General features: G+C 46.6%; 54 protein-coding genes (1 of these 54 running past the window's edge). 26 read left to right on the top strand and 28 right to left on the bottom strand.

The features are described from left to right. Positions 1-1,481 carry the 3' portion of a relaxase/mobilization nuclease domain-containing protein gene (locus ACR0QN_RS06330; protein ID WP_432650354.1) on the top strand. The gene continues 112 nt to the left of window position 1, outside the view, so the window shows 1,481 of its 1,593 coding nt (coding positions 113-1,593); its start codon lies beyond the left edge, outside the window; its stop codon occupies positions 1,479-1,481. On the opposite strand, the gene ACR0QN_RS06325 is transcribed toward ACR0QN_RS06330, so the two are convergent. Beyond that, positions 1,469-3,763 carry a hypothetical protein gene (locus ACR0QN_RS06325; RefSeq protein ID WP_432650353.1) on the bottom strand — a complete coding sequence of 765 codons (2,295 nt, stop codon included), beginning with the start codon at positions 3,761-3,763 and terminating at the stop codon, positions 1,469-1,471. The genes ACR0QN_RS06330 and ACR0QN_RS06325 overlap by 13 nt on opposite strands. Before the next feature lie 212 nt (positions 3,764-3,975). Between ACR0QN_RS06325 and ACR0QN_RS06320 the strand changes: the two genes are divergently transcribed. From ACR0QN_RS06320 to ACR0QN_RS06300, 5 genes are read left to right on the top strand one after another with little or no spacing between them, the layout of a single operon-like run. Continuing rightward, positions 3,976-4,149 (top strand): hypothetical protein, encoded by a 174-nt coding sequence (locus ACR0QN_RS06320; protein ID WP_432650352.1) that lies wholly within the window; start codon positions 3,976-3,978, stop codon positions 4,147-4,149. Between the two features lie 42 nt (positions 4,150-4,191). Next, the gene (locus tag ACR0QN_RS06315) at positions 4,192-5,883 is read left to right on the top strand and encodes a recombinase family protein (RefSeq protein ID WP_432650351.1); all 1,692 of its coding nucleotides are present in this window, start codon (positions 4,192-4,194) and stop codon (positions 5,881-5,883) included. A gap of 14 nt (positions 5,884-5,897) precedes the next feature. Continuing rightward, positions 5,898-6,428 (top strand): GNAT family N-acetyltransferase, encoded by a 531-nt coding sequence (locus ACR0QN_RS06310; protein ID WP_432650350.1) that lies wholly within the window; start codon positions 5,898-5,900, stop codon positions 6,426-6,428. 13 nt (positions 6,429-6,441) lie between these two features. Beyond that, entirely contained in the window at positions 6,442-6,579 is a 138-nt protein-coding gene (locus ACR0QN_RS06305) for a hypothetical protein (RefSeq protein WP_432650349.1), read from the top strand. Between the two features lie 4 nt (positions 6,580-6,583). After that, complete coding sequence (locus ACR0QN_RS06300; protein ID WP_432650348.1) at positions 6,584-7,405, top strand: DUF5131 family protein; 822 nt, start codon at positions 6,584-6,586, stop codon at positions 7,403-7,405. Positions 7,406-7,491: 86 nt separating this feature from the next. Here ACR0QN_RS06300 and ACR0QN_RS06295 read toward each other — a convergent pair whose 3' ends face one another. Continuing rightward, complete coding sequence (locus ACR0QN_RS06295) at positions 7,492-8,982, bottom strand: hypothetical protein (RefSeq protein ID WP_432650347.1); 1,491 nt, start codon at positions 8,980-8,982, stop codon at positions 7,492-7,494. A 283-nt stretch (positions 8,983-9,265) separates the two neighbouring features. Here ACR0QN_RS06295 and ACR0QN_RS06290 point away from each other — a divergent pair, with 283 nt between their 5' ends. The 9 genes from ACR0QN_RS06290 to ACR0QN_RS06250 are packed head-to-tail and all read left to right on the top strand — an operon-like array spanning position 9,266 to position 15,699. After that, on the top strand, positions 9,266-9,454 hold the full coding sequence (locus ACR0QN_RS06290) for a DUF6472 family protein (protein ID WP_432650346.1): 189 nt from the start codon (positions 9,266-9,268) through the stop codon (positions 9,452-9,454). A 12-nt stretch (positions 9,455-9,466) separates the two neighbouring features. After that, entirely contained in the window at positions 9,467-10,144 is a 678-nt protein-coding gene (gene sfsA, locus ACR0QN_RS06285; protein ID WP_432650363.1) for a DNA/RNA nuclease SfsA, read from the top strand. A 52-nt stretch (positions 10,145-10,196) separates the two neighbouring features. Further along, a complete protein-coding gene (gene rsmA / locus ACR0QN_RS06280) occupies positions 10,197-11,057 on the top strand; it encodes a 16S rRNA (adenine(1518)-N(6)/adenine(1519)-N(6))-dimethyltransferase RsmA (RefSeq protein WP_432650345.1) in 861 nt (286 codons plus the stop codon). A gap of 19 nt (positions 11,058-11,076) precedes the next feature. Then, complete coding sequence (locus ACR0QN_RS06275) at positions 11,077-12,474, top strand: DUF4832 domain-containing protein (RefSeq protein WP_432650344.1); 1,398 nt, start codon at positions 11,077-11,079, stop codon at positions 12,472-12,474. Positions 12,475-12,487: 13 nt separating this feature from the next. Beyond that, entirely contained in the window at positions 12,488-13,339 is an 852-nt protein-coding gene (locus ACR0QN_RS06270) for a sugar phosphate isomerase/epimerase family protein (protein WP_432650343.1), read from the top strand. Beyond that, complete coding sequence (locus ACR0QN_RS06265; protein WP_432650342.1) at positions 13,339-13,581, top strand: hypothetical protein; 243 nt, start codon at positions 13,339-13,341, stop codon at positions 13,579-13,581. The genes ACR0QN_RS06270 and ACR0QN_RS06265 overlap by 1 nt, the downstream gene beginning before the upstream one ends. Continuing rightward, positions 13,578-14,300 (top strand): ThuA domain-containing protein, encoded by a 723-nt coding sequence (locus ACR0QN_RS06260; protein ID WP_432650341.1) that lies wholly within the window; start codon positions 13,578-13,580, stop codon positions 14,298-14,300. The genes ACR0QN_RS06265 and ACR0QN_RS06260 overlap by 4 nt, the downstream gene beginning before the upstream one ends. Before the next feature lie 5 nt (positions 14,301-14,305). Beyond that, entirely contained in the window at positions 14,306-15,136 is an 831-nt protein-coding gene (locus tag ACR0QN_RS06255) for a hypothetical protein (RefSeq protein WP_432650340.1), read from the top strand. Further along, complete coding sequence (locus ACR0QN_RS06250; RefSeq protein WP_432650339.1) at positions 15,133-15,699, top strand: class I SAM-dependent methyltransferase; 567 nt, start codon at positions 15,133-15,135, stop codon at positions 15,697-15,699. The genes ACR0QN_RS06255 and ACR0QN_RS06250 overlap by 4 nt, the downstream gene beginning before the upstream one ends. Here the strand turns inward: ACR0QN_RS06250 and ACR0QN_RS06245 are convergent. Next, the gene (locus ACR0QN_RS06245) at positions 15,689-16,216 is read right to left on the bottom strand and encodes a phosphatase PAP2 family protein (RefSeq protein WP_432650338.1); all 528 of its coding nucleotides are present in this window, start codon (positions 16,214-16,216) and stop codon (positions 15,689-15,691) included. The genes ACR0QN_RS06250 and ACR0QN_RS06245 overlap by 11 nt on opposite strands. 44 nt (positions 16,217-16,260) lie before the next feature. Here ACR0QN_RS06245 and ACR0QN_RS06240 point away from each other — a divergent pair, with 44 nt between their 5' ends. Further along, entirely contained in the window at positions 16,261-17,391 is a 1,131-nt protein-coding gene (locus ACR0QN_RS06240) for a DUF3810 domain-containing protein (RefSeq protein ID WP_432650337.1), read from the top strand. Here ACR0QN_RS06240 and ACR0QN_RS06235 read toward each other — a convergent pair. The 9 genes from ACR0QN_RS06235 to ACR0QN_RS06195 all read right to left on the bottom strand — a co-directional run bounded on the left by ACR0QN_RS06235 (position 17,378) and on the right by ACR0QN_RS06195 (position 26,871). Next, entirely contained in the window at positions 17,378-17,980 is a 603-nt protein-coding gene (locus tag ACR0QN_RS06235) for an HD domain-containing protein (protein WP_432650336.1), read from the bottom strand. The two genes, ACR0QN_RS06240 and ACR0QN_RS06235, sit on opposite strands and share 14 nt — an antisense overlap. Positions 17,981-18,360: 380 nt before the next feature. Then, positions 18,361-20,853: a beta-mannosidase gene (locus tag ACR0QN_RS06230; RefSeq protein ID WP_432650335.1), complete on the bottom strand. Its 2,493-nt coding sequence runs from the start codon at positions 20,851-20,853 to the stop codon at positions 18,361-18,363. A gap of 167 nt (positions 20,854-21,020) precedes the next feature. Continuing rightward, the gene (locus ACR0QN_RS06225; RefSeq protein ID WP_432650334.1) at positions 21,021-21,560 is read right to left on the bottom strand and encodes a histidine phosphatase family protein; all 540 of its coding nucleotides are present in this window, start codon (positions 21,558-21,560) and stop codon (positions 21,021-21,023) included. A 28-nt stretch (positions 21,561-21,588) separates the two neighbouring features. Continuing rightward, a complete protein-coding gene (locus ACR0QN_RS06220; RefSeq protein WP_432650333.1) occupies positions 21,589-22,098 on the bottom strand; it encodes a GNAT family N-acetyltransferase in 510 nt (169 codons plus the stop codon). A gap of 21 nt (positions 22,099-22,119) precedes the next feature. After that, complete coding sequence (locus ACR0QN_RS06215; RefSeq protein ID WP_432650332.1) at positions 22,120-23,229, bottom strand: hypothetical protein; 1,110 nt, start codon at positions 23,227-23,229, stop codon at positions 22,120-22,122. A gap of 137 nt (positions 23,230-23,366) precedes the next feature. Beyond that, positions 23,367-24,569: a saccharopine dehydrogenase C-terminal domain-containing protein gene (locus tag ACR0QN_RS06210; RefSeq protein ID WP_432650331.1), complete on the bottom strand. Its 1,203-nt coding sequence runs from the start codon at positions 24,567-24,569 to the stop codon at positions 23,367-23,369. 122 nt (positions 24,570-24,691) lie between these two features. Beyond that, positions 24,692-25,063: a hypothetical protein gene (locus ACR0QN_RS06205; RefSeq protein WP_432650330.1), complete on the bottom strand. Its 372-nt coding sequence runs from the start codon at positions 25,061-25,063 to the stop codon at positions 24,692-24,694. Then, positions 25,063-25,266, bottom strand: coding sequence for a zinc-ribbon domain-containing protein (locus ACR0QN_RS06200; RefSeq protein ID WP_432650329.1), 204 nt, complete (start codon positions 25,264-25,266; stop codon positions 25,063-25,065). Before ACR0QN_RS06200 ends, ACR0QN_RS06205 begins: the two co-directional genes overlap by 1 nt. Positions 25,267-25,422: 156 nt before the next feature. Next, positions 25,423-26,871, bottom strand: a complete 1,449-nt coding sequence (locus ACR0QN_RS06195; protein WP_432650328.1) for an ABC transporter substrate-binding protein — start codon at positions 26,869-26,871, stop codon at positions 25,423-25,425. 308 nt (positions 26,872-27,179) lie between these two features. Between ACR0QN_RS06195 and ACR0QN_RS06190 the strand changes: the two genes are divergently transcribed. Further along, the gene (locus tag ACR0QN_RS06190) at positions 27,180-27,425 is read left to right on the top strand and encodes a helix-turn-helix domain-containing protein (protein ID WP_432650327.1); all 246 of its coding nucleotides are present in this window, start codon (positions 27,180-27,182) and stop codon (positions 27,423-27,425) included. Here ACR0QN_RS06190 and ACR0QN_RS06185 read toward each other — a convergent pair. Then, entirely contained in the window at positions 27,422-28,498 is a 1,077-nt protein-coding gene (locus tag ACR0QN_RS06185; RefSeq protein WP_432650326.1) for an AI-2E family transporter, read from the bottom strand. The genes ACR0QN_RS06190 and ACR0QN_RS06185 overlap by 4 nt on opposite strands. Positions 28,499-28,803: 305 nt before the next feature. Continuing rightward, entirely contained in the window at positions 28,804-29,838 is a 1,035-nt protein-coding gene (locus ACR0QN_RS06180; RefSeq protein WP_432650325.1) for a YeiH family protein, read from the bottom strand. Positions 29,839-29,929: 91 nt separating this feature from the next. Between ACR0QN_RS06180 and ACR0QN_RS06175 the strand changes: the two genes are divergently transcribed. The 3 genes from ACR0QN_RS06175 (at position 29,930) to ACR0QN_RS06165 (ending at position 36,084) form a co-directional block, all read left to right on the top strand. Then, positions 29,930-30,829, top strand: coding sequence for a LysR substrate-binding domain-containing protein (locus ACR0QN_RS06175; RefSeq protein ID WP_432650324.1), 900 nt, complete (start codon positions 29,930-29,932; stop codon positions 30,827-30,829). 339 nt (positions 30,830-31,168) lie between these two features. Further along, entirely contained in the window at positions 31,169-32,659 is a 1,491-nt protein-coding gene (locus ACR0QN_RS06170; protein WP_432650323.1) for an InlB B-repeat-containing protein, read from the top strand. 254 nt (positions 32,660-32,913) lie between these two features. Beyond that, positions 32,914-36,084, top strand: a complete 3,171-nt coding sequence (locus ACR0QN_RS06165; protein WP_432650322.1) for an N-acetylmuramoyl-L-alanine amidase — start codon at positions 32,914-32,916, stop codon at positions 36,082-36,084. Positions 36,085-36,153: 69 nt separating this feature from the next. Here ACR0QN_RS06165 and ACR0QN_RS06160 read toward each other — a convergent pair whose 3' ends face one another. Then, a complete protein-coding gene (locus ACR0QN_RS06160) occupies positions 36,154-36,366 on the bottom strand; it encodes a DUF378 domain-containing protein (RefSeq protein ID WP_432650321.1) in 213 nt (70 codons plus the stop codon). Positions 36,367-36,599: 233 nt separating this feature from the next. Between ACR0QN_RS06160 and ACR0QN_RS06155 the strand changes: the two genes are divergently transcribed. Further along, on the top strand, positions 36,600-37,688 hold the full coding sequence (locus ACR0QN_RS06155; RefSeq protein ID WP_432650320.1) for a GGDEF domain-containing protein: 1,089 nt from the start codon (positions 36,600-36,602) through the stop codon (positions 37,686-37,688). A 69-nt stretch (positions 37,689-37,757) separates the two neighbouring features. Here ACR0QN_RS06155 and ACR0QN_RS06150 read toward each other — a convergent pair whose 3' ends face one another. After that, complete coding sequence (locus ACR0QN_RS06150; RefSeq protein ID WP_432650319.1) at positions 37,758-38,684, bottom strand: fructosamine kinase family protein; 927 nt, start codon at positions 38,682-38,684, stop codon at positions 37,758-37,760. Between the two features lie 323 nt (positions 38,685-39,007). Between ACR0QN_RS06150 and ACR0QN_RS06145 the strand changes: the two genes are divergently transcribed. Both ACR0QN_RS06145 and ACR0QN_RS06140 read left to right on the top strand, forming a co-directional pair. Next, positions 39,008-39,697 carry a hypothetical protein gene (locus ACR0QN_RS06145; RefSeq protein ID WP_432650318.1) on the top strand — a complete coding sequence of 230 codons (690 nt, stop codon included), beginning with the start codon at positions 39,008-39,010 and terminating at the stop codon, positions 39,695-39,697. Positions 39,698-39,826: 129 nt separating this feature from the next. Beyond that, positions 39,827-40,642, top strand: a complete 816-nt coding sequence (locus ACR0QN_RS06140) for an AraC family transcriptional regulator (protein WP_432650317.1) — start codon at positions 39,827-39,829, stop codon at positions 40,640-40,642. Between the two features lie 269 nt (positions 40,643-40,911). Here the strand turns inward: ACR0QN_RS06140 and ACR0QN_RS06135 are convergent, their stop codons facing one another. The 6 genes from ACR0QN_RS06135 to ACR0QN_RS06110 form a co-directional block, all read right to left on the bottom strand. Further along, positions 40,912-42,420, bottom strand: a complete 1,509-nt coding sequence (locus ACR0QN_RS06135; protein ID WP_432650362.1) for a hypothetical protein — start codon at positions 42,418-42,420, stop codon at positions 40,912-40,914. Between the two features lie 5 nt (positions 42,421-42,425). Continuing rightward, positions 42,426-42,764, bottom strand: coding sequence for a hypothetical protein (locus ACR0QN_RS06130; protein ID WP_432650316.1), 339 nt, complete (start codon positions 42,762-42,764; stop codon positions 42,426-42,428). A gap of 75 nt (positions 42,765-42,839) precedes the next feature. Next, on the bottom strand, positions 42,840-43,805 hold the full coding sequence (locus ACR0QN_RS06125) for a carbohydrate ABC transporter permease (RefSeq protein ID WP_432650315.1): 966 nt from the start codon (positions 43,803-43,805) through the stop codon (positions 42,840-42,842). A gap of 12 nt (positions 43,806-43,817) precedes the next feature. Further along, a complete protein-coding gene (locus ACR0QN_RS06120) occupies positions 43,818-45,353 on the bottom strand; it encodes an ABC transporter permease (RefSeq protein ID WP_432650314.1) in 1,536 nt (511 codons plus the stop codon). A 302-nt stretch (positions 45,354-45,655) separates the two neighbouring features. After that, positions 45,656-45,811 (bottom strand): hypothetical protein, encoded by a 156-nt coding sequence (locus ACR0QN_RS06115; protein WP_432650313.1) that lies wholly within the window; start codon positions 45,809-45,811, stop codon positions 45,656-45,658. After that, the gene (locus ACR0QN_RS06110) at positions 45,808-47,538 is read right to left on the bottom strand and encodes a diguanylate cyclase (protein ID WP_432650312.1); all 1,731 of its coding nucleotides are present in this window, start codon (positions 47,536-47,538) and stop codon (positions 45,808-45,810) included. Before ACR0QN_RS06110 ends, ACR0QN_RS06115 begins: the two co-directional genes overlap by 4 nt. Positions 47,539-47,753: 215 nt before the next feature. On the opposite strand from ACR0QN_RS06110, the gene ACR0QN_RS06105 reads away from it, so the two are divergent. Next, entirely contained in the window at positions 47,754-48,212 is a 459-nt protein-coding gene (locus ACR0QN_RS06105) for a hypothetical protein (RefSeq protein ID WP_432650311.1), read from the top strand. Positions 48,213-48,231: 19 nt separating this feature from the next. Further along, positions 48,232-49,173, top strand: a complete 942-nt coding sequence (locus tag ACR0QN_RS06100; RefSeq protein WP_432650310.1) for a uridine kinase family protein — start codon at positions 48,232-48,234, stop codon at positions 49,171-49,173. Between the two features lie 47 nt (positions 49,174-49,220). On the opposite strand, the gene dnaJ is transcribed toward ACR0QN_RS06100, so the two are convergent. The 6 genes from dnaJ to ACR0QN_RS06070 all read right to left on the bottom strand — a co-directional run bounded on the left by dnaJ (position 49,221) and on the right by ACR0QN_RS06070 (position 56,043). Then, positions 49,221-50,381 (bottom strand): molecular chaperone DnaJ, encoded by a 1,161-nt coding sequence (gene dnaJ, locus ACR0QN_RS06095; protein ID WP_432650309.1) that lies wholly within the window; start codon positions 50,379-50,381, stop codon positions 49,221-49,223. 109 nt (positions 50,382-50,490) lie between these two features. Next, positions 50,491-52,329 carry a molecular chaperone DnaK gene (gene dnaK / locus ACR0QN_RS06090; protein WP_432650308.1) on the bottom strand — a complete coding sequence of 613 codons (1,839 nt, stop codon included), beginning with the start codon at positions 52,327-52,329 and terminating at the stop codon, positions 50,491-50,493. Positions 52,330-52,390: 61 nt separating this feature from the next. Further along, complete coding sequence (gene grpE / locus ACR0QN_RS06085) at positions 52,391-53,014, bottom strand: nucleotide exchange factor GrpE (RefSeq protein WP_432650307.1); 624 nt, start codon at positions 53,012-53,014, stop codon at positions 52,391-52,393. An 8-nt stretch (positions 53,015-53,022) separates the two neighbouring features. Continuing rightward, complete coding sequence (gene hrcA / locus ACR0QN_RS06080) at positions 53,023-54,084, bottom strand: heat-inducible transcriptional repressor HrcA (RefSeq protein ID WP_432650306.1); 1,062 nt, start codon at positions 54,082-54,084, stop codon at positions 53,023-53,025. A gap of 280 nt (positions 54,085-54,364) precedes the next feature. Beyond that, positions 54,365-54,775, bottom strand: coding sequence for a hypothetical protein (locus ACR0QN_RS06075; protein WP_432650305.1), 411 nt, complete (start codon positions 54,773-54,775; stop codon positions 54,365-54,367). 53 nt (positions 54,776-54,828) lie between these two features. Continuing rightward, complete coding sequence (locus tag ACR0QN_RS06070) at positions 54,829-56,043, bottom strand: cation:proton antiporter (RefSeq protein WP_432650304.1); 1,215 nt, start codon at positions 56,041-56,043, stop codon at positions 54,829-54,831. A 422-nt stretch (positions 56,044-56,465) separates the two neighbouring features. Between ACR0QN_RS06070 and ACR0QN_RS06065 the strand changes: the two genes are divergently transcribed. Next, positions 56,466-57,593 carry a LacI family DNA-binding transcriptional regulator gene (locus ACR0QN_RS06065; protein ID WP_432650303.1) on the top strand — a complete coding sequence of 376 codons (1,128 nt, stop codon included), beginning with the start codon at positions 56,466-56,468 and terminating at the stop codon, positions 57,591-57,593. The last annotated feature ends 78 nt before the right edge of the window (positions 57,594-57,671 follow it).

The following is a 57,671-nucleotide window of genomic DNA, read 5'->3' as shown; positions in this document are numbered from 1 at the left end:
CTAATGATTATGCCGCTGTCTGCGAGGACTTCAAGGAAATTTATGAAGCGTTTGCAGGCAACAAGTTCGATAATTACCGCAAGCGAAAAAACGAAAGTGTCCGTATTCACTCATATGTTCAGTCCTTTGATGAGTCTGTTTCTCCCGAAATGGCTCATCAGATCGGGGTGGAATGGGCTAAGGCAATGTTTGGTGAAGATCGTCCGGTTATCGTTTCAACGCATACCAACACCGGGCATTGCCATAATCACATAGCCGTCTGCGCTTATGATGTTAAGGGCAATCGTTGGTTCGGAGATCAATACACATATAATCTTGCGAAGGAGGTTTCCGATAGAATTTGCCTTGAACATGGATTGAGCATTATCAAAAATCCGAAGAAGCACAGCTCAATGAAATATAAGGAATGGGATTCCCGTAAAAAGGGCTGCTCATGGAAAGTAAAAATGGCTGATGTTATCGACAAGCTGATTATTGCTCCCGAAGTTACAGATATAAATTCGCTTATTGAAAAAATGCGTGAGTACGGTTATGTTTTCACTAATGAAAAGCGTATGATCGCAAAGCCTGCGAATGTGAAATATGGCTGTTCTGTTGCAAAGCTCGGTTATGGCTATTCTCTCGAAATGCTTCAAACCAGAATTGCAAATAAGCAGAATGAATTTGCAGGATTGAAGATCAGTGCTTTTCTTGGCGTTCAGGTTGATTATGCAGTTACCATTCGTGAAAAGCAGATTGAGCTTTATAGGTCACATCCTAATACATCAAAAGTTACTTATGCAGAGGTAAGAAGAACAGCGGAACTGCTGTGTTACATACACAATAATCATATTCATTCCGTTGATGATTTGAAAACTATTGTCGGAAATGCGGAAGCGAAAGTAGATACACTTTCTCGGAAATATTCTTACCTTGAAAGGCAGGAAAAGCTGCTTGAACTTCTGAATGAATACGGTAATGAGTATGACCGCCTGCTGAACAATACCGACAGAAATGAGTTTCAGCAGAAGCGGCTTGAAGAATTGTACAGAACGCTTCTTCATGGTGGATTGTGCGGATATGATACTCATTCTCCCGGTTGGCTGCCGAAATTGATAAATTATATTAAACAGCAGATCATGGGCAAAAAGGATGCCCGTGCTCAGCTGAACAGGGCATCGAATGAGTTTAGTCGTGTTAAAGGGTATCTGCATGATCTGAAAAGAACACTTAATACGGATTTTGACCGAATTCGTAATCAGGAGCATTTGCGTGAACAGATTGAAATGTATCATCAAGGCTATGAGCTTCAAGAAGATGGTACATATATCCGTGAGCCTGAGCCGACCGCCGTAAGAAATGCCGAACTTGATTATCTTGCAAGGCTGGAAGAAGAAAAGCAGCGCCGTGCCGAAATGGAGTACCTTCTCGAATTGGAAAAGCAGGAAGAACGTGAAAGGCAGGAACGTGCAAGACGAAGGAGTTATGGTCATTCAAGATAGTCTGTTTCCCATTCCTTTGGGTACTCAAATCCATATCTTTGCATTTGCTGTGCAGCTGTAATTTTTCTTGCAGTAAGTTCATCATTACAGCCGAGGGCAGAATATTCCGCAAAAGCGAGATTGTATTTTTTTACCGACAGCGGATAATTTCCAGACAGAATGTATGCGGCTCCAAGGTCAAAAAGCAATGCTGCATGATTATTGGAGCTGCACCCTTCTGTTGCAAATTCGCATTCGAGCAAAACGTCCAGAGCCTTGTCAACTCTCATATTTTCGCAAAGTGTTGCGGCGTAATTTCTTGCAATGGAGATAAAATCGTCATTGTATGCCCTGCACAGCTTTATGAAAAGATATGCTTTATCCATAAATTCCAGACCACGCTCGGTTTCCTTATTTTCATTATACAGAATACCGAGGTTCATATTTATGTTGGCAAACAGCACGGGATTTGATTTTTCATCGCACATTGAAAGTGCCTTGTTCATCAAGCTGATTGAATGAGCGAGCTTTTCATTTCGGTTCACAGGCAGCATTGCCTTATTGTTCAGAAGCAACGCTCTGCTGTTTTCGTTTCCGATTGCTTCATCATCGAACAACTTTTCGGTTTCGGAAATGATGATTCCCATAAAATCATATTCATGGTAATTATCAAGAAATATGTATGCTGCTTCAAGGAAATTCAGATATGAACTGTTGTCAGTACTGCCGATATATTTCATTACGTTTCTTATGCATGAAATGATAATTGCTGAGTCGGGCAGCTCATAGCCTATGATTTGAAGCTTGTTTTTCAGATTAGTAATCAAAGTGTCGCAATTTTCAAATGACGGTTTCAGATCAAGCAGAACAACATCTCTTATCATAGGGTGAAGCGAAATTAGGTCTGCATGGTCGTTTCTGATAAACCCAAGCTCACACAGCTCGTTAATTCCGTTTGTATCATTCAGTTTTAGCAGTTTTGCAAAATATCTGATACGAACTTCATCGACTAAAACCATATTCCGCATTATGCTCTGATAATTTTCATCAAGCAGATAAAGTGAGAACAGGGAATGGATATGGTTATAGTATGTTTCCCTTGTGTTTACGCCGTCTTTGCTGATTTTTATCTTATCGACAGATTCGGGATCGGCGCTGTTCTGCCGCAGATGTTCAAGGATTTCTTCGGGACTGTGCAAGCCTTTTTCAAGAAGCTTTGCTATCATCTCAACAGATAGTGTGTGGTGATGAACGGTTTCGATAAGCTCGTTAATAACAGCCTTGCTTTCATCGGCATAGGAATAATACTTGCTAACAAGCTGATACAGTTCATCGGAGTTTCCGATAACATCAAGATTGAAAATATATCCGCACTCAATGTTGCTTCTTGTGGTGAACAGAATTTTACAGCCGTAATTTATAAGCGTACTGAGAAAGCTGTCATTTGCCACATTGAAATTGTCGATGATGATAAGCGAGTCGCTTCGCAGACTTTTCAGAAATCGGATATGCTTGGTAAAGCGAGTGTGTTCATCATCAGAAATGTTATCACCGACAAAATCCATATCGGTTATCATTTCTTTCAGACTTCCGGGATAGTTGAAATAGAGGACATTTTTGTATTCTTTCTTGTATTTCTTCACATACGCTTTGGCAAATTCGCTCTTGCCGATACCTGCAAAGCCCGATATGAAAATTTTACTATGCTCCTGCAAAGCTGTATGCAATTCGTCAAGCTCGGTATCTCTGCCGCAGAAATATCTGCAAGGAGCCGGGACTTCTGCACCGAACACATACTCGGAAACGGTTATTGCAGAGGTGGACAGCATAGGCTTATCGACAGGCACGAAATGTCTGTCAATGGCTGCAAAGATAATATTACCGATAAAACAGCAAACTTCGGATTCATCGCCGGTATCAATATCAATCATAATTTCGTTTTTCTTTTCTTCGGAAAGGGAATAGTCGTTTGATACAAGCGTAACAAGCTCATTGTAGAGGTTAGAAAAATCATACACTACGTCAGCACAGTTATCCTTAAAGTTATTACCTATGCTTTCATAGCCGTTGTCACGATAAAAGTTTATCAAATCGGCAGGAATTGGTCTGTTACCCTTTATCCAGCGTGATATTGATGAGCTATCAAATACCTTATCATCACAGCTGTCGTAGTATTCGGAGAAAAAACCGGTTATAAGGTCAGTTTGAGTGAATGCACGTTCTCTGTCCTTTGCGGTGTGCATATTCTCACGGCAATTTTCAATTATAATGTTTATTACTGTACTGAAATCTACTCTGCGCATTTATAGTTCCTCTCAGTTGGCTTTTTATTACAGTATATCACAAATATCAACAAAACTCAATACAAAGATGTTGCAGACGTCAATTTACTGTCAAAATGACGTCAATCAGAAAAATCTGCGTTATGGTACTATTATTATCAAGGAAAAGTGTTAGACTGATCCTCAAATAGAGATATAAGAACAAAAGAAATACCAAAGAAGGGAGAATGTCCATGACGGATGAATGGGACGGTTTTGCAAACCTTTTAGCAGAATTGATTGAAAAGCATGCTGCAGACCTCTCCTTTGATGATATTCCGACACCTCAAAATACCGAATCCTATGAAAATAGCAGCAATGAACATATAGATACAAAATTGACTGTTGACAAAAACAACTGTGCATGATATAATAATCGTGAGATATATGTCCAAACCTGTTATGCTTAAATGGGAGATGAGTTTTGCAATATGGCAACAAAGGTCTATACATATACAAGAGTATCAACCGCAATGCAGATCGACGGTTACTCTTTAGATGCTCAAAAAGCACGAATGAAAGCCTTTGCCGATTATAACGGCTATGAAATTGTCGAAGAATACGAAGATGCAGGTAAATCGGGAAAATCTATTGAGGGAAGATTGCAGTTCAATCAGATGATGGAAGATATAAAGTCGGGCAAGGACGGAGTATCCTATGTGCTTGTATTCAAGCTCTCACGTTTTGGAAGAAATGCGGCTGATGTGCTGTCCACCCTACAAGTTATGCAGGATTTCGGAGTAAACCTTATTTGCGTTGAGGACGGTATTGATTCTTCAAAGGACGCTGGCAAGCTGATGATATCCGTATTGTCTGCCGTTGCAGAAATTGAAAGAGAAAATATCCGTGTCCAGACAATGGAAGGACGTATTCAGAAAGCCCGTGAAGGTAAATGGAACGGCGGTTTTGCCCCATATGGCTATAAACTCATAAATGGCGAATTGGTAATCAACGAAGAAGAAGCCGAGGCTATTCGTGTGATTTACAATCAGTATGTGAACACAAATACGGGAGCAAATGGAATTGCCAAATATCTTGAAGATCACGGCATTCACAAGATAATACGTCAAAACGGAAAAACACCGCTTTTTGATGCTTCGCTTATCCGCAAGATACTTAAAAATCCCGTTTACTGCGGCAAGATCGCTTATGGCCGCAGAAAAATGGAAAAGATACACGGAACAAGAAACGACTATCACCTTGTTGAACAAGAAAAATTCCTGCTTACAGACGGAGTGCATGAGCCAATTGTTTCGGAAGAACTCTGGCAGTCCGCACAGGTAAAGCTTCTTGCACAGGCTAAAAAGTATGAGCATGTTAATATCGGCAAGAATACAAAGGTACACCTGCTTTCGGGTATTGTAAAATGCCCTGTCTGCGGTGCGGGAATGTACGGAAACAAGAGCGTTAAGCACAAGAAAGACGGCACAAAATACAAGGATTTCTTCTACTATGGCTGCAAGCACCGAAATATGAATCGTGGCTATAAGTGCGATTACAAAAAGCAGATAAATGAAGAACTGCTTGACAATTCTGTTTCTGAGATTATAATTAAATTAGTGAGCAATCCTAAATTCGCCTCTATGATGCAGGACAAGATCAATATGCAGGTCGATACGACCGCTATTGAACAGGAGCTTGCAAATTACGAAAAACAGCTCCGTCAGGCCTATGGGGTAAAATCAAAGCTTATCGAAGAAATAGACTCACTTGATCCTGATGACAGGCACTATATTAATCGAAAGGCAGACCTTGACAACCGCCTTTATAATATGTATGATAAGATAGAGGGTATTGAAAATCAGCTTATCGCCGCACGAGCAAAGAAACAATCCATTGAAGCCGAAAAGCTGACAAGTGACAATATCTACAAGGTGCTGATTTATTTTGAAAAGCTGTATGCTGTGATGAATGAATCGGAAAGGCGGCAGCTCATCGAAGCACTTGTTTCCGAGATACAGATATACGAAGAACGTCAGCCAAACGGTCAATGGATAAAGTCCATCAAATTCAGGCTTCCTATTATTGAGGAGGATATGGATATCTGTTTGGACAACGATGAACACGTTGAATGTATCGCCGTGCTTAAAAAGGTCAACTAAAATGGGGATAGCTTATGGATAAACTCATCTTGCTCCGACCTTCCGAAAAATATGCAGAGCAGGTCATGGATTATAAGCGTGAAATGCAGGAAAATGGCGACAGCTTCGACGGCTGTGCAGGGCTTGAGGAAGTCGTTTCCTTTTCGGAATGGGCAGATTTTGACAACAGATTAAAGAGAAAATACGGTGACGGCTATGTTCCGTCAGAGGTCTTTCTTGCTGTGAGAGAGGGCGATGATAAGCTTGTGGGAATGATCGACTACAGGCACCCTCTTTCAGATTTTCTGCTTAAATACGGTGGAAATATCGGGTACAGCGTTTTGCCCTCGGAGCGCCGAAAGGGCTATGCAAAAGAAATGCTGAAGCTACTCCTGCCTATATGCAGGGAAATCGGAGACAGCAGGGTGATGTTAGCCTGTGACAAGGAAAACCTTGCTTCAAAACGAACCATAGAAGCCAACGGCGGCATTTTGGAAAATGAAGTGCCCGATGATGTGCATTTAACGAAAAGCGGAATTATCCTGCGGTATTGGATAAATTGTTAAAGGGAATTTGAGTATGTCCGAAAAACATCATTCTCACGTCCGCAAGCGTACCCTGCTTGCCCTTGCACTTGCGGCAGTGATGTTCCGGATAATGTTCGCAAGATATCCGAATATGGAAAAAACATCGAAAAGTATCGTCTCAGAGGTTTGAGAAAATGGAAAAGCCACCATCAATTTATGCCGACTGGAACCCCTGGCACGGCTGTACAAAAATAAGTCCCGGGTGCAGATACTGCTATGTTTACAGGCAGGACGAGATGTACGGCAGCAGTGACGCAAGCAGTCTATGCCGAAAGACAAAGGCATTTGACCTGCCCGTGCAAAAAAAGCGTGACGGCAGTTATAAAATACCCACGGGCAAAATAATATTCACCTGTTTTACCTCGGATTTTCTCCTGCAGGACGCCGATGAGTGGAGAGAAGAATGCTGGAAAATGATAAAAGAACGGAGCGACTGTTACTTTTATTTTTTCACCAAGCGCATTGACCGCCTTGAAAAATGTCTCCCTCCCGACTGGGGCGAGGGCTATGACAATGTGATAATCGGCTGCACCGCAGAAAATCAGGACAGAGCGGACTTCCGCCTGCCCATATTTCTCTCCCTGCCCATTAAGCACCGCTCGATAATAGTCTCTCCCCTGCTTGAAGAGATACACATTTCGGACTATCTTGACGAGCGAATTGAAGAGGTCTCGGTGGGCGGCGAGTCGGGTCAGTATGCCCGTCCCTGTCACTATGAATGGATACTCGAGCTTCGGCGTGAATGCGTGGAGAAAAACATTCCCTTTTATTTTCATCAGACGGGCGCAAGATTTGTAAAGGACGGGAAAATGTATTTTATAAAGCGAAAATTCCAGGGAAGTCAGGCAAGAAAAGCAGGGATAGATTTTCGCATAGGAAACCGTTTTATTCCCGATACGGCGGAGTATAACGTGGATAAGGACGAGGATATCCAGCTTAAAATTGAGGGAATATAAAGGGGGCGTACACCCTGCCGTTTTGGCAGAATGTACGCCCCTGTGTGACATCTGAGGGACAGATTTTCAATATACTCGTATGGTCATTACTTGCTTTCGTCAGGCTTTATACCCTCTATCTCGACGGAAGCCTTTTTCTTGTTGGAGTTCAGAAGCTCTGCGCTTGTTATCTCAAAGCCGGGGCTGAAGGTGTCGCCGATCTTTACGAAGCTCTTGGCAACGGGACCTACATAGATGTTATTGATAGACTTGTCCTGATAGTTGGAAAGGTCAATAATTATAGTGCCTTTCTTTTCAGAGGCATAGTATTTTTCCTCCCAGCCCACGCCGTCTGATGCCCAGCCGTGGAGAACTACCGCAACGCCTGCTGTGTTCTTAGGAGCTTTCATAGTGTAGTTGATCTTTATTGCCTTATAGCCCTTCAGGCTCATTCCGTAGGGATATTCAAGGATATTGATAAGCTGGAGCCTATCGGGTTTTCCTGTGGGAACATCACCGCTTGGAGACCAGTCCATAGCTTCTTTGATCTTGCCGCTGCTGTAGCTGCCCGTGTCCAGGGTCATATTCGGCTTTGTTTTAGAGCCCTTGATGCTAACTATTTGGCAGTCCCAGTTCTGGAAATAGATACTTTTCAGCTTTTTGGTACCCAGAGCCTTGTATATGTCGTTAACGCTGACTACTACTGTTATAGAGGACTTGTTGGATTGCATAGTTCTCGCTTCATACATTTTGTTCTTGCTTCCCGTATCGGCGCCTTTTGAGGTGATGCCGCCGATAGCAACTGCCGCCCACGGACAATATTTTTCGTCGCTGTGGCTTCCGGGGTGAGTGCACTTTTTAGCGAGGTCCGGCTTGAAGGTTATGCCGAGATACTTATACCCGCTGAGCTCGCTGTATGACATAGAGGGTGTACCCTTTTCGTAGGTCACGCTGAGCTTGATGCTGTTGACCTTGAAGGTAAGGGAATCATTTTTATTGTCGCTCCATAAGCCCGCATTTATGGTCAGGTTCCGGTAGCCGGATATCTTTGCGCCCGAAAGTTCTGCGACCTTCTTGCTTGAAATGCTGCCGTTGTAGGTATAGGTGCCCTTTTTCTTGTCATACTTATCGGTCTTGTCGGAAAGAGTTTTGTTTTCGGGAACGTTAGCGTCCACCCATTTTCCCTTAGAATTCACGCCGCCTGCATAGGGAAACAGGTTTATTTCATAATCGGTCCTGTCCGTTTTGTATTCCCAGGTGTAATCAGCCTCAATATTTTTCACCTTGATGGAATACACATCGGCATAGTCGCCCGTTGCTTCTAAGATAGCCTCTGCCACCTCATTTGTGCGGTCATTGACGTCATCGGGATTTCCGACAATAAACTTAAAATCTGTGGAGAGGGTCTTGTACTCCCCGCCGGAGCCCACCTTGGAGAAGCTTATCTTTTTTGCATAGTTTCCGGGAAGGGTGACAACAGCGGTCTGAGTATTATCCGCTGCAGAAACTGTGGCAGCGGGAAGCGCCCCGATACAGCTTGCTGCCATTGCCGAAGCAGTCAGAATAGCAAATGCCTTTGATTTTTTTTGTCCGGTCATAATAAATACCTCCTAATATAATGCTTTGAGGATATATCCCTTTTTTATTATAACATAGTGATTTGTATTTTTGGTATGCAAAAAAGCACATCTATTATTTGCATTATTTGCAATTGTGTGTTATAATGTGATATGATAATATATACAGAGAGTCCGGGCAAAAAAATGAAGCTGCTTCGGAATAACCTATCTTGTCTATAACTGCCTTTCAAACGGAAAATATAAAAATATCCCTTTGTCAGAGAGGACAGAAGAAACTGAAATACCGAAAGGACACCGAAAAATGGAATCCAAATCCCAAACCAACTGTGATACCTGCGTCAATTACGTATATGACGAGGATTACGACTGCTACACCTGCCTTGTAAATCTTGACGAGGACGAGATGTACCGCTTTATGAACGGCACAAACTACTCCTGCCCCTATTACCGCCTTGACGATGAATACGGCGTTGTCAAGCACCAGATGTAAGGAGTGATACCCATAAAATACGGAGAAACGGCGGAGGGAAAATTCATCTCCCGTCCCAACAGATTTATCGCAAAAGTCGAGATAAACGGCAAGGCAGAAACAGTCCACGTAAAAAATACGGGACGCTGTAAAGAACTTCTCGTCCCCGAAGCAAGGGTAATACTTGAGAAAGCCCTCGAGGGCTCGTCCCGAAAAACCGCCTATGACCTCATAGCCGTCTACAAAAACGGTATGCTCATAAATATGGACAGCCAAAGCCCCAATAAGGCAGCAATGGAATTTATCCCCAAGCTTTTTGAGGGTGTCACATATATACGCCCCGAAACGACCTACGGCAGCTCCCGTTTTGACTTTTATATAGAAGCGGGCGAGCGGAAAATGTTTATGGAGGTCAAGGGCTGCACACTTGAGGATAACGGCGTCTGCCGCTTTCCCGATGCACCCACCGAGCGGGGAGTAAAGCACGTAAACGAGCTGATAAAAGCCGCAGAAGAGGGCTATGAAGCCTATATCCTCTTTGTGATACAGATGGAAACGGCAAAATATTTTACCCCGAACCGTGAAACTCACCCCCAGTTTGCCGAAGCTCTGAAAAAGGCTGCCGAAAACGGGGTAAAAATTCTTGCATACACCTGCAACGTCACCCCCGACAGTATGGTGATAGACAAGCCCTGCAAGGTGGTTTTATAAAAACAGCAAGGTGTTTTTATAAAACAGCAAGGTGGTTATATAAGGAGAAATTATGGAAAATCTCACAAACATAAACGTAATAAAAGAAATATTCGAGCGCCACGGCTTCACCTTTTCAAAAGCCTTGGGACAGAATTTCATAATAAATCCTGCCATATGCCCGAAGATAGCCGAAATGGGAAACGCCAAAAAAGGCTTCGGCATAATCGAGATAGGCACAGGCGTAGGGGTGCTTACAAACGAGCTTGCAAAGCGTGCGGACAAGGTGGTTGCGGTTGAAATAGACACCCGACTTATCCCCATTCTGGAGGAAACTCTTTCGGAATACGATAACGTCACCGTCATAAACGCCGATGTTATGAAAACCGACCTGAAAGCGGTCATAGAGGAGCATTTTAATGGACTTGACGTGGCAGTCTGCGCCAATCTCCCCTATTACATCACCTCGCCCATCATAATGTACCTCCTTGAAAGCCGCCTGCCCATAAAGTCCGTAACGGTAATGGTGCAGAAGGAAGCAGGGGTGCGCCTGTGTGCAAAGCCCGGCAGCAGGGAGTGCGGTGCGGTGACAGCGGCAGTGCATTACTATGCCGAGCCTAAGCTGCTTTTTAACGTCTCAAGGGGCAGCTTTATGCCTGCGCCAAATGTGGATTCCTGCGTGATACGCCTTGATATAAGGGAAACTCCGCCCGTTTCGGTGGCAGATGAAAAATACTTTTTCCGTCTGGTAAGAGGGGCATTTTCCCAGCGAAGAAAGAACCTTGCAAACTCTCTTTCTTCCTCGATGGATATCCCCAAATCCGATGTGATAAACGCCATAAGAGCCTCAGGACTTTCGGAAAATATCCGCCCCGAGCAGCTTACATTACAGCAGTTTGCCGATGTTTCCGAGCGCCTTTCCTCGCTAATATAATATAATGGAGATGTTATAAATGAAAAGAATACTTTCCCTTATCCTTGCCGCAGTGATATCCCTCCCCTTGCTCTGCACAAGCGTGTCCGCCGAAAGCGGAACAATGGCTTTCCCCATAGCTCCCGAGACCGCCGCAGTGCCCAATCCCCACAAAGGCTGGGTAGAGTATGTCTATGACGCAAGCTGGTTTGACGACCCCGTTTACGGCATCGAAAATGACCCCGCCTGGGATATGATATCCGTAGTCTATTCCCGCTTCAACTGGAAGGATATCGAGACCTCAGAGGGCGTTTATGACTGGTCTCGGATAGATAAATTGGCAGAGCAATGCGATAAATGCGGCAAGACCTTTGCATTCAGCATTGTCCCCGCCGATTCAGGCTCAGATGCCCCCGACGGGCTTGTGCCTCAGTATGTCTACGACAATGGCTGTAAATACACAACCGCCGCCGCCACATCATTCTACAGCGATGACAGCACTCAGCGCACACCCGTCTGGAGCGACAAGCATTACTATACCGCCGCAATGAGCCTTGCAAAAGCCATTGCTGAGCGCTATGACGGCGACAGCCGCATTGAATTTATTGATATCCGCACCTACGGCAACTGGGGCGAATGGCACACCTACGGTCTTGAAGGCAGCAAAATGCCCTCGGAGGATATGCAGAAAAAGTGCCTCAAAGATTGGTCGGAACTTTTTCACAGCACACAGCTGGTTCTCCCTGTCAACAATGATAAGCCAACCCCCGTTTCCGAATATGCCGTTTCTCTTGGCATAACCCTCCGCCGTGACGGACTTGTGGGGCTCATCGGCCACGAAAAAGCCCTCCTCCCCGCAGCGGAAAACAAACTCCCCACCGTGGGCGAGATGTGCTATGGCTATTCCTATCAGCGTGATGACGGAAGCTGGACGGACAAGGCACTCATCGACTCGGTTGAGGTTGGAAAGCTCACATATATGGCGCTTGGGGGCTCAATGTATGACGGCTCCGCTCTTTACAGCGACAAAAAGGAGCTTGTGGAGCGGCTCAGTAATGAAATGGGTTACAACTTTACCGTGACCTCGGCATCTCTCACCCGAAACGAGAGCAAAACCACGATAAAAGTTAAGATAAAAAACACAGGAAACGCCCCTGCATATTTCCCTATGGAGCTGAAATTTGCCGTCACCGACCAAAGCGGCAGAGTCACAAAAGTCCTGCCCAAAAGCTTTAAAATTGACAGCGGAGCATTCGGCTCAGGCAAAACAAAAACTATCTCATTCACCCTTGACAGCAGCCTTCTCCCCAAAGGAAAGCACCTTGCCGTGGGCGCATTTGAGGACAGCTATGAAAAGGGCAGCACCCCCAATATCCGCTTTGCAAACAAGCACACCGCAGACAATAATTATCTTCTGCTAGGAAAAATAAGCAAGTGAAAGGAACACTATTATGTATGCACCAAAATTCCCACAGCTGAACATCTTTCTTGAACACATTTTCGAGGGCGCAGAGCAGCAGGGCATATCTCCCGAAAAAATGCTCGCATATGCCCGAGAAGCAGGCTATAAGGGGCTTGAATGTGACCTGTGGCGGCTATCCGACAAATCGGAAACGAAAAAGCTTTTTGACTCCTGCGGACTCTCCGTTTCCTCGGTTTACAATATGTACGATATGGGTCACAAGGAATTTGGAGTTTCAAAGGAAATGATCTTAAACCATCTTGAAACCGCCGCATATTTCGGCGCAAAAACCGTCCTTGCGGTGCCGGGCTTTATACACCCCGAGGATAATTTTGATGCCGTTCGGGACAGAATGGCAGAGGCACTAAACTTTATGTGCAAATCCGCCGAAAAATACGGTATAACCGTAACTCTCGAGGACTTTGACGACAATGCCGCCCCCTATTCCACCTCGGACGGACTTCTGTGGTTTATGGAAAATGTAAAGGGACTGGGATTTACATTTGATACGGGAAATTTCGCCTACAGCCTTGAAAACGCCGAGGACGCATACATAAAGCTCAGAAAATACATATCCCACGTCCACCTCAAGGATCGCTCCCATGACCGCTCACGTGCAAACTCCGATAACACCAATGGCAAGCCCGACCTTTCGGGACGGATAATGTACCCCTGCGAAGTGGGAAGCGGCTATATCGGCATAGAGGGACTTGTAAAAAAGCTGCTTTCGAACGGCTATAAGGGCAGCCTTTCCATTGAGCATTTCGGAGCAAATGATCAGCTTCTGTATATGAAAAAGTCCGCCGAGAACGTAATAAGAATTATTAAGGAGATGTCATAATGAACGAAAAAATTACAGCTGTCTGCACCGATATGCTAAACGGCAAACTGAACTTTGAAGCCTTTTACGACAAGCTCACCAACCTATCCGAGGACACACGCACCGATGAGGACACCGCCTGCCTTTTAGAAGATGTGCTTATGGAGCTTGAAATGATAAGTTCGGAAACCAAATCAAAAAAGACTCTGAACGACACCGCAAAGGAATGTGCCGAGCGCATTATTGAGGAGCTTTCGAAATGATAAACGTGCTTATCTGGAACGAATATATCCACGAAAAAGAACAGTCCGAGGTGGCGGCAATTTACCCCGAGGGAATACATAAGGCAATAGGAAACTATCTTGCGGGGGACGAAAGCATTTCCGTCAGATATGCCACTCTCGATATGCCCCGAAACGGCATTACAAAGGAAATACTTGAAGATACCGATGTTCTCATATGGTGGGGACATCAGGCGCACGACAGAGTAAGCGATGAAACGGTAAAGCTTGTCACCGAGCGCATAAACGGCGGAATGGGATTTATCCCCCTCCATTCCTCCCATCACAGCAAAATATTCAAAGCCCTCTGCGGCACCTCCTGCAATCTTAAATGGCGTCACGGCGACAGAGAGCGGATATGGTGCGTATCCCCCTCCCACCCAATAGCAGCGGGAATACCCGAGCATTTCGAGCTGCCCCGTGAGGAGATGTACGGCGAGCCATTTGATATCCCGAACCCTGACGAAGTGGTGTTTATGGGCTGGTTTTCGGGCGGCGAGGTATTAAGAAGCGGCGTGACATTTAAACGTGGCGCAGGACGGATATTCTATTTTCAGCCGGGTCACGAGGAGTATCCCGTCTATCACGATGAAAACGTGCTGAGAATAATCGCAAACGCCGTAAAATGGGCAGCTCCCGTTCACAGAGAGAGCAGGAATATCCCCTGCACCAATCCCGAACCTCTTGAAAAAGGACTTTGATAAAAATGTATTATCTGGGAACAGACATAGGCAGCTCTGCAGTAAAGCTTGCCGCCGCAGACGAAAAAGGAAATATCCTCACACTCCGCAGATTTTCCGCAGGCGTAAGCGGCGAACAGCTTGAAGCCGAAGCAAGGAAAATCCTTGCCGAATCGGGTATCACCGCCCCTCCCAAGCATATCTGCATAACGGGAGCAGGCTCGGACATTGCCGAAAACTGCTTTAAGGGAATCCCCCACACCTGCTTTGAGGAATTCGGCTGCTTCGGCAGAGGAGCCGTAGATTTAAGCGGCATAGACAAAGCGGTCATCGTCAGCATAGGAACGGGAACAGCCTTTGTAATTGCCGATAATAAAAAATACACCCATATCGGCGGCAGCGGAGTGGGCGGCGGCACACTTTCGGGACTTGCAGAGCTTACGGTAAATATAACCGACAGAGATACCCTGAACCGCCTTATCACAGAAGGAAACCCTGCAAAGGTAGACCTGACAATGGGCGATATCTGCAAAGGCACCCTTGGCGGGCTTGCCGCCGACGTCACCGCCGCAAATTTCGGCAGCCGCCATATATCCCATTCCCCTGCCGATATAGCCGCAGGGCTTTCAAATATGATATTCCAGACCGCAGGCGTAATGGCGGCATTTGCCTGCAAGGGAACGGATATCACAAACGCCGTATTCGTAGGCTCAACCGCCGAACTGCCCGGGGGAAAAGAGATGCTTGAAGCCGTAGGACAGCTTCACAGCCTCACATTCACCGTCCCCGAAAACGGAGCATACGCAGGAGCCATCGGCGCAATATTATGGGGAATTGAGAGGAATACAACAAAATGAGAAAAACATTCAACGCCCTTGACATCTCAAAAAGGGTGATATCAGAGCGGGTATGCGAAGGCGATATCTGCATAGACGCCACCGCAGGACGGGGAAACGACACCGCCTTTCTCTGCGAACTTGCGGGAAAAAGCGGCAGAGTCATAGCCTTTGATATCCAGGAAGACGCAATAAACAGCACAAGACAGCTTCTTTCGGAAAAGGGCTTATCGGACAGAGCAGAGCTTGTCCTCGGCAGCCATACGGATATGGACAAATACGCAAAAGAAGAAACCGTCTCCTGCATAACCTTTAATTTCGGCTGGCTCCCCGGGGGCGACCATACCGTCCATACCCAAAAGGAAACAAGTCTTGAAGCGGTAAAGAAAGCCCTGCGCCTTATAAAAAAGGGCGGGCTTATATCAATGATACTTTACTACGGCAGGGACACAGGCTTTGAGGAAAAGGACGCTCTTCTTGAATTTGTTAAGACCATCGACAGCGAGGAATACACCGTAATAACCGCCGAATTTTCCAACCGCCCCAACTGTCCGCCAATACCAATATTTATTCTCAGGGAATGACATAAAATCCTAAAACACCGGGAATGACCGCAAGCACAACCCCGAAAACAACATCAAGGGGAAAATGCACTCCCATAAGCGGACGTGAAACTGCTATCAGAGCCGCAAGCACAATCAGAATTATCCCAACAGGAACATTCACATAAAAGCAAGCAAGGGCAATGACCACCGCACAGGCAGTATGACGGCTGGGGCAGGATTTTCCCTTGGTGGCTTTCGGCAGCACAGGCTTTATGGGATATTTCTCATAAGGGCGAGGCGCATTTATCCCCTTTCTCACCGCCGTAACAAGCAAAAAAACAAAGGCAGGAACAGCCACAGCCTTGATTATCCGCAAATCTCTCGTGACCCCGAGATACGCAAGCAGGATAATATAAGCCGCATACATTATCACCGTAGAAGCCGTCTTGAATATTTTAAGCGCCTTGATACGCCCATTTGATGACGTAAAAAAATCATACACCGAAGGATATTTTTTATAATAATCCTCACAGTGTTTATTGTAAAAATTTGTCATAAAATAAAACCTTTCCCCGAAAATTATAAAAAAAAGGAGAACCTATGCCCGAAAAGAAGAAGCTTTCAAAAAATATCATCGCAATGCTCATAATACTTGCCCTCTCCGCAGCCGCAAATATTGCCGCAATGTTTTGCACCTCAGCCGCAGACTTTTATATGAGACATATTTTCGCTCCCCTGTCCGACATCATAAGCACAGTAACGGGAATACTCCCCTTCTCGCTGGGAGAGATACTCATAGTCCTCGGCATACTCCTGCTCATTGCCACACCATTTGTGGTCATTATAGGAGCGGTGAAAAAGAAAAAACGTCTTTTAAAAGACTTCGGCATATTTTTCGGCTGGGTGCTTATCTACATAATCTTTACCGAAACATTTAACTGCTTTGTCCTCTACCGCACCACGGAGTTTTCCCCGAAATACCATAACAGCGCAGGAGCCGCAGGCTTTACCACGGAGCAGCTTTCACAGCTTTGCGAGGAAACTATACTAAGCGCCAATGCCCTTGCAGAGGAAATATCCCGTGACGAAAACGGGGATATGCTCCTGCCCGAGAATTTCGACAGCATTGCCGAGCGTGCAATGAACATTCTCTCCGAAGAATATCCCGAACTCAGCGGCGTATGCCCTACACCTAAGAAAATAAACGGCGCAGTAATGACAAGCTTTGACCTGCAGGGCATATATTTCCCCTTCACCCTCGAGGCAAATTATAACAAAGCCCTCAGCCCCGCCCGAGTGCCCTGCACCGTAATGCACGAGCTGAGCCATTTAAAAGGCTTTATCAGAGAGGACGAAGCAGGCTTTATAGCCTACAGAGCCTGCCTTGAAGCGGAAGAACCGGAGGTAAGATACAGCGGACATATAAGCGCATTGAACTATCTCCTCTCCGCCTGCAAAAAATCTCTTCCCTATGAGGAATATCTCCGTCTCTGCTCTCTTGTTTCTCCTCTTGTCATAATCGACAATACCTTTGTAAGCGAGGAATATATGGAATATATCCGACAAAAAGCCGTGATACCCACCGAAAAAACACAGGCAGTCTCCGCAAAGGCAATAGACACCACACTAAAGATCGGCGGTGTATCCGACGGCAAACAAAGCTACGGACGAATGACCGATCTCCTGCTTGAGTACCGCTATTACGTGAAAGAAGAGGTCACCTCTCCATAAAATAGCTTGCCTCCATATCGGCAGCGTGAAGAGCGTAGGCAAGAGGAAACTGCTCAAAAGCCCTGCCCACAAGGTTAATGTCCTCACTGCCCGAAAAGCCCATATGAAAGCGAATAGCAAAAGCCTCCTCACGTGACAGGCGCATAAAGCCCGTAATTATGTAAACGGATTTTTCCCCGTGACCATAGGGCAGACGGTCGTCAATGGTGTAATAAGGCACCTTTTCCCAAACGCCCTGATCGTTTTTTGCATTCCGAAAATCCGTCTTGTAGAAATTCACCTTGCATATGTCGTGGAGAAGCGCAATAATAGCCCTTGTCTCCTTGTCGGCAGAAAGACCGTACAGCTCCTTTACTCTCGGACGGTCGAGATAATCGCAGAGACAGTCATAAACGTTCAGACTGTGTTCAAGAAGTCCGCCCTCATAGGAACCGTGATAACGGGTGCTGGCAGGAGCGGTGAAGAAATCGCTTTTGGAGGAGAGCAGGTATTCAAGAAGCTTGTCAGAACCTTCACGCTTCACGTTTTCGCTGTAGATGTCAATAAAACGCTGCTTCAAAGCAGCAATATCGGGTGTAGCACCGTTCATTGATGTGACCTATCCTTTCTTTGTGCGTGATTATGTAATTGACCCCAAACACTAAAAGTTTCGCTCAAGCCTTTTCCAAAGGCTTGCAGGGGTCAAGGGGGCATTGGTCTTGCGAACAAGCCCGCCCCCTTGTCGCCCTTCCGCAATGATAAACAAAGTTTATCTGCGAAACTCCTTATCCTTAGAAGAGCTCCGCAAAGGGGTGAACCCCAAAACAGTCCTGTGGACTGTTTTGGGGGAGGGGACGCCCTGCGATAGAGGGCGGGCTTGGAACAAGACCTATTCCCCTCTCTCCGGGATTGTGTTTAGCTCGCAACCCTTAACACAATGCGCCCGTGGCGCATTGCCCAGCGCCGCACTTTCAATTTAAACACAAAATATTATTTTTCCAATTCCAAAGCCTCAAAATAAGAAACCGCCTTAATATTTCTCGCCAGCTCCTCGGACGAAATGCCCGCAGGGAGCTTTGCTTTGCTCACATAAACTCCCGCCGTGTCCCCGTGAAGGTCGAACCAGTTGTCCGAGAAAAGGCAGTCACCACCCGAAAACTCAAGACAAACGCTCTTTGCGAAAGCTTCTGCGGAAACCACTATCTTGAACTTGTTGCCCATATCCGCAGCAGCCACCGAAAGCTTCGGGTCAATAAATCGGAAGCCCTTCGGCTGAACGAACATAAAGGTTCCCGAAGAAAGTCTGATGCCCTTTTCCATAATGGTGTATTCAATGTAAGCCCTGTCTCTCATATCGGCGGCAATGCCCGTGTTTTCGGGAGTGAGAACAATGTGATCCTCGGCGGAAAGCGGCTTTATGACCACATTTTCCATACCCTGAGCAATAACATCGCCCGTGTTCATACGTGAGCGCCACCTGATAACAGCGGAAAATTCCTCACGTCTCTCCGAAGAAACATTCAAACGAATATTATCCTTGTCCTCCCCGTCAGCGGAAATGAGAACGGGCGCATAGAATTTCCGAGCATTGTAATGAAGCGCCTTCCAGCGGTGATAGTAATCTATGGACGACCAGGAAATAACGGGATTTGAATCATTCACCTGCCAGTAAAGCGAACCCATACAAACGCCCCTGTTTCGGCGCATATGCTCAACATTTAACCGCACAGCGTCCGACTGCACCATCTGAGTTGCATAAACCAGCCCCTCAAAGGTGTAAGGATAATGAGACATCTGAGCAAGGTAATACATAATTTTCTCATTACCGTCCTCGCACTTCTGATGCGCCTCCATTACGGGAGACATCAGATTGAGATCCCCCTCCTCGGCAAATTTCCGCACAGTCCGTATTGACGGTATCGACTCAAAACCGTATTCGGAGCAGAAGCGGAATTTGTAGCTGTAATAATCGGTAAAGGGCTTTAAGCTGTGCCATACCGCCCAGTAATGCTGATCGCCCTTGTTGTTCGCACCGCTGTCGTTAAATCCTCCCCCCGAGGAAGGCGAGGACGGGTGATAAAATGTCACAGGGTCGTAAAATTCAAGCACTTTCGGGATAAGCGCCTCAAAAAGTCTCAGATAATCCTTCTTGTACTCGGGGTCAGCGTCAATGCCCCAGTACTGCCACATAGACTCTATCTCATTGTTTCCGCACCACATTGCAAGCGAAGGGTGATTTCTCAAACGCTTGATATTGTCGGCAGCCTCGTGCTTAACATTGCTGCAAAAATCCACGTCCGCACGGTACACAGAGCAGGCAAACATAAAGTCCTGCCAAACAAGAAGCCCCAGCCTGTCGCAGGCGTCGTAAAAATAATCATCGGGATAATATCCGCCGCCCCAGACACGTATCATATTGAAATTTGCCATCACGCACTGCTTTAAAAGCTTTTCGGTCTTTTCGGCGCTGCACCTTGAAATTATCTGATCTTCGGGAATGTAATTTGCACCCATAGCAAAAATTTTAATGCCGTTTACCACAAAAGCAAATTCCTCACCGTCTCCCTCGCTGTCGGGAGTTCGGCTCACCGTAACCGTCCTGAGACCGATATTTTCGGAGTGAACATCAACCTCCTCACCCTTGTCATAAAGCTTTACGGAAAGAGCATAAAGGGGCTGTGCGCCGTAATTGTGAGGATACCAAAGCTCTGCATTCTCTATATCGCAGGAAAGGCAAGCCTTCCGCTCTTCACCGAATTCTGCGGACATTTCATATTCCATTCCGTCGGGAGCCGTGATAACCGCCTTAACTGACAGCTCCTCGGAGCATTTCCTGCCTGCGGTCACTTCAATGCTAAGTCCAACAACGCCCTCGCTTACCCGGCTGTGATCCTGCCTTACATATACCCCGTCAATAATTCCGCCCTTAACGCCGATAAGCTCCACGTCACGCCATATGCCCATATCGGGGAGCTTGGGACCCCAGTCCCAGCCGAACATATAATGCGCCTTTCGGATATGAGGATATCCCGCAATAGTTGATGCCACGCCCCAGAGCGGCTCCTTTTCATTCTTCTCACGGATAAATTTAAGGGGAGAGAAGATATTCACCCTCAGCACATTGCCAACAGGTCTGATAATGTCCGTAACATCAAAAACATATTCCCTGTGCATATTCTCCGCCGTACCGATGACAGTTCCGTTCAGAACTATCTCGGCAAGAGTGTCAATGCCGTAAAATTTAAGCAGCAGCCTGTCCGAAGCCATCATCTCATCATCAGCATCGAAGCTCCGTTCAAAAGCCACGTCCCTGTCGGAAATATCCGTTGAAATGTATTCATTCTCACGGTAATAAGGGTCGTCCATAAGACCCTCTCTGAGCATTGCCGAATACAGCGAGCCGGGAACCGATACGGGGATACGAAGCTTTTCGGGTTCGTTTATATCAAAGAGAGTCCATTGTCCGTTAAGAGATATTGTCATATGTATACCGTCCTTTCAAAGCTTTATTCTTTTTTATTTATTCTTTAATGCCAAAATCCATTATCCGATAATTCACTATTTTTCATTATAGCACATCTGTTTCTGATTGTCAATAGCAAAATAAAAATTTCCCGAAAAATTTTTCCGGGAAATCGTAAAAAGCTTTATTATTTTTCTCCCCATTTAAGTTCGCAGTTGCCCATAAAGAAATGAGCAAACTCCTCACGGGTCATATCACGAAAATAAGTCTCAATGACCCTGCAAACACCGCCGTGACAAACAAGCAGAATATTTTTATCGGGATATTTCTCATACAGCTCGTCGATAAGCCCGTAGACCCTGTTCACAAGGTCAAAAACCGACTCGCCGCCCCCTGCCATACGGCAGCCGAATTCCAGCTTGCTTTCGAGAAAGCCCTCTGCGTCACGGGGCTTGCCCTCGAAGCTGCCGTAATCCCATTCTCTGAGCCTGTCATCGTAAACAGGCTCTATGCCAAGAGCCGAAGCCGCATAACCCGCCGTGTCCCTCGCCCGTTTCATCGGCGAGCAGACTATCATATCAATATCCCTATGCTTTGCCGCAAGCCTGTCAGCAAGCGCTTTTGCCTGTAAACGCCCCTTTTCGCTCAGCTCAATGTCCGTCCTTCCGCAGATGATGTTCCTGCTGTTCCATTCGGTCTCACCGTGTCGGGTAAAGTAAATTTTCATAGTCTTGACCTTTCCTTGCGTTAATAAATCACATCTGCTTTATAAATCCAAACATTCCCTCATTGCCGTCACCGATAAAATCCTCGGGAGTGTCGGGCATAGGGTGCTTCTCATTGAAAAATTCAACAATATGAAACTTGCAGACATTAACATAAAAGTGAATGTTCCTTCTGTCAAAATAGGGCGTGCAGGTCTCCCACACCTTGGTTTCGGGATACCGTTTTTCCAGCTCATACCATATCGCCTTGCCGATACCCCTGCTCTGCACTACGCTGCTCACGAAAAGCAGATCAAGATGATTATGCCCCGTTTCTTCATCAATAACCACAACAGCACCGCCCACAAATTCTCCGTCAACAACAGCCTTGTATGCCGCAGAGCCTTTTGCGTTCAAAGAATGGTCAATATCCTTTTCGGGCAGAACAGTCTTTTCTGTCCTGCCGAATTTATCCTCAAAGCCCTTCTGAAAAGCTTCCATCGCCATTTCTTTAAACTCTTTCAAATCAGCTTCGGTAATGCGTGTCAGTTCAAAGTTCATTTTAAATTTCTCCGCCTTTAATCAGTGTATTCCCATTTCACCGCAAAATCTCTGTATCTCGAGAGCATTTTCATCGGTGCTTGTAATAATGCTGTCCCCGTCCGAGCAAATTGTCACAAGCTTGTAGTCCGAGGTCACAGCGTAAATGGTATGCTGCCCCGCATCGCAGGCGGCGCTTTCGGATAGCATCTTAGCTTTCCTGTCAGCCCCGTCCGCAAGCTCACGAATTTTTTTCAAAGTATCTTTGACGCTGCTGTCGGAGGCGTCAGGCTCTCCCTCAGAGCATATTTCCATTAGCGCAGAGACAAACTTTTCATCGGAGTCGATCTCCTCTCCGTTATAGTTTTCCGCACCAAAATCATAGGAATACACATTTCCGCTCATATCAATGACCTTGCCGCTGTGCTGATATCCCCACGCCCAGTTTCTGTATTCGGTGATAAGCGCAATGTCCACCGTATAGTCACTTACATCGTATTCCTCACGTTCCGAAACATTCTCCTCCTTTGCAATAAGCCTTTCCATAAGGGAGTATAGTGAATATTCCTCGCCGCCCTCCGAGCGCACACAGAGAGTGTCCTTGCCGTAACCCGAGTTTCGGATAAGATATGACGCCGACGCTCCGTTTTCGGTAAACCTTGCCTCTTTGTATGCATACCTGTTTCCCGCCTCGTCGGTCAATGTGAGATACACATCATCGCAGCTGACGTTAACATCGTAAAATTTCTCAGCGTCAACCGCAGACAGGGCTTCGGTAAGAGCGATAAACTCCTTTACCGCCAAGATATCCTCTTCATCGGTTATATCTCCCACGTACATTGTCCTTGTATTGGTCTCCTCGTCGTAAACGGAAACAAAACCGCTTACAGTATATCCCGAGATATCACGCTCCGACAGCTTTACGGGCAAAAGCGCAGGGTCCTGCCATTCGGTCTCCGAAACGCTCTCTGTGACCTCTTCCGTTTCTGCCGATGTTTCCGTTTCGGTAATACTTTCCGTCTCGGTAACGCTTTCGGTATCGGTGACACTTTCCGTCACAGAAGTTTCCGATCGAGCGGAACAGGCAGAGAGAAGCAGCATTGCCGCAAAAAGCGTCATTGCTGCAGGGATAAAACTCTTAGCGATATTCATACTAAAGACCTCCCGATGTTATTCGTTACAAAACAAACAACAGCCGCAGGGAAATTTTGTCACATCATTTGTAAATTTTTTATTAAAAAGCCGAAAGCGCAGCAAACTCCGCCGCTTTCGGCTTACAGTTTATGTTATCAGTCAACCAGCTCGGGGTCGAAGCTTTCCTTCCAGGGAAGACCCCACTTGTTCAGAGCGTCCATAAAGGGATCGGGGTCAAATTCCTCAATGTTGTAAACGCCGGGCTTTTTCCACTTGCCCGTCATAACCATCATAGCACCGATCATAGCAGGAACGCCCGTGGTATAGGAAATAGCCTGAGAACCTACCTCCGCATAGCATTCCTCGTGAACGCATACGTTGTAAACATAGTAATTAACAGGCTTGCCGTCCTTAACACCCTGCATAATGCAGCCAATGTTGGTCTTTCCCTTTGTTCTCGGGCCCAGACTTGCGGGGTCGGGAAGAACAGCCTTTAAGAACTGGAGAGGAACTATCTCCATACCGTTGTAATTTATAGGCTCGATAGAGGTCATACCCACGTCCTCAAGGCACTTGAGATGTGTAAGATAAGACTGTCCGAAGGTCATAAAGAAGCGTATGCGCTTGATGCCCTTGATGTTGAGAGCAAGTGACTCAAGCTCCTCGTGGTGAAGAAGATACATATCCTTTTCGCCTATCTCGGGGAAGTTGTAAACTCGCTTTATCTCCATAGGCTCGGTCTCCACCCACTTGCCGTTCTCGATATAGGAGCCTTTTGCGGAGACCTCACGGATATTTATCTCGGGGTTGAAGTTTGTGGCAAAGGGATAACCGTGGTCGCCTGCATTGCAGTCGAGAATGTCGATGTAGTGTATCTCGTCAAAGTAATGCTTCTGTGCATAAGCGCAGAATACGCCCGTTACGCCGGGGTCAAAGCCGCTTCCGAGAAGTGCTGTGATACCTGCCTTTTCAAACCTCTCACGGTATGCCCACTGCCAGCTGTATTCAAACTTTGCTGTGTCCTCAGGTTCGTAGTTTGCGGTGTCCACATAGTCCACTTTGCACTCAAGGCAGGCGTCCATTATGGTAAGATCCTGATAAGGAAGAGCCACATTGATACAGATGTCGGGCTTGAACTCCTTCATCAGAGCCACAAGCTCCTCTACTTTGTCAGCGTCCACCTTAGCGGTAGAGATTTTTGTCTTTGTCTGCCCCTGCAGCTTTTCTTTAAGAGCGTCGCACTTGGACTTTGTGCGGGACGCTATCATAATTTCCTCAAACACCTCGGAATTCTGACAGCACTTGTGAATAACAACGCTTGCCACGCCTCCGCAGCCGATTATCAGAGCCTTACCCATTTTAAGATTACCTCCGCTGTATTTATATTATCCGCAATGACAAAAAAAGCATTGCTCTTAAAAATAATTATACCACATTTTTTCGGGCAATGCAATTATTATTTTGTAAAATCGGAGTAAGTTTACGGACGTATTTCTTCGGAGCTTTTCCGTCTGACCACCGCAAGCCGGTATATCATTCCCCCCAGAAGATATGCAAGTATATCAAAGGGGTCTGAGACCGTATCGCTCCGAAACAGAGGTGCGGCATATTCCCAGAATATCCCCGCCCCAAGAAGCAAAGCTTCAATGTACAAAAGCTTGTTTATCCCCCGAAATCCGAGGAGCAGCAGGATAATATTTGTAAGCGACATAAATGTAACGCTTCCAACGATATCATTAAAATAGCAGCACAGGAAATATTTCAGCGCTCCCTCGCCGACTCCGTTCCTGAACGCACGGTTTATAAGATATGCTCCGAAGGAAACTGCGGCAGCCGGGATATTTTTCTTCATCAGCCCTCTATCGCAAATGCAGCGATCATAATGCCTATCAGAAGAATAGCAAGGATTATGCGTATAGGATCCCAATGATAGGAATTTTTATTGATCACAGTTATGGGCTTTTCTTTATCTTCTCCATTTAATGAAGCTCCGCACTTGGAGCAGAACTGGCAGTTGTCATCATTTGCCTGACCGCATTTTGAACAGTATTTCATAATGATCTCTCCTTCTGAAGTTATTTACATCATTATAAAACAAAATGCGGCAGATTTCTACAGCTGACAGCTGAATAATGCAGATAAAAAACCGCCTGTCAATACGCCTTAAAGCGCATCGGCAGGCGGATATGTGCAGTCTGAAAACGAACGATTTTAACCCAGCTGCTTTATCTGATCGTCAGCCTCCTGAACGAGCATAGTAACTACATCGTTTATCTCGTCTCTTGTGGTTGCCCATTCGTGTCCGTGGAAAGCGGCACGCAGACCGATCTCGGAGCCGCCGTCGGTGGTAAGAGAAGCAACATCGGAAGAAATTCCCGTAGCAAGGTCAACAACGGGATACTTGGCAGCAAGCTCGTTTATCTCCTTGTTGCGTGCGATAAGCTCGTCGGACCACTGGTAGTCGTCTCTGAGCTTCTGATCGCCGATAGCGATAGCCTCGTCATTGGTGTTTGCAAGACGTGTGCACTCGGCAAAGAGAGCAACGCCTGTAGGGTTAGCAGCGCCCTTGCATATTACCCAGCCGTCCAGAGTTGCAGACTGATAAGGATCGGAGCCTGCAGGAGAAGGAACGGGAGCAAAGCCCAGATCATCGGGAGATATCTGTGTTGCCCAGGTATCGGGATTAGCCTGAACGTCCCAGGAGCCTACAATGTAGAAAAGCTCCTTGCCCTCGCCCATAAACTGAGGCTGGATATTCCAGTCATAGAGGGAAAGGTCAAAAACAAGTCCCTTGCTGTAAAGCTCATAACTCCAGTTCATCGCTCTCTCGATAGTGGGGTCGCTCAGATTAACGGTAAGAGTACCGTCAACAGAGGAAACGGAGGGAACGCCTGCGGAAAGGAGAAGCGCCTTTTCATTGAACCAGCCGTCAAGACCGTACTGTTCATTATCGGGGTCAACAAAGCTTTCAAGCATAGATGTAAAAGTATCCCAGTTCCACTCGCCGGACTTGTAAAGCTCCCAGGGATCGTCAAAGCCCTGCTCCTCAATGGTCTGCTTGTTATAAAGGACTATCTGCTCTGCGGAAACGCTGTTAACAAGCTCGTAGTGCTTGCCGTTGAAATTGTATATCTCCATAGCGGGCTTCATATCAGTCCAGAGAGGAGAGTCCATATCTATGTATTCGTCTATCGGCTGGAACATTCCGTTGATAACGCCCTTGGGGAGCGCAGCGGTGTCGCAGGGGAAGAAGTCTATTCCCTCGCCGCCCAGAACGCTTGTGGAAAGGTCGGAGTAGCGGCTGTTCCAGGTGGTGGGATACCACTTTACCTCACCGCCGTACTTGCTCTTGAAAAGGTTAAGGGGAACGGACTCGGAGTTGCCTGTGCCCGAAGGGTTAAGGTCGTAGTGAGCAAGCCACTTGATGGTCTTGTTCTCCAGCTCCACGTCACGGAGATTTTCCGCAGCCACTTCATCGAGAGTTTTCTGGTCGTCCTCTGCCAGAGTTTCCGAGTTGATCTCAACTGTGACCTGAGTGGTGGTTTCCATAGTGGCTTCCGTAGTCTGCTCCTGCGAGCCGCCGTCTCCGCCGCAGGCAGTAAGCCCCATCGTCAGAGTCAGAGCGCAAAGCCCTGCAATCGTTTTCTTCACATTCTTCATTTCAAACATTCCTTTCATTCTCCCAAGCTTTATTTATTATAAAGCCTATAAAAATATTTTACCATATTTATCATAAAATGTCAAATGTTTTTGTTTATTTTTTAATTCTTTCTTTTCTGCATTCTCCCAATAAAGTAATAATATTCTGTAAAAATATTTTTAAATTTATATTATCTGACTTTTTTCGACAATTTTTTTATTCCAATTTGTTTTATAATCCCAATTAAGGGAAAAAATGAGTTATAATATAAAATATATGATTATATTTAGAAAAAGCGTAATTCGCTGAAAGGATTGAACCATTCTATATGAACTACATAGCAGCCGAACGTCTGAGAGCGCTCCGTGAGGACAACGACTATACCCAAAGGGAAATTGCAGCCCTGCTCAAATGCTCTCAGGTCAGCTATTCACATTATGAGATCGGACGCCGTGATATACCCCTTGAGCACCTTGTCACCCTGTCCGAGTTTTACGGCGTAAGCGTGGACTATATCCTCGGCGTTACCGACTCCAAGCAGAGATATCCCGAAACTTCAAACCCTAAAGATTAAGCTCCCCTGCCTCTCCGGCTTTCTATCTTCTCCCTGATAAGGGTGTACGCCGCCGACACAAGAGGTATGCCAAGCATTATCCCTGCCGCTCCCCAAAGCTCCGCACCTGCGATAATAGCCGCTAAAATGAGTATAGGCGGCAGACCCACGCTCTTTCCCACCACCTTCGGGTAGATAAAATTATTTTCAAGCTGCTGGAGTATTATGATGAACACAAGAAACCACAGGGCTGAGGAGGGCTTTACAAGAAAGAGTATCAGCGCTGAGGGTATAGCTCCCGCAATAGCCCCTGCCACAGGCACAAGAGCCGTAACCGCAATTATAGCACTTATGAGCAGAGGATAATCAAAGCCGAAGAGCACCATTCCCATAAAGCAGAGAGTACCGAGCACAGCCGCTTCCGACAGCTGACCCGCTATAAAGCTCACAAAACAGGAGTTTACAGCGGATATCACACGGGCGGCTTTTTTGTATGTCCCGTCGGATAATGCCGCCTTTGCCGCCGAGCTTACAAACTCGAGGAGCTGTTCCTTCTGGGCAAGGATATATACCGACAGCACCGCTCCCACAAGAAAGGAAGCCGCACCTTTCAGGAAATCCGCCGTGACCTTATAGGTACGGTCAAAAAATCCGGGCAGACGAAGGGATATCTGCTCAATAAGACTGTCAAGGAGCTTTACGAGAGCGGGAGTGTGCGCCGCACCGCTTTCATACCGCCTGCGGAAATCGCTGTAATAGCCGTCAACGCTGTTAACAAAAAGAGCGGCGCTTTCCCAAAGCTTCGGCAGTATAAGCACACCTGCGGCGGCGATAACTCCCGAAATTATGAGATATACAAGAACTATAGCCGCTCCTCGGGCGGCTTTTTTGTTCATTCTCCTGCCAAAAAAGCCCTCAAAGCGGCATACCGCAGGGTCAATGACCGCCGCAAGCAGGATACCCGTGATAAAGGGGGCAGCAGCGGAAAATATCAGCGAAACCGTCCCCATAACATCATCGGGTCGGATAAGCAGCGCCAGAGCCAGAAAGACAAGAAGCCCCGGCGCAAGGTATTTTTTATAGCTTCGTCTCATATCTCCTCCCGGCAGGCAGGCTGAGCCTGCAGCCGCTCGTTCTGTAATTTTTTGGGGCAGCAAACTGACGGCTCGGTAACGATACAAATAAGCTGCCCCAAATTATTACTTATATTATGCTCTCCCTTCCCTCCCGTATTCTTTATTATTTATTCTTTATTCTCTATTCTTTATTCTTTAAATTTCATTCTTTAAATTTCTTTATTTACTATTTAACTCTATTCTCTATTCTAAAATTCTCCTTTTCCAATTTATTGTCAAAAAAAATATCTCTCCCCCTTTGCAAAGGAGAGAGACAAATCATATCACACAACGCCCATAAAATATTCCACAGCAATAGCCACAATGACCACCAGCGCCGAGATGATAAAGCCGTGGAGCATAGGAGCAAACCCCGATTTTTTCATATCCTTGAAGCTTGTTCCAAGCCCAATAGCCCCGAGAGCCGCTATCATAAGGAACTTGCTTATTTCCTTCATACCGTGGGAAACTGCCGCAGGGATAAGTCCGACGCTGTTTATTACCGCAAGACCTATAAAGCCCAGGATAAAGAGGGGAAGTATCTTTGTTATGTGGAGCTTTGCCTTGACGCTTTCACCGCCCTCTGCAGCCGCTTCTTTCCGCTTGATGTGAGCGCTTATGAGCGCAAATACAATGACCGTGGGGATAATTGAAAGGGTACGGGTGAGCTTTACCATCGTGGCAAAATCTCCCGCCGCCTCTGAAAATGCATAGCCTGCCGCCACCACGCTGGAGGTGTCGTTAACGGCGGTGCCTGCCCATAAGCCGTATGCCATATCCGAAAGCCCCATCGCCCTGCCGAGAATAGGGAACAGCACTATCATAGCCATATCAAAGAGGAAGGTTGCAGACATTGAGTAAGCAATGTCATTGTCGTCTGCGTCAATTACGGGGGCAATTGCCGCAATTGCCGAGCCGCCGCATATTCCCGTGCCTGCGGAAATGAGATTTGAGAGCTTCCAGTTGATTTTAAGAGCCTTGCCCACAAAGTGACCCACTCCGAAGCAGGTGAGCAGGGTGAAGAACATCACGCAGAGGGAAAGCTTTCCCACCTCAAGCACAACGGCAATATTAAGGCTTGCGCCCAGAAGGATAATGGCGAATTTCAGCATTTTCTTTGATGTGAATTTAAGTCCCGGCTCAAACTTCTCCCCAGGGCGGCGGATACCGTTTATTATCATTCCGATGAAAAGTGCGATGACCGAGGCTCCTATAAGATGAACGGGCAGCAGACCCTCTATAAATTTTGCGGCTGCCGCAATCACAAGGGCTAAAGCAAAGCCCGGCAGCAGAGCAACTATTTTTTTGACGGTGTTCATATAAAAATCTCTCCTTAAACAATATTATTTGTTCCGATATCTTGATTTTATCATAGACTTGTGATAAAATCAAATTATCATTTGATATCAGATGATAAGAAAAATTTATCATAGGAGAGTTTTTGTTATGATAGATGTGCGGATAGAGACCTTTCTGACCCTATGCAGGCTGATGAATTACCGAAAGACCGCCGAGGAGCTTAATATGACCCAGCCTGCCGTTACCCAGCATATCCATTACCTCGAGGATCACTACGGCTGCAGGCTGTTCATCTATGACCGAAAGAGCCTTAAAATGACAGCCGAAGCGGAGCTTTTAAAAAAATACGCCGAGAACATTTACTATCAGGAGAAAAAGCTGAAAACGGCACTTGCGGACAAAAGCTGCCGTCAGCTATCCATAGGAGCCACCAAAACTGTGGGCGAATACGTTATAGCAGAGCATATCGGCAGCTTTCTTAAAGAGGAAACAAACCGCATTTCCGTAAACATCGACAATACGGAAAACCTGCTTCGGGCGTTGTCCGAGGGGAAAATCGACTTTGCGGTGATAGAGGGCTTTTTTGACCGCAGCCGATACGCTTCAAAGCTGTACCGCAGGGAGCCTTTTGTGGGGATATGCGGAAAAGACCACCCCTTTGCGGGACGGGAAGTCACCCTTGAGGAAGCAATGAGAGAGCACCTTTTTGTCCGTGAAGAAGGAAGCGGCACAAGGGAGATACTCGAGCAGCTTCTTACCGAGCAGAACCGCTCGCTTTCGGAATTTAAGAAAATAAGCGTCATAAGCAGCTTCGGACTTACTTCAAAGCTTCTGTCCGAAAACGGCGGCATAGCCTTTGCATACCGTGCCGCAGGAGAAAATGACCCGAGGCTCGGAAGCTTTAAAATAAAGGGACGGGATATTGTGCGTGAGTTCAACTACGTTTATCTCGACACCCCATTTTCCGAAAGCGATGCGGAATATTTCGACACATTCCGAACAAAAAAATAGGCAAAATCACCAAAGTCCCTCCTGCCCATTTTTTCCTTAAACTGCCGAGATAAACGGGAAAATAAGGCAGTTTGGCCATACCTGCATTTTATACATTCTTACCATTGACAATAAAAAAAATATATGATATACTGTAATAAAAAGGTAATTGTCAACGGCTTTAATGACACATTACAAAAAATGCACAAATAATATTCTTTTTAGAATTATTATTTAGCAGGCTGAGCCTGCAGCCACTCGTTCTGTAATTTATTTTGGCAACAGGCTGACGGCTCGGTAACGATACAAATAAGCTGCACCCCAAAAATTTATTTATAAAAGATTTTAAGGAGGAAAAAAATGAAACTCAACAAACTCAAACGTGGCATTGCCGCTGTAATGACTGCAGCAATATGTCTCAGCGCTATACCGGCTCAGTTCGGTATAACTGCCGCAGCAGCTGATGACAGCTATAAAATCACTGTTGCCACCAACGGCAACGGTACCGCTGCCGCAGATCTCACAGTTCAGACAATCGGCGGACAGGTAACACTTACTGCCACACCTGCCCAGGGGTATCAATTTGACCATTGGGAGATCGCTTCGTCTGATGCAGGTCAGGGAAATTCATCATACTCCAAAACCGCAAACGTTGTATTTGTTCTTGATACAACAGCCTCTATGGACGATGAGATCGAACAGGTCAAAGATAACCTTATCACTCTGGTTCAGTCCCTTGACGCCAAAGATATAGGACTTAATATGTCCATCATCGCATACAGCGATATTAAACATATCAAGAATTCGACTGTGTATTACACATTTGCCAACGGTACCCACTGGACGACCGATGTTAATGAAGCTGTTACAATATTCGGCAGCATCAAAACCGGCAGCGGTTACTCTGAAACTCCTACCGATGCATTCTCACAGCTCGTTACAAGTGACGGTTCTCTGAATTTCCCTTCAGGCTCTCCTAACAACTACATCTTCTTATTAACCGATGAAGGTTATAGTGAGCTTAATGACAGTTCCAAGAACCAGTATCCTATGGCGACCTGGATCGATAAGTTCGTTGCAGCTAATGTAAAGACTTCTGTAATCACTACAGAATACGAATATAAAAGAGAAACTTATAAAGACCTGTACGAAAAGACAGGCGGTATTTATATTGACATTGACTCGGAAGACTACAGCAAGCTGATGCAGGACTTCTCGGATTATCTCGATCAGACAGCCGTAGGATATAGTGAGACCTCTTTTTCAAATCCTGCTAAATTTAATATGCCCAAATGCAACATCATTGCAACGGCATACTTCAAGCCCGTTCCCAAGAATACTTACAAGAGTACTTATTCGATCAAGACTATCACCAACGATCACGGCAAAGCATATGCAAGCAAGAGCACCGCATACGCAGGCGAAAGCATCAAGATCACCGCAACTCCCGACAAAGGATATGTTCTTGATTCTATCAAGTGCACCAAGGGCGGCGCAGTTCTGAGCGGCGATACTTTTGTGATGCCTGAGTCAGACGTTGTTATCTTCGTATCTTTCAAAGAGGATACTTCAGAATATCTGCTCACAGCACATCCTTACTCCTATGTATTCAGCTATGATACAGAAATGAACCTCATTGAAACAAACTCCAACCGTGATTTCAGCAGCTATCCCGAGTATGTTTCCATCAAGATCGACCTGGGCAGCGACTATGCAGGCAGAACAGGCAGGATCTGCGCCGGCAGAAAGTCAGACAGCAATGTCATCAAGGCCGTGACCCTCGATGAGAACGGCTGCTATGTATTCAAGGCAGGCATCAAGAAGAACTACTCTTTTGTATTGGACGACTGATTTGATTTGGTACAGTATTGCTGACATATTACAGTAAGACAATATAAGCATAATATCCTCACTTGCGTTTCAGCAGGTGAGGATATTTTTTATTCGGCATAATAGCCAAAACTGCTCCTTCCGATTTTTTCCTCAGACTGTTGAAATTTATCGGGAAATGTGATATAATAAAATTAAACTTTCAAAAGCCCTGTCCGGGCTATCAAAAAGAAAAAGAAACGAACAAGAGATATATTAAGAATACAGGAGAACCAATGAAAAAGAAAAGATTATCCGAACGGCTCGCCGCCCTTGCCTGCGCCGCTTTAATGTCGGTGCCCCTGTGGGGAGATATGAGCGAAGCCATTTCATTCGGCACTTACGCTTCCGCCGAAAGTGAAGCGGTGTATGAAGAAATTGTACCCGAGGTGCAGAGGGACGAAGAGCTTGAAACCTTTACAGAGCCTGAGTATGCCCCTATGTTTGCCTTTCCCGACGAAGTGAGAGGAGTATACATAAATCCCGAAAAGGATTTTCCCCTGACGGACGAAAACGGCGAGCAGCTTTCCGAGGAGGAAATAGCCGCAGGGATAGACAAAGCTCTCGACGCCGCTCAGGACAAGAGCCTTAACACCGTTATCATCAGCACTTCCGACGAAAACGGGGTCTACTACAGCCTTGACGTGAACAAGACCGCTGTCCGCTCCCCCGCCGAGCTGTGCGTGGAAAGAGCCGCCGACAGAGGTATGTATGTTTATGTTACATTCAATATAAACTCCGCTCTTTCGGGAATTACCGAGGAGACTGCCAAGGCAAGGATAGACCGCCTTGCCCTTACCGCCCACAATTTCACCGTAAAATACCCCGTGGACGGCATTATAATCGACGGCTATTATTCAAAAAGAGACGGGGCAAGCTTTGCAAACTACATTGAAAACGGCTCCGGAATAGGCTATGACAACTGGCTCCTTGACAACGGAGCATATGTGTTCAGCCTTGTTTCCGATGCTGTCCGCAGGACAAGCAACAGCGTTCCCGTAGGCATTTCAATAAACGACATATGGGCAAATTACACCACCAAGGAAGAAGGCAGCGAGACCTCCGTAAACTTTGAAGCCCTTACCGACGGCTATGCGGACACTCTGGGATATATAGAAAAGGGTTATGCGGATTTTATCCTCGTTAAAGCAGAGGGCTCATTTGCCAGCGAAACTATGCCCTTTGAGGACGTGGTGGGCTGGTGGAACGAAAAGGCTCAGTCCGCAGGCATACCTATGATGGTGGATCACATCAACGAAAGAGTATGCACCGATTACACAGGCTGGGGCTCCCCCGACGAGCTTGTAAAGCAGGTCATCAAGGCGGACGAGTATGACGCCTGCATAGGCAGCGTTTTCAACTCTCTTTCCTCTCTCGAGGCAAATACCGAAGAGTCCACATCTGTGCTTGTAAAGCATTTTAACGACCAGATAGACAGAGAAGGCTTAAACAACGAGCTGGAAATGACCCTTCCCCTTTCCACCACATTCAAGACCGAAGAGCCTACCGTAATATTCGCAGGCTCATTCGACCCGAATTTCACAATTTACTTCCAGGGCGAACCTATCGAACTGAACGAAGCGGGACGATTTTACTTCAATATGGACCTTGACGTTGGCGTGAACACTTTCACATTCAAGAACAAGGGCAAGACCGTTACCTACAAGATAACAAGAACGGTGAATGTACTCAAAAGCGTTGAGCCCGATGTTTCAGAAATGCGTGTTGAGGAGCAGTCTGCCATCACACTCAGCGCAGTTGCATACAAAGGCTCCGAGGTAACTGCCGAGATAAACGGCAAATCCGTTGAACTGAAGCCCGTTGACGGTCAGACGGACGAGCTTGACCCCAACTCCAACTATACAAAATATATTGGCACATACATTGCCCCGCAGGGCATAAAGGGACAGGATATTGATCTCGGAAACGTTACCTTCTACGGTACATATCACACCAAAACAGGCGACTTCAACGAGAGCAGAACAGGCAGCCGCATTATCGTGAACGCCCTTGCCGAAATTCTCAACGACTACAGCGGAGATCTTCTTGAGATAAAAAATGACAACACGATGGTTTATGACGCAAAGACCACAAGCACCAACCCCACTCCCGATATGGCACGTCTCCCCGCAGGCACTCTCGATTATCAGGTAAAGACCGTAAGCTACTCGGGAACGGACTATTACCTTACAAATTCCGGCAAGAGAATAAGGGTAAGCGACGTAAATGTCCTTGACAACAAGCCCTTAGGCTCAAATCCCATAAGCGTGGCAAGCGCCGCAAAGGACGGTACAGACACCGTTATAAAGCTTCGCACAAATTCAAAGGTACCCTTTGCAATGTCCTTTACGGGGGTAAACTACAACAGCGGAAACAACGGAAATTACTATGTATCCTCATTTAACGCCACCGCTCTTGTCATCACCTTCGACTACGTTACGAGCATATCCGCAAGCAGCATAACATTCCCCGACAGCGCAGTATTCACCGAGGGCATCTGGGACACCTATGAGTCGGGCGAGCTTACCAAAACAAGGCTCACTCTCACCCTCAGACAGTCGGGCATTTTCGGCGGCGTCACATCATCATATGACGATGAGGGCAATCTTACATTCAGATTTAACGGCTGCAGGAACTCTTTAAGCGGCGCAACTGTAGTCATTGACCCGGGACACGGCTATACGGGAGCTTCCACCTTTGACCCCGGTGCTGTGGGACACATCAAGGAGCAGGAGGCAAACCTTGCCATAGCAAAGCTTGTTACCTCAAAGCTTGAAGCGGCAGGCGCAAATGTTATCCGCTTAAAGACCGAAAGCGAGACCTATGTGACCGCTCAGAGAGCTTCTATTGCACGGCAGTATAATCCCGACCTTTTCCTTGCCATTCACTGCAACGCCGCAGGAGAAAGCGCAAGAGGTGCGGAAGCCTATTACTTTACCCCCTTCTCCCAGCCCCTTGCCGACCGCATTTCCGCCCGTATAGGCTCATATCTCGGAAGCTATGTGGATAATGCCGATGGTATGGACAGAGGAGAACAGTACAATTACTTCTTCGTTACCCAGCAGCAGGATTTCCCCTCTGTGCTTATCGAGTGCGGATTTGTTACCAACTACACCGAAGCAATGGCTCTGGCAAACCCCACACATCAGGACGGTATCGCTCAGGCGATCGTTGACGGAGCAGCCGATTACCTCGGCAGGTGCGGATATTCCTGCTACGGCGACGGCTCTGCCGATTTCACAAACAGCGGAGCGGTATATACCGAAAGCGTTCCCGAAGCAGTTCCCGCTACAGAGGGTACAAATATCCCTGCGGAACCCGAACAGCAGCCCATTACATCGGAGGATATCATTACAGTTCCTGCCGACCCTAATTTCGAAGATCCCTATGATCTGCTAAATCCATAAAAATAAAGGCAGGAGGCAAGAGATACAGATCATACTTGCCTTCTGCCTTTTTACGTTTTCCGCTTTCCCTTAATGACCTCTTGCCTCGGCACCTGCAGGCTCTCTGAACAGCAGGGTAATGCACCACACCGCCGAAAGCGCTACTAAGATATACACCACTCTGCTGAGAAGTGCGCCCGTTCCGCCGAACAGCCAGGCTACAAGGTCAAAGCTGAATATTCCCACAAGACCCCAGTTAAGTCCGCCGATGATGAGCAGAACAAGAGCTATCTTGTCAAACATATTAAGACCTACTTTCTTATAGTAAAATGAAACGCCGATAAACCTTAACCTTAAATATCAAGTTCTCTATCGGCGTTTCCGCAAACCCGAGGAATTTCCTCGCTGTTATTATCTGAAAATAAATATTGTTTATACGCCGAATATTTTTCCAAATTACTAAAGAATTTCCATTATTATGCCGATATATATTATATATTACAGAATTTCAAACAAATTGACGGAGGAGCAGCATTTTGAAAACAAAAGAGACAAATCAGCTATTTTCAAAAATATTTGTAGACGGCACCGCAGTCACAAACAGGATAAAATACACCATTCTTCAATGGGGCGCTGCTGCAATACACTTTACCCTTATTTTTATCTTTGCTTCGCTTGGCGTCAAGATAATGGCAGTATTTAATATTGTCAGCACCATATGCTATGTACTCTGCGGAATACTTGTAAAAAAAGAACGTTATATCCTGTTTTACTACATAGCCTTTGTTGAAATATGTCTGCATTCCTACACAGCCACCATCCTTGTGGGCTGGGCGCCGGGATTTCCACTGTACATCATCGGCATAATGCCCGTTATCTTCTATATGCATTTTTCCCTGGACGAAAGCGCAGGACTTCACGAATCGCTGCTTATCGGTCTTTGCTGTCTGATGACCTTTGTGGTCTGCAAGATAATCTCATATAGGATCGAGCCGTTATACATCATCTCGGAAAAAGCTTCAATGTACCTTTACATTTTCAACACTTTCTGCACCTTTGCAATACTTCTGTTTTTCTCCCTGTTTTTCCTGCGTGAGATACAGTTTTCAAGATCGGTACTTGAGGAGCAGAACGCAAAGCTTGACAAGATCGCAGGCATCGACGCTCTCACAGGTCTTTACAACCGCAGAAGTATGGACAAGATACTTAGCAATGCTGTAAATTCTGGCAAGACCTTTTCTGTTATTATGTGCGATATCGACGATTTCAAGCAGATAAACGACGCTTACGGTCACAACAGCGGAGACGAGGTGCTTAGACGGCTTTCCGAGGCTGTAGTCTCACTTCTCCGTGAAAATGATTATGTATGCAGATGGGGCGGCGAGGAGATACTTATCCTTGCAGGAGGCACTCCCCTTAGCGGTGCAGCTTTAGTTGCAGAGCGAATAAGAGCCCATATCGAAAATATGGATATCATATGCGAGGATAATACGATCAGATGCACCATCACAGCGGGCGCCTCCGAAAGCACAGAGGCAGGCACTATCGAGGAGATGATAGGTCTTGCGGACGAACGGCTTTACTGCGGCAAGAAATCGGGAAAAAATACGGTTATCTGGGAATAAGCAAATATCCCCTTTGGACAGATACATAAAAGAGCATCTGTCCAAAGGGGATATTTATTTTTCGTGATATCAGGCATCTTTCGGCAGTATTTCCAGCAAACGCTCCGCAAGCCTGCCCACAGCCGTTAAATTTACCTTGTCGCCCAAGTTGAAGTAGTGATCCACCTCGGTGTATAATTCGTAAAATCGGCGCTTGGACTCAAAATTCGGGCTCAGCTCCTTTTTCTCCGAGTATCTTTCAAGAAGCCCCAGCTCCCTGCCGCTTCCGCTGTCAAGCTGATACAGGTCAAATTCGCTGTCAGCCCAGCAGCAGTTAAGCGGGTGTATAACCGCCGCCACGTCCGTCCTGCGGTCATTAAGCAGTATGTTTCGGGTGGTATAATCGCCGTGTATCAGGCTGGCTTCCGTAATGGGTATGTCAAATATGCTGCCGAAGCATTCGATAGATCTTTTGAAAACCGATAATATCTCTTCGGTGAGCTGTCCCTTTTTCGTCAGAGCCTTTGCTTTTATGACGACCTTTTTGGCAATGTTAAAATAATAATCATGCCAGCTGGCAAAATATGTCTCCGCTCCCACAGGACCGAAGCCCGAGGGATTTTTTGTGCTGTGTACGGCGATGAGATTATCTGCGATCTTATCGGCTATGGCGTCACGGGAGCCTTCGGGTATCTCCGAAATATCCAGCACCCCTGCGTTAACGCCCTTTATGTACTCCATAAACAAAGCGTCATACTCAAGTCCCGACTGCGACCTCTCCAGAACGTAATATATTTTCGGCATTTTTATAAGGGAGTATTCGGTGAGAAGCTTTATCTGCTCCGCTTCCGCAGCCGCAATGTTCGGAAATCTGTACATCTTGACAACAAACATATAGGGCGGCTTGTCAAGGGATACAAGATATGCTTTTCCGTAATACCCTCCGCCCAGTTCGATAATGCTCTGCGGATACACATTGTAATGCTTTAAAACAGCCTTGCTGACAGCACCACGCATAAACAGTCCTCGCTTTCCTCCGGATATCCCTCCGATGTGCAGACGTCGGGATAAATTTTCCTATGTTATTATTATACCACCCTTTGGGCACAAAAACAATTCCAAAATATTACATCTTTTTTAAATTTGAACATTTCAATTTATTTTGCGATCATTCCCGCCGCAATGTTCAGATATTATGATAAGGTTATTTTAATTATAATACACAATATTTTTCCTTGTTATTGTGCAATAAATCTATTGACTTAATGTTCAGATTATTATATGATTATCATATGATAAAGCGACTGAAAAATTGTCGCATTAAATTGGAGGAGTATAATATGAACATCAAAAAAGCAGTATCGGCACTGGCAGCCGCAGTAGTTGCAGTAACTATGTCCGCAGTAAGCGTTTTTGCGGAGACCACCATTCAGCTTGACAGCGACTATGCAGGAAACTGGGGCGCAGGCGCCTACATACCCAAGGACGAGCTTGACGCTATCGGCGGAGACGTTAAGATCACTCTTAAAGTAGAGACCGTAGAGCCCGGAAACGAAAAGCAGTTCTTAGTAACTCCTATGGACTACAGCGCACCCGGCTGGCCCCGTATCACAAACAAGTGCACAGGGGATAACATCATCGCCAAGGAAGACCAGTTCATCGTTCTTGTACAGGGTGAGGACACCGTTGAGTTCGTAGTTCCCGAGGACGTTATCGCAGGCCTTACCGATAAGGACGGAGAGTGCGGCATTGGTTTCCAGGTATGCAACGTTATCGTTAAGTCCGCAAAGCTTGAAGCAGGCGAGTCTCAGAAGGCAAACAGAATAATCGACGACGACAATGTTATCCCCTACTGCTTCGGTGAATACGAGATGCCGGAAGAAGCAGCAGAACCCGCAGCCGAGGAAACTGCCGCAGCTGAAGAAGCTGAGACCACATCTCCCAAGACAGGCAATACCTCCGCAGCAGTTCTCGTTTGCATAACAGCTCTTGCAGGAACTGCAGCACTGGCAGCAAGCAAAAGAAAGTAACAAGTAATTTTACAAGATGCGCCGCAGCTCAGACTGCGGTGCTTTTTTTATCAAAATTTCAATTCATTTCTTGACAAATTTCGTTAAAAATGATATTATTAAGGTATATTATAAGCCGAGGTGCGTTAAATGCAGAAACAAGTTTTTCCGATAATAGGCGATGAAAAGGATCTCCCGTTTTATATTGTTGGTATCGGTGTGGAATGCTGGCAGTACCCCGTAAACCGCACGGGAGGATATGATTACCCCCAGATACTTGTGACCAAAGAAGGCGAGGGCGAAATTACGGTAAACGGCAGCACAGTAAAGCTCCCCGTCAATTCCGTGTTCTTCATACCCCCTCATCTCCCCCACGAATACCACTCCCTTTCCGACTCCTGGATAGTGAACTGGGTGTGCTTTTCGGGATTTGAAGCGGAACCGCTCCTTGAAAAATGGGGGCTTAATAAGTATGCATATTTTCTCTCGGCAGACACCGAAAGAATGAACCGCATAATCAGCAAGGCATATTACACTATAAAGAGCGATAAGATATACGGGAACCACTATGCTTCGGCGCAGCTTTACGACCTGCTCATCGAATACAGAAAGATCGCCGACAACAGGCAGTCTGAACTGACCTCGGTGACCACCGCTGCCCTTGCAGATGTGCTCCAGTACATCGAGGAGAAATATTCGGGCCCCATAAAGCTTGGAGACTTAGCTCAGATAGCAGGCATAACCGAGCAGCACCTCTGCCGCCTTTTCAAGAAGAATTTTCAGCTCAGACCTATGGAATATCTGGCAAAGGTACGTATCCAGCACGCAAAGGAAATGCTGGTCTATTCCGAAAAGAACATTTCCGAGATAGCCAAAGCCACAGGCTTTCCCGACAGCTCCTATTTCTCGGCGCTGTTCAAAAAGCACGAAGGCATTACCCCGGGCGAATATCGTGGAGTAAAATAAAAATACAGCAAAAAAGCGCTATGGAATGCAGCAGTCCATAGCGCTTTTTTGCGGCATTTCTGCCGGAGAAAAGGTGGAAATGAAAGATGAAGAAAAAAGCAAAATAAAATGGGTCTGTGCTGCATACATACCTTCCCCGCCGCCGTAAAGCGGCGGGTCATACGTATGCATATAAAGGAGAAATGTTTGAAAATCAAAGATTTTCAAACCGAGTTTTTGCTTTTCGGACTTACGTCCGGAAAGCAAAACTCTCAAGGAATAAGCTTGAATTATTTGTTCAGAGCGGCAAGCTCAGCGTTGTGTCTGATCTCAGCCTGCTCACGGCTCCACGCTTCGCACTGACCGTCGGGGTCGTACTCTGCGCACTTAGACTGCATTTCTGCAACAAGGTCGTTGAAGTCGTCATCGTTCTCGGCATAAATTGCCATCCAGGAATATGTTACGATGCAGTTCTTTACCTGCCCCCAGATGATCTCAAGCTCGTCGGAACGTGAGCCTGCGGAGTAGGAAGCGCCGCCGATAGCTGTCTTGTAGCTTCTGCCGTCAAGGTACTGGTCAACAGTTGTGCAGCCTGTGAAATCTCTCCAAGCCTGCTCTGTATCGCAGCTTGCTTCCTTCTGGCGGCTGATCCAGGCAGCAGGGTTATAAGTCTCACCGTTGGAATCGGGGTTAGTTGCGTCAATGGACCAGGTGGAGTTGCTGATAGCAAGGTAGCCGCAGCCGTCCTTGAAGGTTCCGCCGCCCCATTCATCGGGCATTGCAGTCTCGGAGTCGGTGAAGCACTTCTCGCCGAATTCTGTAAAGCAAGTGTAGCCGTTGTCATCATAGTACCAGTTGAGGTCCTTGGGACCGTATCTGAATGTCATATATCCCTCGGGAGTTGTAAGGTAATTGATGATAGCCATACAAAGCTCGGGATACTTGGTGTCAGCGCCGATGGACCAGATCCTGTTAACGCCCATTACGTTCATACCGTATGCAATGAGAGTTGCGTCCTCGGGAGTGAGGGTCATCATCATCTTGTTTTCAGCCTTGTGCTCGTCTGTGTTGTAGAGCTGAGAGCCTGCATAGTTGAAGATGGAGAAGAATGCGCCGCCTGCGGAGAATTTCTCTCTCATCTGGTCGTAGGTCTGAGTCATAGAGTTGGGGTCAACAAGACCGTTCTGATAGAGCTTGTTAAAGAATTTAAGGCTCTCCATATAGGGTCCGTCAGACTCAAGAGCAAAATGGAAATCGCCTGTCTCAACGTCATAGAGACCCATTTCCAGCTCATCATAGCCGTAATATGCGGAAGCAAATGCCTTAACGTACATTACCATATTGCCGTCCCAGTCGGGCCAGAGGGAAACTGCATATGTGGGATCGCCGTTGTCGTCTGTGGGACAGATCTCCTTCATCTGAGCCATAAGATCAACAAAATCGTCAAGAGTCTTCACCTCGGGACGTCCGAGCTGCTCGTAAAGATCCCATCTTACGTCCCAGGTGTACATAAAGGACTGGTGATCGTCGGGGCTTGTGGCAACATCGTGAGCAAAGCCAAGTACCTTTCTGCCCACGCCGTTAGCCTCGTTGATGTCCATATTCTTCTCAAGAGCGTAGGGCATATTTGCCTGAATGTTTGCGCCATAGTCGGAAAGGATATCGTCCTCGTTCCAGTCAAAAAGCTTGCCCTGCTCGGAAGCTCTCTTGTATTCGTCGCCGTCGCTGCCGAAGATAACGATATCGCCAAGGCTGCCTGACTCCATTCTTGTATCAAATGCACCGTCGGAATCGGGAATAACTGTTACCTCACAGTTGAACTTGTCCTTGAGTATCTTGCCGAACCAGCCTGTGAGCTTGCCCGAATAGTTTGCGGTCTGGCTGTAAATTGTAAGGGGATAGTCTCCTCGCCGTAAAGCTCCGCAAAGTTCTCAGTTGCAGTATTCTGAACGGAGCCGCCTTCTTCGGAAGCTGCCTCGCTGCTGTCGTCTCCGCCCTCGCCTGCAGTCTCGCCGCCTGCTGCAGAGGTATCTCCGCCGCTTGTTGAAGCGTTATCGCTTCCCGTTGTTCCGCCGCAGCCTGCAAAAGCTGTCAGAGAAAGGGATAGAGCCAGCAGAGCCGCTGTGATCTTTTTGATTTTCATAGTTCTCGATCCTTTCGTGAATTTTAATTGCGTTTGATTTTTTAAAGCGGATTTTTCCGCCGTATGTAAATGCTGTCAGCCCTTAACGGCTCCGAGCATTATACCCTTTTCAAAATATTTCTGCATAAAGGGATATACCAGAAGAATGGGTATGATCGTCACCATTGAAATGGTGTACTGACTGGTCTTGGTGCTTGCCGCATTTGCAAGCGCCGTAGTGTCCGAGCTTGAAGCGCCGTTTACCAGCGCAGCAAGGTTCGAGGACGAATTAAGGTAAACATAAAGCCTGTGCTGCATTGTGTACAGCTCGGGAGAGTTTGCATTGTAGATAAGGGAATCCTGGAAGGAGTTCCAATGGCCTACCGCTCCGAAAATGGTGATGGTGGCAAGAATAGGCTTGCTCAGAGGAAAAATTATTCTTCTGAATATGGTCCAGTAGCCTGCTCCGTCAATAAATGCGCTCTCCTCTATCTCGTGGGGGATAGATTCGATGTAGGTCTTTACAAGAATGATATTGTAGGGAGATACGATACAGGGAATGATATAAACCCAGAATGAATCGGTAAGTCCCAGCATTGACAGATTAAGGTAAAGAGGAATGAGACCTGCATTAAAGTACATAGTGATAACGATTGCACGATACCATATTTTTTTCTGCCAGAGCTGATCTTTTGTCATCAGATAGCCTGCAAGCGCAGAAGCGAAAACCGACAGCGCAGTACCGATAACAGTTCTAAGCAGAGTGATAAGGAAGGAATTCCAGAGGTCTCCCACATTTCCCATAGCAATATAATTGCTGAGAGTGATGCCCTTGGGGAGAAGTGTTACCGCTCCTGTGCGGACGTACTCGTTTGCGGAAATGGTGTTGATGAAAATGTAGTAAAAGGGGAAAATGCAGCTTAGCGTAAATAACCCGAAGAACAGGTAATTTAAAATATTGAAAATTATATCGCCCGGCTCAAATTTCTTTTTTGATTCTCTCGAAACGAACCGTGCTGTAAGACCGTTTTGTTTCTGTCCGCCGAAATCAAGATTATCCATAGCCCTTACTCCTTAAACAATACTTTCGCCACGGATAAGCTTGGAAATTCCGTTTGCGGCAAAAAGAAGAATAACGCTGATGACCGATTTTACCATACCGATAACCGTTGAGAGAGGTATGAGACCGTTTCCTATACCTAGGTTGTAAACGTAAAGGTCAAGGACTTCAATGGCATTTTTGTTAACGGGGTTGGAGAATACCAGATACTGATCCATTCCGTTTGTCAGGATATTCGCCACCGACATAAGCAGCAGCACCATATATGTGGGGATAAGTTCGGGAATGGTGATGTACCACATTTTGGCAAATCTTCCTGCGCCGTCCACGGTAGCTGCTTCATACAGCCCCTGGTCAATTCCCGAAATGGCAGCCATATAGATGATGGCGTTCCAGCCTAAGCTTTTCCACAAGCCCCAGGCAAGCATTTTGAGCCACATATGACTTGAGGACATAAGATAGTTGGTATCGGTGGGATTTCCGAGGCTTGTGAGCATAGTATTCACAAATCCGTCGGTGGAGAAGATAGCAAGGGCAATTGCGTAAACCAGTACCCAGCTTATGAAATTTGGTATGGTGGTAAAGGTCTGAACAAATCGGCGGAAGCGATTGTTCTTTATTTCCGAAAGAAGCACCGCAAACATCATAGGCACCCAGCTTGTAAGGATACCCATTCCACTCATTGCGAGAGTGTTTTTGATAACTCTCAGAATGTCCTTTTTGGTTGCGCTGTTCTGAAAGAGCTGAGTGAACCATTTGAAGCCCACAAAGCTTTCAGCGGTAAGGCTCTCGCCTGCCTTGTAGTCATAGAAAGCATATCTCCAGCCGAACAGGGGAAGATACGAGAAAAGGAATGTGAGAAGAAGTATGGGCAGAAGCATAAGGAACAAGCTGTACTTGTCCTCGATCTCGTATTTATCACCCTTTTCGGTCTGAGGAAGCCGCATAAGAGTTACTGCCGAAAGCGCAGCCACGGCAATGGAAGCGATTACATAAAAAGCGAAAGAACCGGGTAAAGCCGGCTGTATCTTATCAGGATTTGAGGTGCCGCTCACCATCTGATAGGCGGCATAGACACCTATCATCGAAAGGACTCCTCCTGCACCGCCTCCCGCAGAAAGCTTCAGCGCAAGCCGCTTCAGCTTGTTGTTTCCCAGAGACATACAGCCGCCTGCAACGGTAACTGCGGCGGAAATTATGTAGATAAGGCAGGAAGCAAAGAGAAATCTGAATGTACCCTCGCTTACCCAGCCTTTCATAAATGCACGTCCGAAGCTCTGAACAAGGGAATCATAGGAGATACCGCAGGTAAAGAGAGAAAGATTTTTGCCTATCATAGCGCTGATGCGGGCAGGATTAAATGCAGGGAAGAACATTACTGCGGCGTTTATGATAATAATTATCCTCAGAACAATAAGAAGTATGCCGTTTATCTTTTCGTCTCTGCTTTTTTCGGGAGAGGTTTTCGCCTCTCTGAACCCGAGACCCGATAAAAGCTTTTCTCCCGACGCATTTTTACTGCTGCGGAGAGATGGGATATTCAGCGCCACAATATCAGCTCCTAATATTTATATTACAACGTTTATTGTGCAGTCGATATTGACTTTTGAATATCAACTTTATTTCAACGATATTTATATTAACATATATCGAAAAATAAATCAATACCATTCAGCTATTTTTATGCAGTTAAACAATATTTTTTATTCTATATTGTGTAATTTGAACATTTATTTATCAACAAATATATTGTGATATGAATATTTCGCCCCAAAATATCATAATACAAAAATATTCATATAACAAAAAATACCCCGGGCAGCCTGCCCGAAGTATCATACAACGCATCATATTAACTTTTTCGTCTGTTTGGTCTGCCTATCTTCATTATGTACATTCTGTCGTCCGACCGCTTGAGAGAATATTCAAAGTCAAATTCCGAAGCTTTGACGGTAAAAACGACCACGCTTGCCGACACCTTAAAGGGCTTGCCCGAGGTTTTGTTCACGCCGTCAAGATACTTTTTATGCTGTCTGTAAATATCCGCTCCGCATTTTCATTTTCCGTAACGGCGCATACAACAAGCTCGTCGCCGCCGAAACGCCCGCATATCTTTCTGTCAAAAGGAAGGCTGTTCACCGCCGCCGACACCGCAGTTATGGCAAAGTCGCCGTCCTCGCGACCGAATTTGTCATTGATATTTTTCAGCCCGTCGATATCCACCGTGGCAACGGAAATATGATCGTTCTCCCCCGCTTCGCCGGAAATTCCCGGCAGCGCCTTGTAAAATCCCTTGCGGTTGCACAGTCCCGTCATAAAATCATACTTTGACATATTTTCAACGTTTTCGGCGGTGCGCTTTAAAAATCTCACAAGCCTGTAATTGCCGATAGCAGTATTCAGAGATGTGACATACTGAAGTATCTTGCAGTAATTTTCGATATCCACCTCAAAGCTGAAGCACACAAATCCCATAGGTATACCGAGGAAACTGAGCGCCGCAAAAACAAGAGGATCGCCCTTCTGCAGAAGCCGGTCCAAACCCGGAACAATGTCTTTTCTCTGCAAAGGAAACGGAAAAGAGGACGAATCCGAACCTGCATTAAACAGCACCTGCATTACCTCGTCAAAGGAACATTTTCTGCAGTTCACCGCAGGATTAACTGCCATATCAAAGCAGTCGTTATTCAGAACTATGCAGAGATCATAAAAATTAAAGCCTTTAAGATACTCCGAAAACGCCTCGGGAGAGTCCGAGCCTATCATAGTCTGGGAAATATCGTTCAAAGTGCGCTCATCGTCCTGATATCTGACAAATCTGTCCTCCGCATTTTTAAGCCTGTCGCCCATATTAAAGAACGGCGGATCAAAATTACAGCCGCAGGAGCGGTAGATATTCACCTCAAAATCAATGTCATAAACGCCTGCACATTTTTCCCCGCCCATTATTCTGTCAATTACGCCAATGATCTTTTCAGCCGCAATTGGGAAGCTGCACTTGCAGGTGGTTATGGGCGGAACACAGCTCACAGCGCTCCATGTGCCGTCAAATCCCGTAACTATCACGTCCTCGGGGACGGAGTACCCGTATTTTTTAAGCTCCTTGCAGACAGTAATAGCCATCATATCGTTGGCGCATATAACAGCCTCGGGGATATCCCCCGACTCAATTATGCTCTGCACCGCCGCCTGAGATGGTCCCCACCAGTAATCGCCGTAATAAAGCCTGTCGGGTCTGTATGTGATACCATTATCCGCAAGGACTTTTTTGTATGCGGCAATACGCTGCTCGGAGCAGTCCTCGTCCTTTCGTCCCGCAATAAAGCAGGTGTTTGAAGCGCCGTGGTGCTCAACAACGTGACGAACGACCTGTTCAAAGCCTTTGGCATAATCAAAAACAAAGCTGGCGCAGCCTTCTCTGACAGCTCCCACCGACACTGCGGGAACACCGTGAGCTGCAGCAGCAGCGGCAATGCAGTCCGCCACGGATTTGTCCTGAAAAGCCTCGTCAAATATCACAACAGCGTCTGTGACATCATAGTCAATAAGCTCAAAAACGGTCTTGTCCCCGTCCTCGCTTCTGGTTTTCCAATAAAGATCGGAACAGGTCTGATATATAAAGAGTCTGAATCCGCTGTTCACGGCAGCCTTGTTCAGAGACTCCATAAACTCGAAATTTCGTTCATCGCCCGCCTTTGAGATACACAGCGATATAATTTTATAGCCATTATACATAAGCGGTCCCTTTCGACAATTATATTTAGTTTATTTTACCATATTTTTGAATAAATATCAATAATAATTTTGGCCAAATTTTATTTGTAAATTTTTATATGAAAAACCGTTTTTTTCATATATACCACTTGACCAGGCGTAAACAACGTGATAAAATAAATTAAATGTTAATAAATCTTATATTGATATATTTCCGAAAGGACGGTCATAATAATATGAACAGCGAACCGATCTTGGATTTCAGCGCTCTGAACAAGCTGGCAGAGCAGAAAAATTTGTCCTTAAACGCACAGAAATTCATATATCTTATCTGGCTGGGGCTCACCCCTGCCGAGATAAGCTCCGCAAATTACAATACCGCAATGAGGACGGTTGAATGGGGCGACAGAACTTTATTCGTAAAAGAGAACAAAATGGCAGAATGTCTTGCAGCAGACGGCGGCAGACTTCTTGACAAGGGCAGCATATCCTCCGCAGAAACTGAGCTTGAAAAAGTCAGCATATCCGCCGACCTTATCTACAAAACGGGATTTTTCAATATGCGCTTTGAGCAGTCCGAGCTTGGTCAGCCCGAGGACATTGTCCGCATCAAGGAAATGAGCCGTCATATCGGCATCAGCGCAGATGAGCTTGACAAGGAATACAAGCTTTACTGCAGCAAAAGAAAAGCTTAGCAGAAAGGGCGAAATAAATATGGTAAAATTCGCAGCGGTATCTTCAATAAACAGGGAAGCGAAAAAACCCGAAAGCTTTATAAAACTTTCCGAGGACAATTATTCCGCATATATCGCAGAAGCGGCTCAGAGAGCGATACTCTCCGAAAAGCCCTTGATCCTGCTGTCGGGTCCCTCGGGCTCGGGAAAGACCTCTGCGGCGCTGAGACTTGAAAAATGCCTGAAAGAGCAGGGACGTGCGGCGCATACCCTGTCTATGGATAACTATTTTCTCCCAATCGACGAGGAGAGCGCAAAAGAGCTTCCCCGTGACGAGGACGGAAATATCGACCTTGAGTCCCCTCTGAGACTTGATATTCCCCTATTTTCGGAGCACCTGCGCAAGCTGGCGGCAGGCGAGGAGTTCGATATGCCCCGCTTTGATTTTTCTACTCAGTCCCGAAGCGGCACTGTTAAGATGTCCCGAAAGAATAACGAGATAATCATAATCGAGGGCATACACGCCTTAAACCCCACCGTAACGGGAGATACCCACAAATTCGCTATGTGTATGTACGTTTCCGTCCGCACAAGACTGAAAGCCGCCGACGGAACAATGCTCCACCCCAGACACATAAGGCTTATGCGCCGTCTCTGCCGTGACAAGCTTTTCAGAAAGAGGCAGTATGAGGAAAGCTTCAGAATGTTTGCCAGCGTTTCACGGGGCGAAGACCTGTACATCACCCCTTACAAGTCACGTGCAGATTTTGACATCGACACCTTTATCGCCTATGAAGCATCGGTTTACAAAAACTTCCTCCTTGAAGGGCTGACTGCGCAGAAGGATAAGGAGCTGGCAAAGTTCCCCGCCTGCGAAGAGATACTGAAATTCTTAGGCGAGCTTGACCCCGTTGCTCCCGAATATGTTCCCACCGCTTCTATGATACGAGAATTCATAGGCGGCAGCGAACTTAATTACTGATAATAACAAAGCGTCCGCTTCTGAAAACCGAAGCGGACGCTTTTTCATTATATATCGCTTTTAAGTATATCCTTTACCTTGTCAAAGAAGCTTTTCCGCTTGTTGTAATTGCCTTCGCCCAGACTTTCCTCAAACTTTTTCAGAAGCTCCTTCTGATTTCTGTTAAGATTTTTGGGGACTTCCACATTAACGGTAACGAACTGATCTCCTCTGTCGGAGCGGTTGAGCCGCTTAACGCCCTTGCCTCTTATCCTGAATACAGTACCCGACTGAGTGCCCTCGGCAATGGTTATCTTGCCCTTGCCGTCAATGCAGGGTATCTCGATCTCATCGCCTAAAACTGCCTGAGTAAAGGTGATAGGCACCTCTGTGCGGATATCGTAACCGTCTCTCTCGAAAATGGGGTCGGGACGAACCTGGATAGTAACGTGGAGATCGCCGTTGGGACCGCCGTTTGCACCGCTGTGACCCTGACCTCTTACCTGAAGTGTCTGACCGTCGTCAATACCCGCAGGAATTGAAACATTAACAGTCTTTGTAACAGAAACTCTGCCCGAACCGTGACACTTGGAGCAGGGATTTGTGATGACCTTGCCCTTTCCGCCGCAGCGTGTGCAGGGGCGCTGAGAAGATATCATACCCAGCGGAGTGCGCTGAGCGGTCTTGACATAACCCGTACCACGGCACTCGGAACAGGTCTCGGCGGAAGAACCTGCCGCTGCGCCCGTACCGCCGCAGTCGGGACAGCTTTCCGTTCTGTTGACCTTGATATCCACCTTTTTGCCGTTGCAGGCGTCCATAAAGTCAATGGTCGCATAGGTCTGGATATCCTGACCTCTCCTTGCAGCATTGGGATTTGAAGATCTGCCGCCGAAGCTGCTGCCGCCGAAGAATGAGCTGAAAATATCGCCGATATCGCCCATATCTCCGAAACCGCCGAAGCCGCTGAAGCCGCCTCCTCCGCCTGCGCCGTAACTCGGGTCAACGCCTGCAAAGCCAAACTGATCGTACTTAGCCTTTTTATCGGGGTCGGAGAGACATTCGTATGCCTCGTTGACCTCCTTCATTTTCTCCTCGCACTCCTTGTCGTCGGGGTGGAGGTCGGGGTGGTATTTTTTAACGCAGGCACGGTATGCCTTTTTTATTTCATCGTCCGAAGCGCCCTTTGAAAGCCCCAGCACCTCGTAATAATCTCTCTTGTCAGCCATAAATATGACCATCCTTTCCGGAGAACGTTCAGATAAACTGTCCTCTTAAAACCGACAACAAGGGCGGAGAAAATGTCCGCCCTTTGCCGCAAAATAATTATGCCGTAAATTATGACTCTGTGAACTCTGCGTCAACGAAGCCGTCGTCATTGCCACCGTTTGAAGCGCCGCCGTTATCCTGAGGAGCCTCGCCCTGTGCAGCCTGCTGTGCTGCGCCTGCAGCCTGATATACCTTGGAAGAAAGGTCGTAAACAGCCTTCTGGAGTTCGTCGGTCTTAGCCTTCATTTCGGAGGTGTTGCCGCTCTCGATAGCCTTCTTGAGTTCATCTATCTTAGCCTGTATAGGAGCCTTATCGGACTCGCTTACCTTGTCGCCGAAATCGGTGAGAGCCTTTTCGCTCTGGAATACGAGAGACTCAGCCTGGTTCTTGATGTCCACCTCTTCCTTGCGCTTCTTGTCCTCTTCAGCATATCTCTCAGCTTCCTCAACAGCCTTGTCGATATCTTCCTTGGACATATTGGAGGAGGACTGAATGGTGATGTTCTGCTCCTTGCCGGTGCCCAGATCCTTTGCGGAAACGTGAACGATACCGTTGGAGTCGATGTCGAAGGTTACCTCGATCTGAGGGATACCTCTGGGAGCAGGAGCGATGCCGTCGAGACGGAACATACCAAGCTGCTTGTTGTCCTTAGCAAATTCTCTCTCGCCCTGGAGAACGTTGATATCAACAGCGGTCTGATTATCGGCAGCGGTGGAGAATACCATTGTGTGCTTGATAGGAATAGCCTTGTTTCTCTCGATCATCTTTGTGCATACGCCGCCCATTGTCTCGATGCCGAGGGAAAGAGGAGTAACATCACGGAGAACCATTCCGGTAACATCACCTGTGAATACACCGCCCTGGAGAGCAGCGCCGAGAGCTACGCACTCATCGGGGTTGATGCCCTTGAAGGGTTCTGTGTGCATAAAGTTCTTAACAGCTTCCTGAACAGCAGGGATTCTTGAAGAACCGCCCACCATAAGCACCTTGTTGATGTCGGAGGGCTTGAGGCCTGCATCGGCAAGAGCCTGCTTAACGGGGCCCATTGTGGACTCAACGAGGTCGTGAGTCAGCTCGTCGAACTTAGCCTTTGTAAGAGTAAGCTCGAGGTGCTTGGGACCTGTAGCGTCAGCTGTGATATAGGGGAGGTTTATCATAGAGGAGGGAGTGGAAGAAAGCTCTATCTTGGACTTTTCTGCTGCCTCTTTAAGTCTCTGCATAGCCATCTTGTCGCCGGAAAGGTCAATTCCGTCAGAAGCCTTGAAGGACTCGATCATCCAGTTGATGATACGCTGGTCGAAATCATCGCCGCCCAGGTGGTTGTTTCCGGCAGTTGCCTTAACTTCCTGAACGCCGTCGCCCATTTCGATGATGGATACATCGAATGTACCGCCGCCCAGGTCGTAAACCATAACGGTCTGATCCTGTTCCTTGTCGATGCCGTAGGAAAGAGCTGCAGCAGTAGGCTCGTTGATAATTCTCTTGACATTGAGACCTGCGATCTGTCCTGCGTCCTTTGTAGCCTGACGCTGAGCATCGGTGAAGTATGCGGGAACGGTGATAACAGCCTCTGTAACAGGCTCGCCAAGATATGCCTCAGCGTCTGCCTTCAGCTTCTGGAGTATCATAGCGGAAATTTCCTGAGGAGTGTACTTCTTGTCGCCGATTGTTACCTTGTAGTCGGAGCCCATATGTCTCTTGATAGAAGAAACAGTTCTCTCGGCGTTTGTAACAGCCTGACGCTTAGCTACCTGACCTACAAGTCTCTCGCCTGTCTTTGTGAAGCCTACAACGGAAGGAGTAGTTCTTGCACCTTCGGAGTTTGGGATTACGACTGCGCTGCCGCCTTCCATAACAGCTACGCAGGAGTTAGTTGTACCAAGGTCGATACCAATGATCTTTGACATAAAAATTCTTCCTTTCAAAAAGTGGATTTTTCTTTTTTATTTTTCCTGATATGGGATAATTTTACGGATTAGCCACCGTCACCATTGCGTGGCGGATAACCTTTTTGCCTAAAGTGTAGCCCTTCCGGAGAACTGCCGCAACGGTGTTCTCGCCTAAATTTTCGTCCTCACAGCTGCTTACCGCATTGTGAAGATTGGGGTCAAAGGGCTGACCCACAGCGTTTATCTCCGAAACGCCCAGCTTTTCAAGAATGGTAAGATACTGCTTGAATATCATATCAATGCCCTTCTTGAAATTCTCATCGGAACATTCGGCAGACGCCGCTCTTTCAAAGTTGTCGATAACTCCGAGGACTTCGGTAACGGTCTTCATAAGAGCGTTGTCGTAAGCGTCCTGCTTTTCCTTGAGGGAACGTGTGCGGTAGTTGTAATACTCAGCGTCAAGGCGGAGATATTTTTCCTTTTCGTCCGCAAGCTCTTTTTTCAGGCTTTCTACCTCTGCAGCAAGCTTTTCCTCGGCAGTAGGCTCGGGAGCAGCTTCCTCCGCAGGCTTTTCTGCGGTATCGGCGGTGTCCTTGACCTCAGCAGCTGTTTCCTCTGCCGCAGGCGCTTCCTGCTCAGCAGCCGTTTCCTGTTCTGCAGGGACCTCCTCGTTATCGGTCTGCTTTTCTTTTTCTTCTGCCATTTTGTATATCATCCTTTCTGTCCGTCGTCCTTCGTTTCCAGCGCAGGGGGAAAGCTCTCGGAGTCCTCCGAAAGCAGCTCGCTTATCCTGTCGGTCATATACTCGATGTAAGGTATCACCTTCGCATAATCAAGCCTCAGAGGACCGATAAGTCCCAGCGAACCCGCTGTCCGCTTGCCCTTTTTAATGGGGGAAACGATCATACTCGAATTGCCGATAACGAAGCCGCCGTCCTCTCCGAACAGGACCTTCAGCTCGCTGAAGCTGTCGTCAAGGAGCTTTGAAAACTCGTTTTTCTGTTCAAAGAATTTGATAACGTCGTCCGCCTCGATATCGTTTCGCTTCAGAAGGTTCTTTTCGCCGCTGACGTGAACATCGCTCTGCATAAAGCCCTTCGCAAGCTCTCTTATCCCTTTCATAAGGGGGGAAAGAGTGACGGTATATGCACCCATCGCCTCGGCAAGGCGTTCCAGCGTTTCGTCCGAAAGGCTGTCAACGCTCATACCGCTGAGGTTTTTGGTCATATATTCATTGAAAAATGCAAGCTGCTCGTGAGTAAGGTCAAGCTCCAGCCTGCAGACCTTGTTCTGAATGCTGCCCGACGAGGTTATCATCAGAAGCACATACATATGCTTTCCCGTGGGAACAGCGTCGACCTTTGCAATTACCGAAAACTGAGGAGCGCAGTTTGAAACTACAGCCGCACAGTCGGTTATCTCCGCAAGTGCCCTTGTGGCATTGTCTATCAGAGCTTCCTCTGAGGAATAATCATCTCCGAGAGCATTGTCGAGCATAGCCTTTTCATCGTCCGTAAGCGACCTTCTGGGCATAAGCGTTTCAATGTAAAGCTTATAGCCGCTGTAGGTGGGGATACGCCCTGCGGAGGTGTGAGGCTGCTCTAAGAAGCCCAGCTGCTCGAGCATTGCCATATCATTTCTGATAGTGGCGGAGGAAACCCGGATATCGGGGAGAGCGGCGATGGCTTTTGAGCCTACAGGCTCTCCTGTACGGATATATTCGTCAACAACTGCCGCCAGTATTCTGAGCTTTCTGTCGTCCAACAGGATCATCACCCTCTTACTTTAGCACTTTAAATGTCATTCTGTTAGCACTCATTCTTCTCGAGTGCTAATTATATTATACACCATTTTTCCGACTTGTCAAGGGGTTTTGAAAAAAAATTTAGCAAATTCACTCTGAGAGTGCTAAATTTACTTGCCTGACAGCGTTCGGAAGAGCATTTATCATATAATTCTGCCCATTTTTAATAGATTTTCACAGGCGAAGCCTTTTTATCAAAAAGGAAAGGACAAAAATTATAAGCCTCTCCGACTCCCGGAAACGGCAGTTTTACTGCGGAAGGGTCTCCGGAAAGATCTCCCAGAAAAACTTCCGTGCCGACTGAGGAAAATCATCGAGAATGCCGTGTTCCGGGTCGTAAAAGATCCCGTCTGCATACAGCGACCAATGCCAGCAGCGGGGAGTTTCAAGGCTGAGAAGGGCACAGGGAGGAAGATCGGCTTTTGTCTGCGCCTGTCTGCGCTCCGGCGAGAATTTTACGCCGTGTTCCGTGAGGACTCGCTTCATTTCCCGAAGGTCGGTCTCACGGTCATTTTCCAGATACTTGCAGATGTATCCTGCAGTCGTTCCCAGCAGCATTGCCAGAACAGCCTGACCGCATTGCAGGTCGGTGGGTTCGTGAATATAATCAATGTTCATCTTTATAATGCTCCCGTTTCGGTTATCATATGTATCTTTCATAAAAAACGACTGCCGCACAAAGCAAATGTGCAGCAGCCGGAAATTTCAGATCATCACTTAGCGGCAGGTACAGGCTCATTTTCGGGAGAATTGCTGTCCTCGCCATTCTTGTCCTTGAATACTACTTTAAGCAGAACGGGTGTGAGGATAGTTGTGAGCACCACCATAATAACAATAGGTGCAAAGAACTTGTCGCTCATAAGTCCCACAGCCTCGCCCTTGTTTGCAACGATAAGTGCGACCTCACCACGGGAGACCATTCCCACGCCTATCTGCAAAGCTTCCTTGTTGCTGTACTTGCATATCTTTGCGCCAAGGCCGCAGCCGATTATCTTTGTGAGGATAGCCACAAGAGTGATAAGGAGGGTAAAGAGGATTATCTCCATATTCATCTCGGGAAGAACGACCTTGAGACCTATGCTTGCAAAGAAAATAGGCGAAAGGAGCAGATAGGAAAGGGTATCAAAACGCTTGTTTATGTAATCTGCCTTCTTTGTGCCCGAAATAGCAAGACCTGCGAAGAATGCGCCTGTGATGTCCGCAACTCCGAAAAATTCCTCGGCGCAGTAGGAAAGGATAAGGCAGAACGCAAAGCTTATTACAACGTATCTTCTGAGCTTTACGGGGCTGTTGTCCGTCCACTTCTTGAACAGGTAGTGATATCCCACTGCAGCCACAAAGGTGAATACAAAGAAGCCCAGTATCTTTAAAAGCACCGTGCCTATCTTGACGGAGGGGTCAGCCATACTGATGACCAGCGTAAGTGCGATAATGCCTAAGATATCGTCGATAATAGCGGCTCCGAGGATCGCATTTCCCGCAGGAGTTGAAAGCTTGCCCATCTCCTTGAGGGTCTCGACGGTGATGCTTACGGAGGTGGCGGTAAGGATAATGCCTATGAAAATATTCTGGAGCAATTTGTTGCCGTCAACGGAGTCGTTGAAGAAATATGCCACAGCCGCACCGCCTGCAAGAGGCACCAGCACGCCGATAAGAGCGATGAGGAATGAAGCCTTGCCCGAGCGTTTAAGCTCCTTGATATCAGTCTCAAAGCCTGCTGCAAACATCAGCACGATAACGCCCACCTCGGAAAGACAGCTGAGCATTTCCGTTGAGTGGATAAGTCCCAGACAGGCAGGGCCAAGAATAACGCCTGCCAGCAAAGCGCCCACCACCTGAGGGAGCTTTATCTTTTTAGAAAAAAGTCCCAGCACCTTGGTGCTGATAAGAATAAGAGCTATCGAAAGCAGGTACGAATAATCTTCCATAAAAATCGTCCTCTCTTAAATTATTCAGATGCGAAAATCACTTATTTTTTTACCAGTCTGAATTATAACATAATATTTGTGAATATTCAACATTTATTTTATAAACCTGAAAATTCTCATTTTTTGTAAAAACTTGATATATAATTAACGATCCAATTGTGTAAAAAGACTGAAATTCAGAGGAATATTTCGTGACAGACAGGTGAAATGATAACGCTAATGTTATAATATGATAACAGTCTTATGGGGAGCGAAGCCAATATCCAAGAAAGATAAATAGTTTGTGTGGAATTTATTAAATATATTACAAATATTAACATTCGGTTCACAGCTATAAGATATAATATAAGGTATATAAATATATAGAGCAGGCAGCCTGTGAAAGTCGCCTGAAAGAACAACTTTATTTCAAGGAGAAAACAATGGGAAAGCGTAAAGTTATCGGCGTATTACTCTCTGAACCCGAGTCCATATATCAGCAGCGCCTGCTCAAGGGTATCTTTATGCAGTGCAGAGAATACGGCTATGACGCTGCCGTATTTGCGTCTCTCTCAAAGCCGGGAATGTTTTACAAAGATTACCAGGAAGGTGAGACAAATATTTTCGAGCTGATAAACTTCGACCTTGTAGACGGAGTTATCGTTCCTCCCATAACCCTTTCGGGCGATCCCGAGGTCCAGGAGCACGTTCTCCGCAAGCTGCAGAAGGAGTGCAGAAAGCCCGTAGTGTCTCTCGACCTGCCATACGGAGATTATCCCGTGGTATATACCGATGACCGCAGCGCATTTGCGTCCATAACCGCCCATATAATCGACGTCCACGAGTGCAGGAATATCTATTTTCTTACAGGCACAATGGGCTTTACCGTGTCCGAGCAGCGCCTTGCAGGATATACGGATATGATGAAAAAGCGTGATATCCCCGTGGACGACAGTATGATATTTTACGGAGATTTCTGGTACTCGGGAGGAGAGGCTCTTGCAGATAAGATAATCTCGGGAGAAGTGCCTATGCCCGAGGCTGTGGTTTGCGCCAGCGACCATATGGCAATAGGCCTTGCAAACCGCCTTGTCGAAAATGGCATTAAGGTTCCTGAGCAGATCATAGTCACAGGCTATGACGGCACCGCCGAAGCGGTCCTCAACGACATAACCATAACCACCTGCATACCCGATATCGGCAGCGCCGCCGCAGAGACGGTAAACGTTCTCAGAAAGCAAATCGATCCTGACTGCGAGGTAAAGCCCGTACCTTCTCATAAGGATAAGGGCCTTCGTATCTGTTCAAGCTGCGGCTGCCCCGAAAATATGGCATACATAAAGCATTGCCTTAACGACTCCCTTTTCCGCACTAACCATAACTACGGCGATAAGTCCATAGAAGAACGTGTGGATATAAATATGCTCCTTGAGAGCTATATGTTTGAAAATTTTGCAGGCTCGGTGGATATCGAGGACTGCCTTGACAAGATATACGACTCGGATTATCTTATGGTAACATCTAAAAACCCCTGTACAAAAAAGAAAAAAAGTGGTAAAATAGAGATATGAAAATAAGACAGATAGGGTTCTTTGATGAGGAGAACCGATACAAGAAATTAACAGAATTAGGCGATCCGCTGGAGAAAC

It is taken from the genome of Huintestinicola sp. (assembly GCF_050874005.1).
In the GTDB taxonomy this organism is placed as follows: Bacteria; Bacillota; Clostridia; order Oscillospirales; family Ruminococcaceae; genus Huintestinicola.
This window is presented reverse-complemented; position numbering and strand designations above follow the sequence as displayed.

What these genes read in the sequence shown, in the direction of transcription:
- ACR0QN_RS06325 (WP_432650353.1), bottom strand. Translation starts at nt 3,763, where the DNA reads ATGCGCAGAGTAGATTTCAGTACAGTAATAAACATTATAATTGAAAAT.
- ACR0QN_RS06320 (WP_432650352.1), top strand. Translation starts at nt 3,976, where the DNA reads ATGACGGATGAATGGGACGGTTTTGCAAACCTTTTAGCAGAATTGATT.
- ACR0QN_RS06315 (WP_432650351.1), top strand. Translation starts at nt 4,192, where the DNA reads ATGGGAGATGAGTTTTGCAATATGGCAACAAAGGTCTATACATATACA.
- ACR0QN_RS06310 (WP_432650350.1), top strand. Translation starts at nt 5,898, where the DNA reads ATGGATAAACTCATCTTGCTCCGACCTTCCGAAAAATATGCAGAGCAG.
- ACR0QN_RS06305 (WP_432650349.1), top strand. Translation starts at nt 6,442, where the DNA reads ATGTCCGAAAAACATCATTCTCACGTCCGCAAGCGTACCCTGCTTGCC.
- ACR0QN_RS06300 (WP_432650348.1), top strand. Translation starts at nt 6,584, where the DNA reads ATGGAAAAGCCACCATCAATTTATGCCGACTGGAACCCCTGGCACGGC.
- ACR0QN_RS06295 (WP_432650347.1), bottom strand. Translation starts at nt 8,982, where the DNA reads ATGACCGGACAAAAAAAATCAAAGGCATTTGCTATTCTGACTGCTTCG.
- ACR0QN_RS06290 (WP_432650346.1), top strand. Translation starts at nt 9,266, where the DNA reads ATGGAATCCAAATCCCAAACCAACTGTGATACCTGCGTCAATTACGTA.
- rsmA (WP_432650345.1), top strand. Translation starts at nt 10,197, where the DNA reads ATGGAAAATCTCACAAACATAAACGTAATAAAAGAAATATTCGAGCGC.
- ACR0QN_RS06275 (WP_432650344.1), top strand. Translation starts at nt 11,077, where the DNA reads ATGAAAAGAATACTTTCCCTTATCCTTGCCGCAGTGATATCCCTCCCC.
- ACR0QN_RS06270 (WP_432650343.1), top strand. Translation starts at nt 12,488, where the DNA reads ATGTATGCACCAAAATTCCCACAGCTGAACATCTTTCTTGAACACATT.
- ACR0QN_RS06265 (WP_432650342.1), top strand. Translation starts at nt 13,339, where the DNA reads ATGAACGAAAAAATTACAGCTGTCTGCACCGATATGCTAAACGGCAAA.
- ACR0QN_RS06260 (WP_432650341.1), top strand. Translation starts at nt 13,578, where the DNA reads ATGATAAACGTGCTTATCTGGAACGAATATATCCACGAAAAAGAACAG.
- ACR0QN_RS06255 (WP_432650340.1), top strand. Translation starts at nt 14,306, where the DNA reads ATGTATTATCTGGGAACAGACATAGGCAGCTCTGCAGTAAAGCTTGCC.
- ACR0QN_RS06250 (WP_432650339.1), top strand. Translation starts at nt 15,133, where the DNA reads ATGAGAAAAACATTCAACGCCCTTGACATCTCAAAAAGGGTGATATCA.
- ACR0QN_RS06245 (WP_432650338.1), bottom strand. Translation starts at nt 16,216, where the DNA reads ATGACAAATTTTTACAATAAACACTGTGAGGATTATTATAAAAAATAT.
- ACR0QN_RS06240 (WP_432650337.1), top strand. Translation starts at nt 16,261, where the DNA reads ATGCCCGAAAAGAAGAAGCTTTCAAAAAATATCATCGCAATGCTCATA.
- ACR0QN_RS06235 (WP_432650336.1), bottom strand. Translation starts at nt 17,980, where the DNA reads ATGAACGGTGCTACACCCGATATTGCTGCTTTGAAGCAGCGTTTTATT.
- ACR0QN_RS06230 (WP_432650335.1), bottom strand. Translation starts at nt 20,853, where the DNA reads ATGACAATATCTCTTAACGGACAATGGACTCTCTTTGATATAAACGAA.
- ACR0QN_RS06225 (WP_432650334.1), bottom strand. Translation starts at nt 21,560, where the DNA reads ATGAAAATTTACTTTACCCGACACGGTGAGACCGAATGGAACAGCAGG.
- ACR0QN_RS06220 (WP_432650333.1), bottom strand. Translation starts at nt 22,098, where the DNA reads ATGAACTTTGAACTGACACGCATTACCGAAGCTGATTTGAAAGAGTTT.
- ACR0QN_RS06215 (WP_432650332.1), bottom strand. Translation starts at nt 23,229, where the DNA reads ATGAATATCGCTAAGAGTTTTATCCCTGCAGCAATGACGCTTTTTGCG.
- ACR0QN_RS06210 (WP_432650331.1), bottom strand. Translation starts at nt 24,569, where the DNA reads ATGGGTAAGGCTCTGATAATCGGCTGCGGAGGCGTGGCAAGCGTTGTT.
- ACR0QN_RS06205 (WP_432650330.1), bottom strand. Translation starts at nt 25,063, where the DNA reads ATGAAGAAAAATATCCCGGCTGCCGCAGTTTCCTTCGGAGCATATCTT.
- ACR0QN_RS06200 (WP_432650329.1), bottom strand. Translation starts at nt 25,266, where the DNA reads ATGAAATACTGTTCAAAATGCGGTCAGGCAAATGATGACAACTGCCAG.
- ACR0QN_RS06195 (WP_432650328.1), bottom strand. Translation starts at nt 26,871, where the DNA reads ATGAAGAATGTGAAGAAAACGATTGCAGGGCTTTGCGCTCTGACTCTG.
- ACR0QN_RS06190 (WP_432650327.1), top strand. Translation starts at nt 27,180, where the DNA reads ATGAACTACATAGCAGCCGAACGTCTGAGAGCGCTCCGTGAGGACAAC.
- ACR0QN_RS06185 (WP_432650326.1), bottom strand. Translation starts at nt 28,498, where the DNA reads ATGAGACGAAGCTATAAAAAATACCTTGCGCCGGGGCTTCTTGTCTTT.
- ACR0QN_RS06180 (WP_432650325.1), bottom strand. Translation starts at nt 29,838, where the DNA reads ATGAACACCGTCAAAAAAATAGTTGCTCTGCTGCCGGGCTTTGCTTTA.
- ACR0QN_RS06175 (WP_432650324.1), top strand. Translation starts at nt 29,930, where the DNA reads ATGATAAGAAAAATTTATCATAGGAGAGTTTTTGTTATGATAGATGTG.
- ACR0QN_RS06170 (WP_432650323.1), top strand. Translation starts at nt 31,169, where the DNA reads ATGAAACTCAACAAACTCAAACGTGGCATTGCCGCTGTAATGACTGCA.
- ACR0QN_RS06165 (WP_432650322.1), top strand. Translation starts at nt 32,914, where the DNA reads ATGAAAAAGAAAAGATTATCCGAACGGCTCGCCGCCCTTGCCTGCGCC.
- ACR0QN_RS06160 (WP_432650321.1), bottom strand. Translation starts at nt 36,366, where the DNA reads ATGTTTGACAAGATAGCTCTTGTTCTGCTCATCATCGGCGGACTTAAC.
- ACR0QN_RS06150 (WP_432650319.1), bottom strand. Translation starts at nt 38,684, where the DNA reads ATGCGTGGTGCTGTCAGCAAGGCTGTTTTAAAGCATTACAATGTGTAT.
- ACR0QN_RS06145 (WP_432650318.1), top strand. Translation starts at nt 39,008, where the DNA reads ATGAACATCAAAAAAGCAGTATCGGCACTGGCAGCCGCAGTAGTTGCA.
- ACR0QN_RS06140 (WP_432650317.1), top strand. Translation starts at nt 39,827, where the DNA reads ATGCAGAAACAAGTTTTTCCGATAATAGGCGATGAAAAGGATCTCCCG.
- ACR0QN_RS06130 (WP_432650316.1), bottom strand. Translation starts at nt 42,764, where the DNA reads ATGAAAATCAAAAAGATCACAGCGGCTCTGCTGGCTCTATCCCTTTCT.
- ACR0QN_RS06125 (WP_432650315.1), bottom strand. Translation starts at nt 43,805, where the DNA reads ATGGATAATCTTGATTTCGGCGGACAGAAACAAAACGGTCTTACAGCA.
- ACR0QN_RS06110 (WP_432650312.1), bottom strand. Translation starts at nt 47,538, where the DNA reads ATGTATAATGGCTATAAAATTATATCGCTGTGTATCTCAAAGGCGGGC.
- ACR0QN_RS06105 (WP_432650311.1), top strand. Translation starts at nt 47,754, where the DNA reads ATGAACAGCGAACCGATCTTGGATTTCAGCGCTCTGAACAAGCTGGCA.
- ACR0QN_RS06100 (WP_432650310.1), top strand. Translation starts at nt 48,232, where the DNA reads ATGGTAAAATTCGCAGCGGTATCTTCAATAAACAGGGAAGCGAAAAAA.
- dnaJ (WP_432650309.1), bottom strand. Translation starts at nt 50,381, where the DNA reads ATGGCTGACAAGAGAGATTATTACGAGGTGCTGGGGCTTTCAAAGGGC.
- dnaK (WP_432650308.1), bottom strand. Translation starts at nt 52,329, where the DNA reads ATGTCAAAGATCATTGGTATCGACCTTGGTACAACTAACTCCTGCGTA.
- grpE (WP_432650307.1), bottom strand. Translation starts at nt 53,014, where the DNA reads ATGGCAGAAGAAAAAGAAAAGCAGACCGATAACGAGGAGGTCCCTGCA.
- hrcA (WP_432650306.1), bottom strand. Translation starts at nt 54,084, where the DNA reads ATGATCCTGTTGGACGACAGAAAGCTCAGAATACTGGCGGCAGTTGTT.
- ACR0QN_RS06075 (WP_432650305.1), bottom strand. Translation starts at nt 54,775, where the DNA reads ATGAAAGATACATATGATAACCGAAACGGGAGCATTATAAAGATGAAC.
- ACR0QN_RS06070 (WP_432650304.1), bottom strand. Translation starts at nt 56,043, where the DNA reads ATGGAAGATTATTCGTACCTGCTTTCGATAGCTCTTATTCTTATCAGC.
- ACR0QN_RS06065 (WP_432650303.1), top strand. Translation starts at nt 56,466, where the DNA reads ATGGGAAAGCGTAAAGTTATCGGCGTATTACTCTCTGAACCCGAGTCC.